This is a genomic window from Alteromonas profundi, from assembly GCF_010500865.1.
Classification (GTDB): Bacteria; Pseudomonadota; Gammaproteobacteria; order Enterobacterales; family Alteromonadaceae; genus Alteromonas; species Alteromonas profundi.
Genome location: NZ_JAAAWN010000003.1, coordinates 115,343 through 173,013, shown reverse-complemented (window position 1 = coordinate 173,013; position 57,671 = coordinate 115,343). Strand labels below are relative to the sequence as shown.

50 protein-coding genes and 1 pseudogene (1 of these 51 cut by a window edge) are annotated in these 57,671 nt (G+C 44.7%); 21 read left to right on the top strand and 30 right to left on the bottom strand.

Features of this window, described 5'->3' with window-relative positions; all coding sequences use genetic code 11:
* Positions 1-14: 14 nt before the first annotated feature.
* Complete coding sequence (locus GTH32_RS03500; protein WP_163083853.1) at positions 15-3,278, top strand: diguanylate cyclase; 3,264 nt, start codon at positions 15-17, stop codon at positions 3,276-3,278.
* Between the two features lie 66 nt (positions 3,279-3,344).
* A complete protein-coding gene (locus GTH32_RS03495) occupies positions 3,345-3,611 on the top strand; it encodes a hypothetical protein (RefSeq protein WP_163083852.1) in 267 nt (88 codons plus the stop codon).
* Between the two features lie 63 nt (positions 3,612-3,674).
* Here GTH32_RS03495 and nspC read toward each other — a convergent pair whose 3' ends face one another.
* From nspC to GTH32_RS03475, 4 genes are all read right to left on the bottom strand, one after another.
* Positions 3,675-4,805 (bottom strand): carboxynorspermidine decarboxylase, encoded by a 1,131-nt coding sequence (nspC, locus tag GTH32_RS03490; protein WP_163083851.1) that lies wholly within the window; start codon positions 4,803-4,805, stop codon positions 3,675-3,677.
* 27 nt (positions 4,806-4,832) lie between these two features.
* Complete coding sequence (locus GTH32_RS03485; protein WP_163083850.1) at positions 4,833-6,035, bottom strand: saccharopine dehydrogenase family protein; 1,203 nt, start codon at positions 6,033-6,035, stop codon at positions 4,833-4,835.
* A 149-nt stretch (positions 6,036-6,184) separates the two neighbouring features.
* Positions 6,185-6,595, bottom strand: coding sequence for a hypothetical protein (locus tag GTH32_RS03480; RefSeq protein WP_163083849.1), 411 nt, complete (start codon positions 6,593-6,595; stop codon positions 6,185-6,187).
* Positions 6,596-6,737: 142 nt separating this feature from the next.
* A complete protein-coding gene (locus GTH32_RS03475; RefSeq protein WP_343033382.1) occupies positions 6,738-7,634 on the bottom strand; it encodes a 1-aminocyclopropane-1-carboxylate deaminase/D-cysteine desulfhydrase in 897 nt (298 codons plus the stop codon).
* A 110-nt stretch (positions 7,635-7,744) separates the two neighbouring features.
* Between GTH32_RS03475 and GTH32_RS03470 the strand changes: the two genes are divergently transcribed.
* Positions 7,745-8,281 (top strand): chalcone isomerase family protein, encoded by a 537-nt coding sequence (locus tag GTH32_RS03470; protein WP_163083848.1) that lies wholly within the window; start codon positions 7,745-7,747, stop codon positions 8,279-8,281.
* A 33-nt stretch (positions 8,282-8,314) separates the two neighbouring features.
* Positions 8,315-8,863, top strand: coding sequence for a DUF3833 domain-containing protein (locus GTH32_RS03465; protein ID WP_163083847.1), 549 nt, complete (start codon positions 8,315-8,317; stop codon positions 8,861-8,863).
* A 42-nt stretch (positions 8,864-8,905) separates the two neighbouring features.
* Here GTH32_RS03465 and GTH32_RS03460 read toward each other — a convergent pair whose 3' ends face one another.
* The 3 genes from GTH32_RS03460 to aceK form a co-directional block, all read right to left on the bottom strand.
* Positions 8,906-10,315, bottom strand: coding sequence for an ATP-binding protein (locus tag GTH32_RS03460; protein ID WP_163083846.1), 1,410 nt, complete (start codon positions 10,313-10,315; stop codon positions 8,906-8,908).
* A complete protein-coding gene (locus GTH32_RS03455) occupies positions 10,312-10,992 on the bottom strand; it encodes a response regulator (protein WP_163083845.1) in 681 nt (226 codons plus the stop codon). The genes GTH32_RS03460 and GTH32_RS03455 overlap by 4 nt, the downstream gene beginning before the upstream one ends.
* Before the next feature lie 90 nt (positions 10,993-11,082).
* The gene (aceK, locus tag GTH32_RS03450; RefSeq protein ID WP_163083844.1) at positions 11,083-12,792 is read right to left on the bottom strand and encodes a bifunctional isocitrate dehydrogenase kinase/phosphatase; all 1,710 of its coding nucleotides are present in this window, start codon (positions 12,790-12,792) and stop codon (positions 11,083-11,085) included.
* A gap of 208 nt (positions 12,793-13,000) precedes the next feature.
* On the opposite strand from aceK, the gene GTH32_RS03445 reads away from it, so the two are divergent.
* Positions 13,001-13,387, top strand: coding sequence for a response regulator (locus GTH32_RS03445; protein ID WP_163083843.1), 387 nt, complete (start codon positions 13,001-13,003; stop codon positions 13,385-13,387).
* 80 nt (positions 13,388-13,467) lie between these two features.
* Here GTH32_RS03445 and arsB read toward each other — a convergent pair whose 3' ends face one another.
* The 6 genes from arsB to GTH32_RS03415 form a co-directional block, all read right to left on the bottom strand.
* Positions 13,468-14,487 carry an ACR3 family arsenite efflux transporter gene (arsB, locus tag GTH32_RS03440; RefSeq protein ID WP_163083842.1) on the bottom strand — a complete coding sequence of 340 codons (1,020 nt, stop codon included), beginning with the start codon at positions 14,485-14,487 and terminating at the stop codon, positions 13,468-13,470.
* Positions 14,488-14,504: 17 nt separating this feature from the next.
* On the bottom strand, positions 14,505-15,224 hold the full coding sequence (gene arsH, locus GTH32_RS03435; RefSeq protein WP_163083841.1) for an arsenical resistance protein ArsH: 720 nt from the start codon (positions 15,222-15,224) through the stop codon (positions 14,505-14,507).
* Positions 15,224-15,694, bottom strand: coding sequence for an arsenate reductase/protein-tyrosine-phosphatase family protein (locus tag GTH32_RS03430; protein ID WP_163083840.1), 471 nt, complete (start codon positions 15,692-15,694; stop codon positions 15,224-15,226). Before GTH32_RS03430 ends, arsH begins: the two co-directional genes overlap by 1 nt.
* A 40-nt stretch (positions 15,695-15,734) precedes the next feature.
* Entirely contained in the window at positions 15,735-16,082 is a 348-nt protein-coding gene (locus tag GTH32_RS03425; protein WP_163083839.1) for a metalloregulator ArsR/SmtB family transcription factor, read from the bottom strand.
* A 94-nt stretch (positions 16,083-16,176) separates the two neighbouring features.
* Positions 16,177-16,317 carry a hypothetical protein gene (locus GTH32_RS03420; protein WP_163083838.1) on the bottom strand — a complete coding sequence of 47 codons (141 nt, stop codon included), beginning with the start codon at positions 16,315-16,317 and terminating at the stop codon, positions 16,177-16,179.
* A gap of 232 nt (positions 16,318-16,549) precedes the next feature.
* Entirely contained in the window at positions 16,550-17,290 is a 741-nt protein-coding gene (locus tag GTH32_RS03415; protein ID WP_163083837.1) for a hypothetical protein, read from the bottom strand.
* Positions 17,291-17,423: 133 nt separating this feature from the next.
* Here GTH32_RS03415 and GTH32_RS03410 point away from each other — a divergent pair, with 133 nt between their 5' ends.
* The gene (locus GTH32_RS03410) at positions 17,424-18,596 is read left to right on the top strand and encodes a sensor histidine kinase (RefSeq protein ID WP_163083836.1); all 1,173 of its coding nucleotides are present in this window, start codon (positions 17,424-17,426) and stop codon (positions 18,594-18,596) included.
* Complete coding sequence (locus GTH32_RS03405; RefSeq protein WP_163083835.1) at positions 18,593-19,237, top strand: response regulator transcription factor; 645 nt, start codon at positions 18,593-18,595, stop codon at positions 19,235-19,237. Before GTH32_RS03410 ends, GTH32_RS03405 begins: the two co-directional genes overlap by 4 nt.
* A gap of 176 nt (positions 19,238-19,413) precedes the next feature.
* On the opposite strand, the gene GTH32_RS03400 is transcribed toward GTH32_RS03405, so the two are convergent.
* Positions 19,414-20,562, bottom strand: coding sequence for an S-(hydroxymethyl)glutathione dehydrogenase/class III alcohol dehydrogenase (locus GTH32_RS03400; protein ID WP_163083834.1), 1,149 nt, complete (start codon positions 20,560-20,562; stop codon positions 19,414-19,416).
* Positions 20,563-21,083: 521 nt separating this feature from the next.
* On the opposite strand from GTH32_RS03400, the gene GTH32_RS03395 reads away from it, so the two are divergent.
* The 5 genes from GTH32_RS03395 (at position 21,084) to ung (ending at position 27,679) form a co-directional block, all read left to right on the top strand.
* On the top strand, positions 21,084-21,959 hold the full coding sequence (locus tag GTH32_RS03395) for a LysR family transcriptional regulator (protein ID WP_163083833.1): 876 nt from the start codon (positions 21,084-21,086) through the stop codon (positions 21,957-21,959).
* 299 nt (positions 21,960-22,258) lie between these two features.
* A complete protein-coding gene (gene thrA, locus GTH32_RS03390; protein WP_163083832.1) occupies positions 22,259-24,724 on the top strand; it encodes a bifunctional aspartate kinase/homoserine dehydrogenase I in 2,466 nt (821 codons plus the stop codon).
* A gap of 12 nt (positions 24,725-24,736) precedes the next feature.
* Entirely contained in the window at positions 24,737-25,708 is a 972-nt protein-coding gene (gene thrB, locus GTH32_RS03385) for a homoserine kinase (RefSeq protein ID WP_163083831.1), read from the top strand.
* Between the two features lie 28 nt (positions 25,709-25,736).
* Positions 25,737-27,023 (top strand): threonine synthase, encoded by a 1,287-nt coding sequence (gene thrC, locus GTH32_RS03380; RefSeq protein WP_163083830.1) that lies wholly within the window; start codon positions 25,737-25,739, stop codon positions 27,021-27,023.
* Entirely contained in the window at positions 27,020-27,679 is a 660-nt protein-coding gene (ung, locus tag GTH32_RS03375) for a uracil-DNA glycosylase (protein WP_163083829.1), read from the top strand. Before thrC ends, ung begins: the two co-directional genes overlap by 4 nt.
* Before the next feature lie 53 nt (positions 27,680-27,732).
* On the opposite strand, the gene GTH32_RS03370 is transcribed toward ung, so the two are convergent.
* From GTH32_RS03370 to tal, 3 genes are all read right to left on the bottom strand, one after another.
* Positions 27,733-27,909, bottom strand: coding sequence for a DUF3545 family protein (locus GTH32_RS03370; RefSeq protein WP_081869513.1), 177 nt, complete (start codon positions 27,907-27,909; stop codon positions 27,733-27,735).
* A gap of 263 nt (positions 27,910-28,172) precedes the next feature.
* Positions 28,173-29,822, bottom strand: a complete 1,650-nt coding sequence (gene pgi, locus GTH32_RS03365; RefSeq protein ID WP_163083828.1) for a glucose-6-phosphate isomerase — start codon at positions 29,820-29,822, stop codon at positions 28,173-28,175.
* A 20-nt stretch (positions 29,823-29,842) separates the two neighbouring features.
* Complete coding sequence (tal, locus tag GTH32_RS03360; RefSeq protein ID WP_163083827.1) at positions 29,843-30,802, bottom strand: transaldolase; 960 nt, start codon at positions 30,800-30,802, stop codon at positions 29,843-29,845.
* Between the two features lie 289 nt (positions 30,803-31,091).
* Here tal and yaaA point away from each other — a divergent pair, with 289 nt between their 5' ends.
* From yaaA to GTH32_RS03340, 4 genes and pseudogenes are all read left to right on the top strand, one after another.
* Positions 31,092-31,868, top strand: a complete 777-nt coding sequence (gene yaaA, locus GTH32_RS03355) for a peroxide stress protein YaaA (protein WP_163083826.1) — start codon at positions 31,092-31,094, stop codon at positions 31,866-31,868.
* A 551-nt stretch (positions 31,869-32,419) separates the two neighbouring features.
* The gene (locus GTH32_RS03350; RefSeq protein ID WP_425482354.1) at positions 32,420-33,199 is read left to right on the top strand and encodes a transposase; all 780 of its coding nucleotides are present in this window, start codon (positions 32,420-32,422) and stop codon (positions 33,197-33,199) included.
* 660 nt (positions 33,200-33,859) lie between these two features.
* Positions 33,860-34,870 (top strand): annotated as a pseudogene (locus GTH32_RS19460) (polysaccharide lyase family 7 protein); the annotation flags it as partial.
* Positions 34,871-35,480: 610 nt separating this feature from the next.
* A complete protein-coding gene (locus tag GTH32_RS03340) occupies positions 35,481-35,666 on the top strand; it encodes a hypothetical protein (protein ID WP_163083823.1) in 186 nt (61 codons plus the stop codon).
* A gap of 159 nt (positions 35,667-35,825) precedes the next feature.
* On the opposite strand, the gene GTH32_RS03335 is transcribed toward GTH32_RS03340, so the two are convergent.
* The 5 genes from GTH32_RS03335 to GTH32_RS03315 all read right to left on the bottom strand — a co-directional run bounded on the left by GTH32_RS03335 (position 35,826) and on the right by GTH32_RS03315 (position 40,654).
* On the bottom strand, positions 35,826-37,847 hold the full coding sequence (locus GTH32_RS03335) for an NADPH-dependent 2,4-dienoyl-CoA reductase (protein WP_163083822.1): 2,022 nt from the start codon (positions 37,845-37,847) through the stop codon (positions 35,826-35,828).
* A 119-nt stretch (positions 37,848-37,966) separates the two neighbouring features.
* The gene (locus GTH32_RS03330) at positions 37,967-38,416 is read right to left on the bottom strand and encodes a DUF4426 domain-containing protein (RefSeq protein WP_246223126.1); all 450 of its coding nucleotides are present in this window, start codon (positions 38,414-38,416) and stop codon (positions 37,967-37,969) included.
* A gap of 33 nt (positions 38,417-38,449) precedes the next feature.
* Positions 38,450-38,989: a YggT family protein gene (locus tag GTH32_RS03325; RefSeq protein WP_163083820.1), complete on the bottom strand. Its 540-nt coding sequence runs from the start codon at positions 38,987-38,989 to the stop codon at positions 38,450-38,452.
* 20 nt (positions 38,990-39,009) lie between these two features.
* Positions 39,010-39,831, bottom strand: coding sequence for a pyrroline-5-carboxylate reductase (proC, locus tag GTH32_RS03320; protein WP_163083819.1), 822 nt, complete (start codon positions 39,829-39,831; stop codon positions 39,010-39,012).
* A 139-nt stretch (positions 39,832-39,970) separates the two neighbouring features.
* Positions 39,971-40,654, bottom strand: a complete 684-nt coding sequence (locus GTH32_RS03315) for a YggS family pyridoxal phosphate-dependent enzyme (protein WP_163083818.1) — start codon at positions 40,652-40,654, stop codon at positions 39,971-39,973.
* 26 nt (positions 40,655-40,680) lie between these two features.
* Between GTH32_RS03315 and GTH32_RS03310 the strand changes: the two genes are divergently transcribed.
* From GTH32_RS03310 to GTH32_RS03300, 3 genes are all read left to right on the top strand, one after another.
* A complete protein-coding gene (locus GTH32_RS03310; RefSeq protein ID WP_163083817.1) occupies positions 40,681-41,724 on the top strand; it encodes a PilT/PilU family type 4a pilus ATPase in 1,044 nt (347 codons plus the stop codon).
* A gap of 11 nt (positions 41,725-41,735) precedes the next feature.
* Positions 41,736-42,848 (top strand): PilT/PilU family type 4a pilus ATPase, encoded by a 1,113-nt coding sequence (locus GTH32_RS03305; RefSeq protein ID WP_163083816.1) that lies wholly within the window; start codon positions 41,736-41,738, stop codon positions 42,846-42,848.
* Between the two features lie 207 nt (positions 42,849-43,055).
* Positions 43,056-43,388 carry a putative signal transducing protein gene (locus GTH32_RS03300; protein WP_163083815.1) on the top strand — a complete coding sequence of 111 codons (333 nt, stop codon included), beginning with the start codon at positions 43,056-43,058 and terminating at the stop codon, positions 43,386-43,388.
* 16 nt (positions 43,389-43,404) lie between these two features.
* Here the strand turns inward: GTH32_RS03300 and ruvX are convergent, their stop codons facing one another.
* From ruvX to GTH32_RS03280, 4 genes are all read right to left on the bottom strand, one after another.
* Positions 43,405-43,839, bottom strand: a complete 435-nt coding sequence (ruvX, locus tag GTH32_RS03295; protein ID WP_163083814.1) for a Holliday junction resolvase RuvX — start codon at positions 43,837-43,839, stop codon at positions 43,405-43,407.
* Positions 43,832-44,398 (bottom strand): YqgE/AlgH family protein, encoded by a 567-nt coding sequence (locus GTH32_RS03290; RefSeq protein ID WP_163083813.1) that lies wholly within the window; start codon positions 44,396-44,398, stop codon positions 43,832-43,834. Before GTH32_RS03290 ends, ruvX begins: the two co-directional genes overlap by 8 nt.
* Positions 44,399-44,422: 24 nt before the next feature.
* Positions 44,423-45,376, bottom strand: coding sequence for a glutathione synthase (gshB, locus tag GTH32_RS03285; protein WP_163083812.1), 954 nt, complete (start codon positions 45,374-45,376; stop codon positions 44,423-44,425).
* Between the two features lie 231 nt (positions 45,377-45,607).
* Complete coding sequence (locus GTH32_RS03280; RefSeq protein WP_163083811.1) at positions 45,608-46,336, bottom strand: 16S rRNA (uracil(1498)-N(3))-methyltransferase; 729 nt, start codon at positions 46,334-46,336, stop codon at positions 45,608-45,610.
* A 646-nt stretch (positions 46,337-46,982) separates the two neighbouring features.
* Between GTH32_RS03280 and GTH32_RS03275 the strand changes: the two genes are divergently transcribed.
* Positions 46,983-47,825 (top strand): mechanosensitive ion channel family protein, encoded by an 843-nt coding sequence (locus GTH32_RS03275; RefSeq protein WP_163083810.1) that lies wholly within the window; start codon positions 46,983-46,985, stop codon positions 47,823-47,825.
* 64 nt (positions 47,826-47,889) lie between these two features.
* On the opposite strand, the gene GTH32_RS03270 is transcribed toward GTH32_RS03275, so the two are convergent.
* The gene (locus GTH32_RS03270; protein ID WP_163083809.1) at positions 47,890-48,687 is read right to left on the bottom strand and encodes a M48 family metallopeptidase; all 798 of its coding nucleotides are present in this window, start codon (positions 48,685-48,687) and stop codon (positions 47,890-47,892) included.
* Between the two features lie 420 nt (positions 48,688-49,107).
* Between GTH32_RS03270 and GTH32_RS03265 the strand changes: the two genes are divergently transcribed.
* Positions 49,108-50,916 carry a choice-of-anchor I family protein gene (locus tag GTH32_RS03265; RefSeq protein ID WP_163083808.1) on the top strand — a complete coding sequence of 603 codons (1,809 nt, stop codon included), beginning with the start codon at positions 49,108-49,110 and terminating at the stop codon, positions 50,914-50,916.
* Positions 50,917-51,001: 85 nt separating this feature from the next.
* Here GTH32_RS03265 and GTH32_RS03260 read toward each other — a convergent pair whose 3' ends face one another.
* The 3 genes from GTH32_RS03260 to GTH32_RS03250 all read right to left on the bottom strand — a co-directional run.
* A complete protein-coding gene (locus GTH32_RS03260; RefSeq protein ID WP_163083807.1) occupies positions 51,002-54,040 on the bottom strand; it encodes a TonB-dependent receptor in 3,039 nt (1,012 codons plus the stop codon).
* Positions 54,041-54,125: 85 nt separating this feature from the next.
* Positions 54,126-56,837: a chondroitinase-B domain-containing protein gene (locus GTH32_RS03255; protein WP_163083806.1), complete on the bottom strand. Its 2,712-nt coding sequence runs from the start codon at positions 56,835-56,837 to the stop codon at positions 54,126-54,128.
* Positions 56,838-57,270: 433 nt separating this feature from the next.
* Positions 57,271-57,671, bottom strand: partial view of an MFS transporter gene (locus GTH32_RS03250; RefSeq protein ID WP_163083805.1) — the final stretch only. 898 nt of this gene lie beyond the right edge of the window; the window shows 401 of its 1,299 coding nt (coding positions 899-1,299); the start codon falls outside the window, past its right edge — the gene reads right to left on this strand; it ends in the stop codon at positions 57,271-57,273.

The following is a 57,671-nucleotide window of genomic DNA, read 5'->3' as shown; positions in this document are numbered from 1 at the left end:
CCTGTTTTTGTCGCATGAAATGTGTAGTTAAGCTTGCGTTATCTTTGTTACTTCCCTTGCTCTTTATTTGGCCCTTTTCTTCGTTCGCGCAGCCGAGCGAAGCGTGGGGGTGGCACGATACTGCATTTATTAACTACACCTATTCTGACGGTCTCCCTCGAGGCAGAATCACTAATATTGAGCAAGATAGCGCAGGTTTTTTCTGGCTAGTTACCCACGAAGGTCTTTACCGCTTCGACGGTTACCACTTTGAGCATATCCCTCTTCAAAGGGGGATGGATGCGCTGAGTATTTATGCGCTTGCCAAAGCGCGTAGTGGCAAATTCATCTTATCAACATCAATTGGGTTGCTTGATTTCGACCCATTTGAACGGCGCTGGTCAACACTACCTTGGGGCAAGGCTGAATTTAAAAACGTTGCCCTTATTGGCGTATCGCAAGCCAATGACGATATTTGGTTTAGTCATGCACAAGGTTTAGGACGGCTAACTTCTGTGGATCCCCATGTGGAGGTCTACATGACAGGTGCTAAGCAAACATATCCTTCGCTTCGGTTTTTTGCTAACTATACCGACGGGCAGGGGACTACTTGGTTGGCCACCAGCCATGGCTTATTCTTTAAAACTGCACATCAACCAAACTTTGAGCAACTTGATTTATCTCGCTACATCGACGGAGAGCAAAGAATATCGGCGATTACGGCATTGAGTAACGGAGACCTGTGGGTGGCGACGCCTCATCAGGGCGTTGTTGCAATTACAGCAAAGCATGAGGTGCTCGATGTTGCTATCGAGGGGTTTGAAGGCGAGTGGATATTCTCCATGGATGAGATATCTAACGGCGTAGTGTGGTTGGGTACCTTTGGACAAGGCGTCATTGAAGTTAACGCCCATACTGGTGAAACCAGACGGATAACCCACAACCGTCTCAATGATACAAGTTTGGTAAATGATGAAATTTGGCGAATAACCCCCTCTCGCGATGGTTTAGTATGGTTAGCCACAAGTAACGGCGTAAGCGTGTTTAACCCCAATCAAATTATGATGAAAAGCCTATTGGGGGATATAGGAAGAAAAAATGGTCTCATGGGCATTGATGTGACATCTATTTCTTCTGCCAATAAGCGCGATGTCTGGTTTGGGTATAGGCTAGCAGGGGTAGATATTGCGAATAACAAAAGAGGGATTGCTACGCACATCCCAAGCAGCGCAAAAGAAGATGTCTTGCCCCCCGGTGCTATAGAAGCACTTAGTATCTCCCAAGATAACAGAGGTTATATCGGCACAACTAAAGGGGTATACACCTTCCATAACGGCCGTCTTCAGCGCTTATCTACCTTATATAGAGATAACAAAGCGTATACGGGGGCCTTGCTGCTAAGCGATAGCACGCTGTGGGCAGGGGGAACCGACGGTCTTTGGCAGTTTTCACTATTAAACGATGGTTATACCCTTACCTCTGAGAAGCATATAAGTAGTGCGCTGACCGACCTAAAAATTGCTACGCTTGCGAAGTGGGGGGAAGGCGGCGTTATTGTAGGCACTTGGAATGGTATTAATTGGGTAAATGCCAGTGGTGAGGTGGTTTATCAGGTGTCTGAGGTGAACCTAGGTAACACACGCGTCCCCTTGGGCTTTGTATCTAGCTTATTGATTGATGCTCAACAGCGTTTATGGATAGGCACCGAAGGACAGGGCCTATTTGTCACAGAGCCTCTAATGCTGCCACAAGAACCTCCCGCCGGTATGGAAAATGCTGACGTAAGCAAACGTGGGTTATTTCCTCAATCCTTCATTCGCATAACTGAAAAAGAAGGGCTACCTGATAACATTATTAGGGGGTTAGAAGAGGACGCCTTAGGCAAAATTTGGGTGAGCTCGTCAGAGGGGATCAGCGCGGTGGATAACGCCTCCCTTCACCCTACAGCAATTATGCGTAGTGATATTCGCCTGTCGGCGCCATATTCCCGCAACGCAACCGCTTCAACGACTGGAGGGGTACTCGTGTTTGGGGGCGTAGGCGGTGTCACCGTGATTGATACCACAAAAGAGATTGAGCAACACAGTCAAAAGTCGGTGTTGTTTACCACCAGTAAGATTGGCACACGTACATTTACTTCTCCTATAGCTGGAAAAAGCCCTGCCTCTGCGCTAACCGTGCCTGCGTCAGACAACAAAGTTTCTATTTCTTTTACCAGCTTGGATTATGTTGATGCTCAAAGTAGGCGCTATCGATACCGACTAAAGGGGTTTGAACAACAGTGGAACGTAGCCAACGCCAATAATAGAGTTGCAAGCTATACCCGCTTAGCGCCCGGCGACTATCGCTTTGAGGTGCAATCAAGCCTTAAAGGAAAGGCCTGGGATGGCGCCCCCAGTGTCATGCATTTACGTGTTGAGCCTTACTGGTATCAGACATGGTGGGCGCAATTCGCCTTTGTTTTAGCAGGCATTGCTACCATAGTAGGGCTTGTTTTTGTTCGTACCCTTCATTTGAAAAGACGAGAAGCCTATTTGGTAAAACAGGTAAACTCACGAACAAGGAGCCTAGAAGAAACTGCTCAGCGATTAAAAGAAAAGTCTGAACAGTTGCTAAAGTTAAGCCATATCGACCCGCTTACCCAAACCTATAACCGACGTTTTATTGATGACGCAATGAAAAAAGATAGCCAATTGGCTATTAGACGCTATCAAGATAGTACAAGTTCGCAGCCTCTCCCAGACAGCGACATAATGCTTTTTTTGATTGATATAGATCATTTTAAAAAAGTGAATGATGAATACGGCCATCATGCAGGCGATAAGGTGTTGGTGGAAATAGCAAAAAGGCTTACCTCAGTGGCGCGGGATACCGATTACGTCGTGCGCTGGGGCGGGGAAGAGTTTTTGCTAGTCATGCGTCACGCCAGCCGCCAGCAAAGTCATCTGGTGGCGGCACGATTGCGTGCGGCAGTGGCGAGTTCACCTGTGAGCATTGATGATGACACCCATATTCCTATCACGTGTACTATAGGCAGTGTGCCCTTTCCTTTGAATATTCATGCTCCTGGCGCAATACCTTGGGATGAGGTGCTTAAAGTAGCCGATAACGCACTATACGTTGGCAAAGCAGCAGGAAGAGATACCTGGATAGACGTCGCCATGGATGTCCAATATGCTAATGCCACAAACATGTTCGGTGAGAGTGGGCCGGCGCTTCGCATGCTTAATCTTAGAAGTAATCGTAATGAGAACATACTGCGTCAACTTTGGCTGGTTACCCATCACGATTTTGACTAATAAGGCGATCTTTGTGTTAAGCACCTAAGTACAAGCTAAAGAGTGAGTGCAATAAGGAGGATGGCGATGACACAACGACAGTTAAAAATAGATATGGCTGAGGGCAATTGGATGGTGGACATCTTTAGTAAGGGAGACGATTCGGGTGTTTATGATTTAATATCTCCCACATCTCATGCTTCAGTAGACCTTCGCGCTGATGACATACACGGATTTCGTTATAGTTTAACCGGCCCTCAAGGTACACCGTTTAAGATAACGCTAGATGATACGGTTATTGCAGAAGGCAGTATTGATAACACTGAGTCTCAAAGTGGCAGTGGTGTAATCTAGTGAAGAATAAAACAGCACCCGCGGCAGCGGGTGCTAATGCTCGCTAATCTAAGCTCGATGAAATCAAGACAAACGTCCTTTGAAGTCTTCGTAGTTAAATTCACGAACTAATTCAAATTCGCCATTGGTACGCAAAATACCGATAGCCGGGTGCTCAACACCGTTAAAGAAGGTTGTCTTTACCATAGTGTAGTGCATCATGTCCTCAAATTGAACACGATCCCCCGCCTGCAAAGGCGCGTCGAAAGAATAGGTGTCTATAACATCTCCTGCTAGGCAAGAGTTGCCGCCAAGCTTAACGTCTACCGCTCGCTCTCCCGGTAAACCGGCATTCAAAATACTGGGGCGGTAGGGCATTTCGAGCACATCTGGCATATGTGCGGTGGCTGAAATATCCAAAATAGCAATGTCCCCCTCATTTTGAACTACATCCACCACTTCGCTAATTAACGGGCCCGTTTCCCACGCTACCGCTGACCCCGGTTCTAAAATAACATCAAGGTGAGGGTAGCGCTGCTTAAAGCTTTTCAAGGTGTTAATAAGGTGCTCAATGTCGTAACCCTCGCGGGTCATTAAATGGCCTCCGCCTAAATTTAACCACTTAAGTTGCCCTAGCCATTGCCCGAATTTTTGTTCAATTGCATTGAGTGTACGTTCGGTAGCGAAAGAATCACATTCGCACAGGTTGTGACAATGAAAGCCTTCAATGCCTGTTAAATCTACCTCTGTAAGCTCTGCTGCCCTTATACCAAGACGGGAACCCGGCGCCGCAGGATCGTACAAAGGGGTGTCGGCTTCTTGATGCTCTGGATTTATGCGCAAGCCCAAAGAAACGTTTTTCAACGTCTCTTTGTGCTGATGCCATTGAGATAGACTATTAAAGGACAAATGATGCACCAAACCAGCGAGCGCCTCAGCGTCTGCCTGTTTATAAGCCGGGGAATAAGCGTGCACTTCTTTCCCCATTTCGGCAGCGAGTTTAGCTTCCCAAACCGAGCTTGCAGTGGCACCGTGTAAATATTGTTTAACGATGTCAAAGCACGACCACATAGAAAACCCTTTAAGGGCTAAAATAATACGGGCACCAGATTCCTCTTGTACCCGCTTCATTAGCGTTAGGTTTTTTATCAGTTTCGCTTCTTCCAATACATAGCACGGCGAAGGGATATCGAAACGTTTTGTAAGGTCTGTCAACTTATGATGCTCCAATGCAACCTATTACTATCGCTTAAACGGACTCTCGTCGCACTCTAATACATTCCAAGGCAAACCGTGGTCATTTAATAGCGCCATGAACGGGTCTGGATCAAATTGTTCCATGTTAAATACACCCGCTTCTTTCCACGTGCCATTTAGCATCAACATAGCACCTATCATCGCCGGAACGCCGGTGGTGTAAGATACCGCTTGCGCGCCCACTTCTTCATTACACTTGGCATGATCACAGTTGTTGTAAATGAAGATAGTTTTTTCTTTACCATCTTTGATACCGGTAATGTATGTACCAATACAGGTCATACCGGTATAGCCTTCTGCTAGGGAGCCTGGGTTAGGTAGTACGGCTTTTAAAAACTCCAGCGGCACAATTTTTTGGCCTTGGAATTCCACCGGCTCAATACTGGTCATACCTACGCCTTCAAGAACTCTTAGGTGAGTGAGGTATTCCTCTCCAAATGTCATCCAAAAACGTGCACGTTTTAGGGTAGGGAAGTGCTTTACCAACGACTCAAGTTCTTCATGGAACATAAGATAAGAGGCGCGAACACCAATATTTTGATAATCAAGATCTTCGCGTACGCTCAGGGGATCGGTTTCTTTCCATTCGCCATTTTCCCAAAAACGCCCACGTTGGGTTATTTCGCGGATATTTATTTCTGGATTGAAGTTTGTGGCAAATGCTTGCCCGTGATCACCGCCGTTACAATCTACAATATCAAGGTAATGCACCTCATCAAAGTAGTGCTTCGCTGCATAGGCAGTAAATACGTTTGTTACGCCTGGGTCGAAGCCGCTACCAAGTAAGGCCATAACACCGGCATCTTTAAATTTATCTTGGTACGCCCACTGCCATGAATATTCAAATTTAGCTTCGTCTTTTGGTTCGTAGTTCGCGGTATCTAAGTAATCCGTACCGGTTGCCAAACACGCATCCATGATAGGTAAATCTTGATATGGCAGTGCAAGGTTAATTACCAAATCAGGTTTTACTTCATTAATTAGTGCCTCTACTTCTTTGGCATTATCCGCATCAAGAGCAAATACACCTTTAATGCGATCTTCACCCACTTCTTTTTGAAGCGCTTCACACTTAGACACAGTACGACTGGCAAGGTAAATTTCATCGAAGTGTGCGGGTAAGCGCGCACATTTTTTTACCGTAACAGAGGCTACGCCGCCAGCACCAATAATTAAAACGCGAGACATAATAATGAATCCCTAATTAAGCTAATAGAATTTGCGCTGAATGCTAGCAGACATAACCGATTTGGCAAGCATAGACAGCAAAGGTGGACAGGATATTTTAATCGCCATTAGTGATAAAACCAACACCTATAAAGTGGATAGATGAAAATCTATTCAGGTGAGGTATTAATAGGTGGCGATACAATAATTTTACCCCCTACTCGGTAATAAGGGTACAGCAATAATAGCTCTTCGCCGTTTGGCGTTGCAGTATTGACAGCTATAGCATCCATTGGCCGGTTTTTTTCAGTTTGAACCGAGGCGGCATACACTAAAATGCTATAGCTCGTTGAATGTGTAGTGGCATCAATAATTCGCCACTGCAACTGTTCTATAAGCTGAGTTTCGGTACTACGCTGTTTCATTTCCTCAGCAAACAAACACCCTATATCGCCGTTTTCATAAACCGCAGCAAATGGATAAAACACGGTATTATTTAATAAGGTTAGTTCGCATAGCTGTAGCGCTTTAGACACTAAAGTGGCGAGTGGAGTTGGTAACGTAACTGGACCTTGAATCATGTTCATCCCCTCTCGTGATCAGCGGAAAATTTAGCGGCTCGGGTATACCATGCTTGCGTATAGGTGACGTAGGTTAATTTTAATTAAGTTGCAAGTCATGATACTAGATTAAACGGATGTTTGAGGGGAGAAGATCAAAAATCTACGCTCTACGTGCTCCCTGCAAGCCACCTGTATGAACAATAACAATACGTTCGCCTTCATGAAAGGCTTTAGCTGCTAATAACTGCTTGAGGGCGAAAAATACCTTGCCCGAGTACACAGGCTCGATACAAAAGGGCATCTGTTGATTAAACGCATCACAAAAGGTGGCAAGCGCCGCCGATTGTTTAGCATAACCGCCGCAATGAAACCTATGGTCAATTTGCCAGTGATTGAGGGAGGAAGGAATAAATTGGGTAACCAACGATTCCAAGTACCCTTCACCTTTTAATACTGCTATACCTAGCGCCTGTTTTGTACTATCAAGGGCTAACGCAATACCCGCTAGGGTTGCGCCGCTTGCCACCGGCACCATAATACGGTCAAACGGCACAGCCACTTCTTCAACCATTTCGCCAATCCCTTTTAACGCGTCAGCCTGACTACCACCTTCTGGGATAATGACGCTTTTCGGGTACGTTCGAGCCAGTTGCGCGAGATAATCTTTTGAATGCCGTTGTTGATACGTTTTCTTGTCGACATAGTGAATATGGCTACCCCATAACGCGAGGTCTTTCAGCATAGGCGTTTCGTTGCCCAGGTAATTGCCCCTTACAATTGCATGAAAGGGAGTGCTCAGTTGCCGACACACAAAGCCAAGGGCATGTAAGTGATTAGAGTGTCCCCCCCCAAAGCTAACAATAGATTGCGTGCAAAGGGGTAAGTTACGTAATGCATATTTTAGTTTGCGCCATTTATTGCCGGAAATAATGGGATGAATAGCATCGTCGCGTTTCACCAACATTTCGACCCTTGTGGCCCCGTCCCAGTTAGGTGTAAAAGGGATTAGCGGGGATGGCAAGCGTAAAGAAGGAATAGCTGAATACAAATGGGTCACTAAGTGCGGTAGTTGATCAATGTGGTTTGCAACAGAGTATAACTAGGTTGTGAATTTCAACAATATAAATTGCCGGCAATTTAAGTCGGCCTATAAAAGAGAGTGTCAAAATGACGCGGTTAATTCAGTACACGGTATTTTTGTTAGCCATAATATCCCCCAGCCTATTTGCCCAACAGTCTTCGACGCAGTCGTTAAGCTACGTTATTGACGAGGTGCCGAATGCAAAGGTGGTGGGCAAAGGCATGTTTACCTATTACTTTTGGGATGTGTACGAAGCTACGTTGTTTGCTCCAAATGGTAAATGGCAAGCAACGCCTCCCTTTGCGTTACAGCTTAGGTATCAACGGGCATTAAAAGGGCGAAAAATAGCCCAACGCTCGGTGGATGAAATACGTAAGCAAGGCATTGAGGACCCCGAGCGGTTAGCCGTATGGATGGAAAAAATGTCCAAGATTTTTCCTGATGTTGATGATGGCGACACGCTAACAGGGATTGCCACAAAAGAGAAAATTAGTGTGTTTTATTTTAACGGTGAACAGGTAGGCAAGATTGATGATACCGCCTTTACTACACACTTTTTTAATATTTGGCTAGGTGAAAATACATCAGAGCCTGATTTCAGAAAGACCCTTTTAAATCACTAATCACGCGATAATTTTACTGGCGCAGAGGTATATATGAAATTCAATCATAGCACGTTGATAGGCGGCGTATTATTAGGGGCTAGCTTACTGTCAGGTTGCAGTGTGTCGATTGAGGGTGATGACTACCAACAAACACGCCCAGCCTTCGATATAATGCAATTTTTTGATGGCGATGTGAAAGCCTGGGGTATTGTGCAAAATCGCTCCGGCGACGTCGTTCAGCGATTTGTTGTTGATATAGAGGGGACAGTTGAAGGGAGTCAACTAACGCTTAATGAGTCATTTAACTACAGCGTAGGTGAAGGCCCTTCAACGCGTATTTGGCATATTACGCAGCAGGCAGATGGACGCTTTACCGGCACGGCGAGCGATATAAAAGGGAGTGCGATAGGTACATCCTACGGGAATGCATTTAACTTTCACTACACGATGGACTTACCTGTTGACGATTCTACCTACAGCGTAACATTTGACGATTGGTTTTGGGGCTTCGATGAACATACCATGATGAACCGCTCCTACATTCGGAAATTTGGTCTGGTTATGGCTGAAGTTACTATTTTTATGCAAAAACAACCTTAACAGCTTACAACCCCAAGAATCACCCTGCCCGTATAGCGGACTTTACCCCGCATTTGGCCGTGGCAAGGTGATCACCACGCCTAACCCTTGCCCTTGCATTAAAGGGTCATGAACAAACCATAGGGCGCCTTTATGCAGCTTAACTATGGCTGAAACCAGCGAAAGGCCAAGGCCGTTGCCATGGGTTGAGCGGCTTCCATCAGCGCGGAAGAAACGCCTTTCTAATTGCGAAATATCATCTTCACTTACGCCTAACCCATTATCATTGACCATAATGACAAAATTGGAAGATGCGTGGGTTAGCTGAACGGTTACGGTGCCTTTATCTGGCGTGTATTTTATCGCGTTATCTAAAATATTCGCCACAGCTTGAAACAGTAAGTTTGGGTCTGCCACTGTGTGGTACGCCGATAATTGGCTCACCAATTGAATTTTTCTATCTTCGGCTACGGGCATATATAAATCGATAACATCGGCCACAATACTGCGTAAATCTGTTTCACAAAAACCCTCTTTTTTGCCAGTAGTTTCTAGCCCACTAATGCGCAGTAGACTATTAAACATGTTTAATAGGTTGTCGGCTTCTTGGGTGGTTTCATTGCGTAGTGTTTCATCTTCAATTTTTTCAAGGGTGTTGCGTAAACGTGCCAAGGGTGTGCGTAAGTCATGGGCGATACTATCGCTGACTGATTTTATATTGTTCACTGAGGTTTCAATGGTGTCGAGCATCTGATTAAACACCAACGAAAGGCGACTTAAATCATCCCAATTGCTATCAATTTCAAGGCGCTCCTTTAGGTTGCCGGTGCAAATTATATTGTCAGCGGTTTGAGACATTCTGTTGATGCGTCTTACTACATAGGTAGCAACGGCAAAACTAATTACCCCCAGAATACAAAGTAGCGCCACCACTACCCAGCTGAATGTTTTCCCTAACCATTGAGCGCTGTATAAATCTTGAATATTGCGGCCCACGAAAAGGGTATGATCGCCAAGGGGTATTGCGTTATATAGAATGTTTTTAGACGGCGTGTCAGTGTTGCCATGAGAAGACATGAGACTATAAGGCAGCTTAAGCGCAATAATGCCGCTATTATCCGTGTTACTATTTTTATCGGAGCTTCTCGCTAATGGCCATGTATCAACATTTCCGGCTACTAAGTCTTGCTGGCTATTTTGCAGTGCAACAAAGGTGTTATCAGTGCTTTGTGTATCAGGAAAGTCTCTAGTCTCTATGGCATTGACAACCGACTGAAGTCCGAGATTTTGATAAAGCTGAGAAAGGGCATAGGTTTCAGCGTCGACGGCGGCCTTGGCTTCGCGGATAAATACATCGCTACTGGCCAGACGCCAAAAGTAAATAATAAAGATAATTGCTGCTACGGCTAACGAGGTAAGCAGTACTCCTACCCGAAAGCTAGAACTTCGGGTAAAGTCTCCAATCGCTATCACGTAATAGCATCCGAAATTCTGTAGCCAGTGCCACGAACGGTTTCAATTACAGGAATATTGAAGGCCTTATCTACTTTTTGACGAAGACGGCTAATATGCACATCAATCACATTGGTTTGCGGGTCGAAATGATAGTTCCACACTTGTTCAAGTAGCATGCTTCTTGTCACCACTTTACCTTTGTGCCGTAAAAGACACTCTAACAATTGAAATTCCTTTGACTGTAAATCAATTTCTGTGTCTCCACGCATTACTTTTCTGTTGACCAAATCTAAGGTGAGATCGCCAACTTTAATGAGTGTTTTATCTTCACTTTCGTGGGGGCGGCCGCCAAGGCCTTCAACGCGCGCCAGTAGCTCTTCAAATGCGAAGGGTTTGGTTAGGTAATCATTTGCTCCGGTTCGCAGGCCCTTAACCTTATCATCAACCTCACTTTTGGCACTTAAAAGAAGCACAGGAGTGGTATTTTTGCTAGCGCGTATCCTTTCAAGCACCGTAAATCCATCTAGCATTGGTAGCATAATATCCAAGATGATCACATCCAATGTGTTTGACGACGCTAGTTCTAAGCCTGTTGCGCCATCATTTGCGGACATACATACATGTCCTTCATTCACCAACCCTTGTTCAATATGAGCGGCAACTTTTGGATCGTCTTCAACTAATAGCACTTTCATCTTAACAGCTTCTTTTTCTTAAAATGGGTTTTAACTAGGATTAATACTGTTATTAATAATAAATACGATCACTTTAAACCTATTGCGGCGCTATCGCGGGAAGCGTATATCTGCGCTGTAAGGGGTAAAATGCTGAATGTCTCCCCGCGCGCATTTTGTTTGCACCGTACGCCAGTATTCAGCTGTCATTAAATCGCCATGTAATTGTTTCAGTATGGTTTTTAATGGCCGTTTGCCCACAATGAAATGCTCAAACTGTTCTGGGAAGACATCATTAGGGCCTACCGATAAGGTGTCGATAGCGTAGGGGTCGTCCGATTTAGGTAATTCGCGAAAATGGCGTTCATGCATTAAACAAATTTCATCATAATCATAAAAGATCACTCTACCATGGCGCGTGATCCCAAAGTTTTTATGCAGCATATCGCCGGGGAAAATATTGGCCATGGCAATTTGCTTTATACATAAACCTAACTCGTTCAACGCATTGTACACGTTGTCTTTATCTGTCTCCTGTTGCAAATACACATTCAGTGGCGTCATCTTTCGCTCTATGTATAGGTGACTAATAATTAGTTCGTTATCTGTAAAGGTAAGGCTGGAGGCACAGGTGGCCTTCAATTCTTCAATAAGCGCAGGGTGCATACGATTTAGCGGAAAACGAAAGTTCATGTATTCGTGAGTATCAGCCATGCGACCTACACGATCAGACATTTTTACCAAACGGTAGCAGTCTTTAACGTGTTCGCGGGTTATTTTTTTACTTTCCGCGAATTCATCTTTAATAATTTTAAACACCACGCCATAAGAAGGTAGGTGAAACACCATCATTACTAAACCGCGTATTCCCGGTGCGGCTTCAAACCTATCGTCGGTGTTTTCCATATGTTGTAAAAAGTTTCTATAGAAAACGGTTTTTCCATGTTTGTAGTGACCTAACGACATGTAGAGTTCGAAGTGTTTTTTGTTAGGGAGCAGTTCTTGTAAAAACGCAGACACTTCTGCTGGGTTTTGGGTGTCTGCCATAAAATAACTGCGGGCAAACCCAAAGGTCACGCTAAGATCTTTGCGTTCAGTAAGCAGCGCATCAACAAATAATTCGCTGTTGTCACTTCGTTGCAAAGAAATAACAAAGGGTAGGGTTTCTTCAGGCATGCATATACGACCAATTAAATACGCTGCTTTGCCGCGAAAAAAGGTAGGTTTGAGAATTTCTACCGTATGTACGCTAGCAAGTTGCGTCGTAGTGAGGCGCTTACGAAGGGCTGTTTCAAGGTTTGCTATGTCTCTGTCGTAGTTTTCAAACGGAATATTGTAGCGATAGCATTTGAATATAGAATGATACATCTGCGCCACTGTGGTGGTGGTATCGAAGCTATTTACTACTTTAGGCCTATCCGGGCCGGGTAAATAACACCGACTTGGCAATACAAACATAAAGCTGTTGTCTATTTTTCGGTGTTTAAACAAGCGGCCGATCACCGAATTATAAAAAGTTTCGGCAAGCTCAAATTGTGGGTGTCCTTCTAGCTGCTGAGCAAAAATTCTTTTCACTTGTTGCCAGAAGGTTTCATCTTTTCTGTGTACTGCAATTAAATGGTAAATTTCAGCAACGGTATCAGAAAGGCTTGTTTCATAAATAGTAATGCGCTGTTTTGAGGCAACTTGAGTTTCTTTCCATTTGCCTTGTTCAAACCGTTCTTGCGCACCCCGGGTTATGCGGGTAAACCAGCGATAACTTTTATCAAATTGAGATAATATTTGGTAAGCCACTTTTTTGGCTAAAGCTGTATCGTGCATAAACTGCCTTGGAAGCATGCGCGAAGTCAACTTCGCATGCGTTGTTGTTGGTTCTTTTAAGCTAGTATTACTAGCACAAAGAGAGAATGAATTGCTATTTGATATCTTAAAATTAGCGCAAATTGGTTTTTTTATCGTTATCTTTACTATAACCTAGAGGTGATAAGCGGTTTTTAGGTGTTCTATATCATATGGTTAAGCGCTAATTATGGGTTTCGATATCCTCATTTGTGATGACTCTGCGCTAGCAAGGAAAATTGCTAAGCGAAACTTACCCGAAGGGTTGGCCGGTACTATTTACGAAGCGTCAAACGGACTAGATGCGTTGAATATTCTCGCTAGTCAGCGCATTGATTTGGTGCTGCTCGATTTAACGATGCCAGTATTAGATGGTATAGGTGTGCTTGAAGAGATGAAGGTGAGAAAGGTAGAAGCTTTTGTCATTGTCATTTCCGGCGACATACAACCGGCAAAACAACAACGTGTTAAAGAGTTAAATGCCTTGGCCTTCTTAAAGAAGCCTTTGCAAACTGAGCAGCTGGTAGACACGCTAAAGCGCTATGGCTTCTTGCTACCAGACTCATGCCTAGGCTAAATGCTATCAGCTGTCTGCGCTAACAGAAAAGTTGGCATAAAAAAGGGCTCTGAAGAGCCCTTTTTTGCTTAGAAGACGCGTTAAGCTGGGCCGAACCAATGACGGGTGCGGTTAGCAAACCACACCAACGACAGCATCACCGGCACTTCTACTAATACACCTACAACTGTGGCCAATGCGGCACCACTGTGTAACCCAAATAGTGATATGGCTACAGCAACGGCAAGCTCAAAGAAGTTTGAGGTACCAATCATGCACGCCGGCGCTGCGACATTGTGGGGCAGTTTTAACTTTTTAGCGAAAAAATAAGCGATGGCGAAAATACCATAGGTTTGGATCAGCAAAGGAATGGCGATTAACACAATATCTTGCGGTTTCGCTAATATGGTTTGTGACTGTAGAGCGAACAGTATGACGATTGTGACAAGTAAGCCAAAGACAGAAAAGGGCTTAAAACGTTCAATTAGCGCAGTTACCGCGGCTTCACTTTTCTTTTCTACCCGTTTACGAGTGACCACACCCGCTACAAGGGGGAGAACAACGTATAGCACGACCGACAACAACAAGGTATCCCAAGGGACGGTAATATCTGTAACACCTAACAATAAACCTGTGATAGGCGCAAAAGCGATTACCATGATAAGGTCATTAATAGATACTTGAACGAGCGTGTAGTTAGCATCTCCTTTGGTTAAGTGACTCCATACAAACACCATGGCAGTACAAGGGGCAACGCCTAGTAAAATCATACCGGCGATATATTCGGTAGCGGTTTGCGGGTCAACCCAGTCAGCGAAGATCCCTTTGAAAAACAACCACCCCAATAAGGCCATGGTAAATGGCTTAATTAACCAGTTAATAACTAATGTAAGAAGTAATCCTTTTGGCTTTCTACCGACATCTTTTATTGATGAAAAGTCAATTTGAATCATCATCGGATAGATCATTAGCCAAATTAATACCGCAACCACTAAATTAACGTGGGCGTATTCTAGGTTGGCGATAGCACTAAATACATTGGGAAATAAGCTACCTAATGCCACCCCAGCAATAATGCAAAGCCCTACCCATACAGATAGATAACGTTCAAAGAACCCCATTGCGTTTTCCTTAGTTTTTAAATCGATTTTTGATTAACACGTTTGCTGACTTCTTCAGCACTTTCTACTCGCTCTGAGTACCGGTTTACCAACATCACTTTGTTGTCGCGCGTAAGTAAGGTGAACTTCACCAATTCTTCAACGACATCAACAATTCGATTGTAATAAGGCGACGGCTTCATACGACCATCTTCCTCAAATTCTAAAAATGCTTTGGCTACCGAAGACTGGTTTGGAATGGTAAGCATACGCATCCATCGCCCTAAAATTCGCATTTGATTAACCGCATTAAACGACTGAGAGCCACCACATACCTGCATTAGCGCGAGTGTTTTTCCTTGTGTAGGGCGCACGCCGCCTAAGCTTAAGGGAACCCAATCAATCATGCTTTTCATAATGCCGGTAATGCTTCCATGACGCTCTGGCGAACACCAGATTTGCCCTTCTGACCACATCATAAGCTCTCGTAGTTCTTGCACTTTTGGATGGTTGGCATCTTCGCCGTCTGGTAAAGGAAGGCCACGAGGATCGAATATCTTTGCTTCTGCACCAAAATATTCTAGCAAGCGTGCTGATTCTTCGATCACCAGTCGGCTGTAAGAACGTTCTCTTAACGAACCGTAAAGCAGCAAAATACGCGGCTTGTGTGAAGAGAACTGGGTAGCAAAATCAGCCATGCTTGGCTGATGCATCTGCGCCATGTCAAGGTTGTCAGAGGGGGCCTGTGAATCACTCATTACTTGGCTCCTAATTCTGCTAAAGCGGTTTTCAATTCTTCGCCACTTAAATCCTTTTCGGCCACGCTTGTCAAAGCCTTCACCCGCGCTTCTATAATATCGATGGTGTTGTTAAAGGCGGCGGCTTTTTCGTCTTCCGACCCTGTCAATTTGGACGGATCAGCCAGACCCCAGTGCACCTTTATAGATTGACCGAAATATACAGGGCAAGCTTCGCCCGCCGCGGAATCGCAAACAGTGATCACCACATCAGCCTTATAATCTTCGAATTCATCCCACGATTGGCTACGTAACCCCTCAGTGGAATAACTGCGTTCTTCGAGGTACTTTAGCGACAAAGGGTGTACTTCACCTACTGGTGAACTGCCTGCACTACGTGCTTCTAAATTTGGTGTGTTGCTGCCATTTGTGATGGCTTCGCACAAAATACTACGGCAGCGATTGTGGGTACATATATAGAGAATTTTCACAAAAATAAGCTCCTGAGCTTGAATTGGTTAGAAGGACGAATTAGCAGCTTGGCTGCAGCGTTAAGTTTGCTTCTGCATTAGATAAATAATCGGGGTTGTTTTGCGCCGTGGAATGGATAATTTCGTGCACCCATACTGGCAGTTCTGGATTGAGACGGTAGTAGACCCATTTACCTTTGCGCTCGTCTTCAACTAAGCCACATTTACGTAAATCTGCTAAGTGACGAGATATTTTAGGTTGGCTGAGCTCTAGTGCTGTTGTGAGGTCGCATACACATAGCGCGTCGCCTTTACTTAAAAGAAGTAGCGTTTTTAAACGGGTGTCTTCTGCTAAGCATTTAAACAGTGCAAGAGGAGAAAGCACAGCGCATGAAGTTTGTGTAGTCATCGACAGCCTTTTTACATATACGGGAAAACATATATGACGAATCATATATGAAAAAACGTATATGTCAATAGGCGTATCAAGCTCTCGTAATGCCTTAAAACGGACAGCCTGCTGCATGAGACACGATACTATTTGCGGATGCAGCTTGCCATATTACACTGGTAGATACATGGTGTTGGTGAGATAGATTGTCGTCGTCAATCACCCGCGTTGTGCCGGTGGATTTTAATAACACGAGCTGCTCAATAGAGGGGAGGCCTGCGCTAATTATAGTAGGGGTATTAACCTGATAGTTCGTTGACGATTCCAGCGTGTTATCTACTGTATCTAGGATGTCTTAATGTGCATAAGCTAAATTGAGGTGTAGAGCGGCGAAAAACATGCACATAAGAACAGCTAGAGTTAGTGTGAAACCGCGAGTATGCTATGGAGGTGGGGCGCCTAGACGCCCCAAAAGATGTAATGTACTACGCTTGTGAACGTATTTTCATCTTTGCCCGGTATTTTCGGGTCAACCATATTGTGAAAAACGTGCCGATAAGCCCAGGTATAACCCAAGTAACGATTTGCAATGCGCCCAATCCATTAAACAGGGTACGCCCACCGAAAGCAAAAAACGCGGTGTATGCGCCAATACCCGAGGCTATAGTATGACTTATATGTTCGAGTAACCATTTGCCCTGATGAATGTGACGCGCGAATGCATAGCGTAGAATGCTCACAGCATTAAACAGCGCAATAGGGGCAAATATACGGGTGAGAGTCACCTCAAATTTAATACCCTGATACAAAGCAATGCCCGCAACAATAAGTAGCGCAATGGGAAGGCCAATATCTAAGGGTTTTCTCAGCGCTCTATTGTTTGCTTTTACTTCTAGTACACGCTGCGCTTGATGGATATTACTCCACACTAATAAACTCAGCATAAGTAAAAAGATATACCGTCCTCTTACTACCGCCACATAGTGAGCAACTGATCCGTAGTCTTCAGGGATAACAGGGTAGATAACCAGCGGTATAGCTAGCGCAATGCATGAACTTACCACCCCGCTTATCGAGGTAAAAGCCATAGCTTTAAAGTACAGGGCACCATACTTCCTATGGGCGGGCCCGCCCTTTTTGGTCAGGCATGGGATCCAAAACAGCAGGAGTGAAAGACTTCCAGCGATGATGTGAAAAAACACAATAGAAGAGTGGATGGTTTGCATAGCTTATTCCTCACGGTAGATGTTGAGGCTATTGTGCTAGAGGAAGGAATCTTTAATCAGTGCCATAGGTCATGAAAATAAAAAGTGACTTTTGGCCTATTCAATTTAGCGTGGGTAAGTTAATAATAGGTACATGAAAATAAAACAGTTATTCAATCAAGAACAACTCGAACGGGTAGTTGCGCTGGTGACATGGTTCTTCGTTGCCGTGTCAGCCTTGTATTACGCTATTATGCAATACACAGTATCTCACTGGCGCACAGGCACTGCCTTAGTACTCTTTGTAATGTTTGCACTGGGCTTTGTGGCGGCAACTAAACCTCAACAGGCGAGAACCTCAAAAGGTGGTGTTGTGCTAGCTGCCATGTATCTAGTGACAGTGGCGAGCTTTTTCGTCTTACCTTATGTTTATTTAGCTATTTTTTTAGTAATTTGGTCGGCGCTTTTACCTTATGTATTTCGTTTTCGGCGATGTTTGTTGCTTAGCTTACCCTTAGCTATTCCTTTAGGGTTAGCACACCATATTTACTGGCAGCAGAATTATGCGCTGCTTACAGCAACATTGTTTTGGACATTTAATTTATTCGCCATGATGATGTCGAACACAGCGATAAAAGAACGCCAAGCAAGAGAGCGTGCAGATTTACTCAATAGGCAACTCATCGCCGCGCAACAGCTTATACGACAGGCAGGGAAACAAGACGAACGCCTTCGTATAGCGCGCAATATACACGATGTATTAGGGCATCACTTAACGGCATTAAGCATTAATTTACAAGTAGCTTCGCACAAATGTGAGGGCATCGGACAGCAAGAAGCTAAAACCCATGTCGATCGGTGTTATGCCCTTGCAAAACTGCTTCTCAGTGACGTTAGAGAAGCAGTAACAGACATGCGGGAACAAGCGCCGTTCGACTTTCAAGAGGCTGTTGAAGCCTTGTTCGAAGGTATCACGCGGCCCCGGTTACACCTTTGTATACAACCTGATCTTCGGGTTGAAAATGTCAAATTGGCAGATGTGCTTCTACGGGCTATTCAAGAAGGGCTTACTAATGTGATACGCCATACCCGTTCAGACGATTTTTACGTAGAACTAAAAGCTCAAGAAGGGAACTACATTCTGTCAATGCAGGATATTCAAGCCCCACCAAAAACCACAGAACTCACATCAAAAAACGATACCATTACGCCCGGTAATGGACTAACCGGTATGCTTGAAAGGGTCACTTCGGTAGCAGGTTCAATGCAAAGTGGCTTTAATGACAAAGGCTTTTATATTCATATTCAAGTGAGTGAAAGCGTATGAAAACACGAGTATTGCTGGTGGAAGATCAAATGCTTGTTCGTCAAGGCATTCGCTCGTTACTGGCCCTTGATTCTTCCGTTGAGGTGGTAGATGAATGTGACGATGGCAGTAGCGTAGTAGCTACTTTAAAGCACACAGATATCGATATTATATTAATGGATATCAGAATGCCGAAGGTGACGGGTATACAAGCGTTAAAGGAAATGGCTGCGGCAGAAATATCGGTGCCAGTGATAATGCTTACCACCTTCGATGATCACGAATTAGTAACGCAGGCCATGCAAGCTGGAGCAAAAGGCTACCTATTAAAAGATGTATCGCTAGATACGCTGATTGGTGGCATTAACACCGTTTTAAAGGGCGATACACTTATTCAACCGAGCGTGACTGAAAAGGTACTGCAGGGGCTACAAGGGCTGACCGTTGAGTTTGAATCCTATGAGCAGCCGGAAACATTAAGCCCAAAGGAAATAGAAATATTGCGGTTGGTGGCAGCGGGCTACAGTAATAAAGAAATTTCAGAAGCCATGTTCAAATCTTCGGGGACCGTGAAAAATCAAGTGTCAGCCATTATGGCAAAAATGGGAGTAAGAGATAGAACTCGCGCGGTGTTAAAAGCGTTGGAATTAGGCTGGCTATAATGTGCTGTGAGGCTGCGTACCCCATTAGCTTATAAATGCGACGAAAAGTAATGCCACGCAGGGTGGCTGAATCGTAGGCTTAAGTGCGACAACACTTGCAGCGCTAACATATATCACACGTAGAAATGGGCGCCGTATTTAACAGCGCCCTAAACGTAGAGACTGTATCTTATAGTTTAGCGATCCATATGGACAACAGAACGGATACTTTCCCCATTATGCATCAGCTCAAAAGCTTCGTTGATTTCATCTAAGCCCATAGTGTGAGTGATAAACTCTTGCAAGCCGAACTCACCGTTTAGGTATTGCTCAACAATGCCAGGTAGTTGTGAACGACCTTTCACGCCGCCAAATGCAGAACCACGCCATACTCTACCTGTAACTAGTTGGAAAGGACGGGTCGATATTTCTTGCCCTGCACCAGCCACACCGATAATAACCGACTCACCCCAGCCTTTGTGACAACATTCTAGCGCTGAACGCATAACATTAACGTTGCCGATACACTCGAATGAGTAGTCCACGCCGCCATCCGTCATTTCGACAATAACGTCTTGAATAGGCTTATCGAATTCTTTTGGATTTACCATATCAGTAGCACCAAGCTGCTTAGCAAGTTCAAACTTACTTTCGTTGATATCGATACCAATAATACGACTTGCGCCAGCCATGCGCGCACCAATGATAGCCGACAGACCTATACCGCCTAAGCCAAAGATAGCCACGGTATCGCCTTCTTTAACCTTTGCAGTGTTTAGCACCGCGCCCATGCCTGTTGTTACGCCACACCCAAGCAAACACACTTCTTCAAGCGGCGCTGATTTATTTACCTTCGCAAGCGAAATTTCCGGTAACACTGTGTATTCTGAGAAAGTACTGCAACCCATGTAGTGGTAAATAGTTTCTCCATCTTTTGAGAAACGGCTTGTGCCATCTGGCATTAAGCCTTTACCTTGAGTTTCACGTACAGCCTGGCAAAGGTTGGTTTTACCAGACTTACAGAATTTGCACTCCCCACACTCTGCGGTGTAAAGAGGGATAACATGATCGCCTACTTCAACCGAGGTTACCCCTTCACCAACCATTTCAACAATACCGCCACCTTCATGGCCAAGTACAGAAGGGAAAACGCCCTCTGGATCGTCGCCAGAAAGGGTAAATGCGTCAGTGTGACACACACCTGTGGCGATGATGCGTACAAGTACTTCGCCTTTTTTTGGAAGTTCGACATCAATCTCTTCCATTTTTAAAGGTTCGCCCGGACCCCACGCAACCGCAGCTTTCGATTTTATATGGGTTTGACCGTCTTTCAGTGTTAGTGCCATTTCCTGCTCCTACTATCTGGTACGTGGTGAACAACGCAACACGTTAATTACTTCATAAGATGGTTAAAGAGTATAGGAGCAAGACAGCCATTGATAAATGCAAAATAGGTAATTCTCTATTACAAATATGAAATAAAAACTTTAATACTGAGCAAAATTCAAGGCATAATCCTTAGACACCCACAATTGTTAACTTATAGACACCCATACTAAACGAGCTCAAATAGTGGGTGTCCAAGGGGCATAATCCTTAGACACCCACAATTGTTAACTTATGGACACCCATATTAAACGGGCTTAAATAGTGGGTGTCCAGAGTAAAAGAGTCAAGACGGGTGGGTGTCCATGATAGCGCGCCCATTTAATGTTTGATTTGCTACGTCGGCAACATGCCAGGAGAGTGGGCGTGGGACAAAAGAGCTAAAACTTGTATGGGTGTCTAGTATGTAAGCTTTATGGGTGTCTAGGGTGAAAGCTAGTCAATCACCTTGTTAATCATCGTCGTTAAAAGGGGCAGTTTTATGGTCTGGGAAGGTATTATTGAGTTTTGTACTGTGGCAAACCTTCATAGCTTTACCAAGGCTGCGAGCTATTTAGATAGTTCTGTGGCACAAGTAAGCCGAAGGGTTGCCACACTTGAAAAAGGTTTAGGAGTTAAACTTTTTAACCGTACTACGCGTCATGTGTCACTTACTGAAGCAGGTCAGTTGTATTATGCACAGTGTAAGCCTGCGTTAGAGGCACTTCAAAACGCCGAATTAAATGTAACCGAAAAACAGCGCGTACCTACTGGCCTTATAAAAATGACGGCGCCTGTTGCGTTCGGAGAAGCCTTCATTGCACCGCTCATAAACCGCTTCGTTAAACAATACCAAGGTGTTCAGGTGGAGTGTCGGTTCACCAATGATACAGTGGATATTATTGAGCAAGGACTAGATTTGGCCGTCAGAATTGGACGCCTAGAAGACTCGTCGCTTGTTGCTAAAAAACTAAGTACCCGACAATTATACGTTTGTGCGAGCAAAGCATACCTTGCGAAGCATCCTGCCCCTGCAACCCCTCAACAGCTAAGCGAACATAATTGCCTGGTTGGTTCTCAGGCGCACTGGCGATTTAGCCAAAATGGTACGCGAACAAATGTAAGGGTAAGCGGGAGCATCAAGTATAATAGTGGTAATGCACTGCACGATGCCGCATTAGCCGGCATTGGGTTGGTACAACTGCCGGGCTTTTATGTTCGAAATGATTTGGCCTGTGGACGGTTACTAGAAGTACTATCGGCTTTCAGGGAAGAACGAGAGACTGTATGGGCGCTATTTCCTTCAAATCGGCATATGGCACCGAAGGTTAGGCTGCTGGTAAATTACCTAGCAGAACACCTAGAAGATGATGAATAATCCAGATTATCGCTTAAAGCGAAATGCGAATTTCTCTTTATTGCAGTATGTGCAATACAGTATGGTGAAAACTGCGGTTGACAGATAGACGTCTATACGGCAAATTGACGGTATGAAAAAGATTCTACGCATTCGCACCACCGGCATTATGATTACCACCTTATATAGGGCGGTCGCTGGCTAGTGCAGGAAAGCATAAGACAACGAAAGCCCGCCCTTACTAAGAGCGGGCTTTTTTTTACCCACGCCACCGTAATACATTATTAAGCACGACTTGGCGTAAATAGAAGGAGCAGCACATGAAAGTCTTAAAGTTTGGGGGCTCATCACTTGCCGACGCACCGCGCTATTTGCGCGTGACCGACATTAGCACGGCCACCCACCAAACCGACGGTGCTGCGGTTGTACTCTCTGCCCCTAAAGGGGTGACGAACGCGCTTTCACTTTTGTGTGAGCAAGCAGCCGCAGGTGAAGATTTCCAACCCCTTTTTGAAAAGCTCACCGATACTGTTACAGGCATTGCGAACGCGTTGAACGAAGAGTTGTCGGGGTTTGCTCACACCCATGTGGTAGAATTTATAGGCAGCCAGTTAAGTGTGCTTAAGCAACACCTTGAGGGTATTAAGTTGCTAGGAGTGGCGCCAGACAATGTTTCTGCTGGTATCTTAAGTATCGGTGAATATATCTCGGTAACGCTGTTTAGCGCGATCCTTTCTGCAAAAAATATTGCTAATCGCATCATCGACCCAGTGAAATACATTCAAGCTGATGGCGAATACCTTGATAGCATTGCGGATGTGGCTATTAGTAAAGCACGCTTTAGCGATATCCCTAATGATGGCAGTGAATTGCTAGTTATGCCTGGGTTCGTAGCCGCCAATGAAAATGGTGAAAAAGTGACTTTGGGGCGCAATGGTTCTGATTATTCTGCCGCTATCCTAGCCGCCTGTATTGACGCTAGTTGTTGTGAGATATGGACAGATGTGGACGGTGTTTACAATGCTGATCCAAACCAGGTCGAAGGGGCTGTCTTACTTGATAAGCTTACGTATCAAGAAGCGATGGAGTTGTCGTATTTTGGGGCTAAAGTACTACATCCAAAGACGATCGGGCCAATTGCACAGCATCATATCCCGTGCTTAATTCGAAACACGCTAAACCCTGCTGCACCTGGTACACTTATCAGTAACGAGAAGAGCGAAAAATGGACCTCGGTAAAAGGCATTTCACAGCTTGATAACGTGTCTATGTTCAACGTTGCGGGGCCTGGGCTTAAAGGCATGGTGGGTATGGCAAGCCGGGTGTTTGAGGTGATGTCAAACGCCAACATTTCAATAAGTTTAATAACCCAATCTTCTTCAGAATATTCAATTAGTTTCTGTATTCAAAGTAAAGATGCGAATCGCGCCCTTAACCTTCTAGAAGACGCATTTGCTCTTGAGCTACAAAACCAGTTGCTTGACCCCATTGAAGTTCGCCAAGATCTTACTATTGTTACATTAGTCGGTGATGGCATGCGTCAAACCAAAGGCTTGGCTGCACGCTTCTTCAACTCTCTAGCACAGGCACGTGTTAACAACGTTGCTATCGCGCAAGGGTCTTCCGAACGCTCTATTTCAACAGTGATTGAAAGCAAACGTGCTAAAAAGGCGGTAAAGGTGATTCACCAGAATTTTTTCTCTGACCGCCACACCATTGATGTATTCTTAGTTGGGTGTGGCAATGTAGGTACTGAGTTGCTGGGGCAAATTGCCAAGCAGCAACCCGCCTTATTGAAGCGCAATATTCAGCTACGGGTGTACGGTATCGCCAATAGTCGCAAATTACTATTAAATAGCCAAGGTATCGACTTAACGCAAGATTGGCAACCTGCGCTAGCATCAGCCGGAGAAGGGCTTTCAATTGAACGCCTACAGCAGTTCGTTAACGAAAATAGTTTGGTTAACCCAGTTATCGTTGATTGTACTAGCCATGAAGCGATTGCATCACAATATGTGGATATGATGGAAAATGGGTTCCACGTAGTCACGCCAAATAAAAAGGCCAATACGGGGCCAATGGAATACTACCGTAAGCTACGTAAAACGGCGCTTACCACAAATCGACAGTACTTATATGAAACTACCGTAGGTGCCGGTCTACCAGTCATTGATAATTTACAAAAATTGTTTAGTGCCGGCGACCAATTGCATCGTTTTGAAGGGATCTTATCGGGCAGCTTGTCATACGTATTCGGTAAACTAGATGAAGGTATGTCTTTATCTCAAGCGACAGCGACAGCCAAGGAGAATGGTTTCACTGAGCCCGATCCTCGTGATGACCTAAGTGGCATGGACGTGGCACGTAAACTACTCATCATGGCCAGAGAGGCCGATTTGTCCCTTGAGCTTTCTGATATTGAAATTGAGTCGGTATTGCCTGCAGGGTTTGCCGAAGATTGTTCAATTGATACCTTTATGGAAAAGCTTCCAGAACTTGATGCGGCGTTCGAGCAACGTGTCAACGAGGCAAAAGCAAAAGGCAACGTATTGCGTTATATCGGCAGCATTGAAGGTGATAAGTGTAAAGTTACAATTCAATCAGTGCCGGCGAGCAACCCGTTATCGCAGGTTAAAGATGGCGAAAATGCGCTTGCTATCAACAGCGATTATTATAACCCTATCCCTTATGTTATACGTGGTTATGGCGCAGGCGGTACGGTTACCGCTGCCGGGGTGTTTGCAGATATTTTACGTACCATGCCGTGGAAACAAGTGGCGCTTTAGGAAGAGGCAGTAATGAAGAAAGCTTTACGCGCATACGCGCCAGCATCAATTGGCAACGTTAGTTTAGGGTTTGACGTTTTAGGCGCAGCACTTGCGCCTATTAACGGATCACGGTTGGGCGATGAGGTAGATATATGTGCTGCCGATGCTTTCTCTCTAACGGTAAAAGGCCCCTTTGCACACAAGTTGCCTGGGGACGTTGACAGTAACATTGTAACGAAGTGCTATTACTACTTTTGCGAGCAAATGGAATTGACCGGTAGAGCGGTCTCACCGGTGGCGCTTACCTTACATAAAAACTTACCTATAGGTAGCGGTTTAGGATCAAGCGCGAGTTCTATCGTTGCGGCATTTGCTGCGTTAAATGACTACTTTGACGCGCCCTTTAGCGAAGACACCCTGTTGCATATGATGGGAGAGTTGGAAGGGCAAATTAGCGGTAGTATCCATTACGACAATGTAGCACCTTGTTATCAAGGCGGCATGACCCTAATGACCGGGGCGAAAGAACCTGTGACCCTATCGCTACCGCTAAACCCTAATTGGTACTATGCTATTTGTTACTCTGGGATCAGCGTATCAACCGCGCAAGCGAGGGATATACTTCCTAAGCAAGTGGATATGGCCACTGCGCTTACATTCGGTAGGCAGTTAGGGGTGTTTGTTCATGCCTTGCATACTGAGAATTTTGATCTGGCTGCCTCGGTAATGAAAGACGTTATTGCTGAACCTTACCGAAAGTCACTATTGCCCGGCTTCGATGATGCTCGGGCGTTTAGCGAAAGTGAAGGCGCCCTTGCCTTTGGTATTTCAGGCTCAGGGCCAACAGTTTTTGCCGTGTGTAATAGCAGCGAGCAAGCAGCGCGGATCGCGCGCTATTTAAATGATAATTATATTCAAAACCAAGATGGCTTTAGTCACGTGTGTCAGATCCCAAAATCAGGAACAGTGGTTTCTCCACTAACTGAACACAGCGACGCATAACGGCACTTTGAGAAAAAGGTAACAACACGTGGAATTGGTAAATTTAAAAGATTCACAGGATACAGCGTCATTTGCCGAAGCGGTAAAGCGCGGATTAGGAAAACAACAAGGGCTGTACTTTCCCACAAATATTCCGACCCTAGAGGATATTGACGGTTTATTAGCGCTTCCTTTTGTTGAGCGCAGCATCAAGGTGTTACGTACACTTATTGGTGACGAACTCAATAATGGTGAGCTAGAAGAGATTGTTAAAACCGCTTTTGCGTTCGATGCGCCCGTAGAGCAAGTAAGTGACAATATATATACCCTAGAGCTATTTCATGGCCCTACGCTGGCATTTAAAGACTTCGGCGGTCGTTTTATGGCGCAAACTTTAGCGCGTATTAGTAAAGGCAAGCCCATTACTATTTTAACCGCAACTTCGGGTGATACTGGCGCTGCTGTAGCTCATGCGTTTCACGGTATAGACAATATTAACGTAGTGATTTTGTTCCCTAAAGGCAAGATCAGTGCGCTTCAAGAGAAATTGTTTACTACCTTAGGTGACAATATTCATACCGTGGCCGTTGAATCAGATTTTGATGCCTGCCAGGCCCTCGTAAAGACGGCCTTTGACGACGTAGATGTACGCGAAGGGTTACACCTTAATTCTGCCAACTCTATTAATATCAGCCGTTTATTAGCTCAGGTGTGTTACTACTTTGAGGCGATGAGCCAACTGCCAAAAGAGAAGCGTGATCAATTGGTTGTCTCTGTACCAAGTGGTAACTTCGGCAATTTAACCGCGGGTATGATTGCAAAAGCGATGGGGTTACCCATTAAACGTTTTATTGCTGCAACCAACTTAAACGACACTGTTCCGCGTTACTTAAAAACCGGTGAATGGGCGCCAAAGAAAACAGTTGCTACTATTTCCAACGCAATGGACGTAAGCCAACCAAATAATTGGCCGCGAATTGAAGCGCTTATTGAACAAGGTTACATTGACAAAGCGTGCTTAAAAGGCGAAATGATTGATGAAGAGTATACTCAGCTCGCTATGCGCCAACTCGCTCAGCTAGGCTATACCAGTGAGCCTCACGCCGCTATAGCATATCGGGCGGTGAGCCATGATTTGGAAGAGGGGGAAATCGGCTTATTCTTAGGTACAGCCCACCCAGCCAAATTCCGTGAAACTGTTGAAAATGTACTTGGCAACCCAATTAGCCTTCCCCAGCCTCTTGCGGATGTGGCGGGTGAAGATAGTTTAGCGGTAGACCTTCCTTCATCATATGACGCGTTAAAGCAACATATGATGGATTTACTTAAGGCATGAGTTCATGGGGTGAAGTTTTAGGTGCAGAAAAGGAAAAGCCCTACTTCAAAGTGTTGTGGCAGCAGATAGCGTCTGAACGCGAGGCGGGAAAAGTAATTTACCCGCCTTCTAAAGATGTATTTAACGCGTTTAGTCTTACTGCATTAAACGATGTGAAGGTGGTGATTTTAGGGCAAGATCCTTATCACGGCCCAGGCCAGGCTCATGGGCTGAGCTTTTCGGTTAAGACGGGTATAAAGATACCGCCCTCGTTAATCAATATATACAAAGAGTTGGCCTCAGATATTGCCGACTTCACCATACCTCTTCATGGAAATCTCACGGGCTGGGCGCAGCAAGGCGTGTTGTTGCTTAATACCGTATTAACCGTGGAGCAGGGCAAAGCCCACAGCCATGCGAAGTGGGGCTGGGAAACCTTTACTGATGCAGTCATCGATGCCGTTAATAACCAGCAGGAAAAGGTGGTTTTTATGCTGTGGGGAAGCCACGCACAAAAGAAGGGAAAGCAGGTAGATAGAAGCAAACACCTTGTTCTACACGCACCGCACCCATCACCACTTTCAGCCTATCGTGGGTTTTTCGGCTGTAAACACTTTAGTCAAGCGAATGAATACCTAGCAGAGAATGGCCTGAAACCCATTCACTGGCAGGTATGATGCACCTAATAGAAAGTAAAAAGGCCGCCTGTTGTTATCAGGCGGCCTTTTGTTTATCTTTCCAGTGTTTCTAGTTCGTATTCGAACCCACAATCAAGCTCTGCGAGCTCTTTTTCGAGTGCGAAGCGATCTTGTAGCGCTTCTATTTCTCTCCACTTGCGTTTTTTACTTTTAGTTTTTGCTGGGCTTGCTTCAATGTCTAACATGGCAAATAGATCTGACTTATCCACTTGGATCTCCTTTTAACACCATTACAACAATACAGAGCGTATAAATTCCCTCTGTCTATTTTCTATCACAGCCACGCGTAAAATAAAACAAGTAAGTTTACTTTTTATTAACAACTTGTGACAATTAGATGACAGCGCAAGGTTTATTCAGGACATCCAGCGAGAGAGAGCTATTTAGGTAACTAAGATCAAAAATGGCCGGTATAAAGCCGGCCATTCAGTTTTTTGCACCAAAGGTGAAGTGTCACTTCACGCAAGTTTCCTTACTTTGGTGCATTCGCTGCTCTGAAACGGGCAATCAATTGTTGGGTTGACGCATCGAAATTATCTTCCTTTGCCTCGCCCTGAATGCCTGCAAGAACTTGATTTCCAAGCTCTTTTCCTAACTCCACTCCCCATTGGTCGAATGAGTTAAGGTTCCAGATAACGCCCTGAACGAATACCTTATGTTCATACATTGCAACCAGCGCGCCAAGTGTCTTAGGCGTTAGACTTTCAAACAAGAAAGTATTGCTTGGTTTGTTACCTGGCATGGTTTTATGGGCTGCTAAACGTTTGCGTTCAGCATCATTGAGGCCTTTGCCGTCTAAATCGGCGTAGCATTCATCAAACGTCTTGCCTTGCATTAATGCTTGGGTTTGTCCGAAACAATTGGAAGCCAGCATCGCGTGATGGGTCTCATCTTGATTTGGCACATGCAGAGGCAACATGAAATCGGCAGGGATAACACCTGAGCCCTGGTGGATAAGCTGGTGAAAGCTATGCTGACCGTTCGTTCCTTCACTGCCCCAAATAATAGGACCCGTCGGATAGTCGACATCTTCGCCTTCTTGGGTTACTTGTTTACCGTTACTTTCCATATCTAACTGCTGAACGTAGGCAGGCAGGCCACGCAAATAATGATAGTAAGGCAGCAGGACATGAGATTGCGCATCGAAAAAATTGCGATACCAGACACCCAAAAGACCCAGTAGAACTGGCATATTTTGCTCTAGAGGAGCAGAAGTGAAGTGGGTGTCCATATCAAAAGCGCCTTCAAGCAAACCTTTGAAATTTTCAAAGCCTAGCGCTAAAGAAATAGGAAGGCCGATAGCCGACCATAAGGAATAACGCCCGCCTACCCAATCCCACATCGGAAATATATTGTCTTCACTGATACCAAATTCAGTAGCGGCTTTAACGTTAGAGGATACTGCAACAAAGTGCTTCGCAATATCTTCTTGCGTGCCGCCTGATTTAAGGAACCAGTCTTTTGCGGTAAGGGTGTTTTGCAGCGTTTCTTGCGTAGAAAATGACTTTGATGACATTACCACTAAGGTTTCTTCAAAATCTACCTTGGACAACACATCATGAATGTGACACCCATCGACATTTGCAACAAAATGTACCTTAACGGAATCAACAGTATGGGGCTTTAACGCTTCCGTCATTATTTTAGGGCCTAAGAAAGACCCCCCAATTCCGATGGCGACAATATCCTTAACAGGTTTGCCCGTATAGCCCTTGTGCTCGCCGCTATGAACTGACGCCGTAAAGGCTTCAATTTTACTTAAGGTTGCACGCACTTCCGGCATCACATCTTTGCCATCAACCATTATTTGGCGGTCAGAAAAGCTTCTAAGTGCCGTGTGTAAAACCGCACGCCCCTCGGTGCTATTGATTTGTTCACCGTTAAACATGGCGTCTCTAACGTCTTCTAGCTTACACGCACGGGCTAAATCGAAAAGTGCTGAAAGCGCGTCTTCGTTTACACGGTTTTTTGAGTAATCTAAAAATAGGCCGCATGCTTCTAATTGCATGCTTTCAGCGCGGTTTGCATCGCTGGCAAACCAGTCCCGCATGTGGGCATTTTTAATTGCGCTGGCTAAGTTGGTTAGTGTCTGCCATTCAGGCAACGATGTAAGTGCACTCATTATATTGTTTCTCCCGTCGGTTACGCGCTTAGTTTTTCACGTAATAAGGTTTCTAATTTCACTTGGTCTGCGGCAAAATTACGAATACCTTCGGCGAGTTTTTCGGTCGCCATAGGATCTTCATTCATATCCCAACGGAATTCAGATTCGGTTAAACGGTCGCCAGGAGTTTTGGTAGCGCCATTATCTTTTAATTTAACCTCCAGCTCCCCAGGTTGGTTGGCTAACTCTTCAAGCAATGCAGGGCTTATCGTTAGACGATCGCAGCCGGCAAGCGCTTGAATTTCACCGATGTTGCGAAAGCTAGCACCCATTACTACTGTTTTATAGCCATGGGCTTTGTAATAATCATATATACGGCTCACTGACACTACGCCAGGGTCTTCATCTGCTGTGTATTCAGTTTTACCCGTTGATTTCTTATACCAATCCAGAATGCGCCCTACAAATGGCGATATAAGGTAAACACCCGCTTCAGCACACGCTCTTGCTTGGGCAAAACTAAACAGCAGGGTTAAGTTACACTGGATCCCTTTCTTTTCTAGCTCTTCGGCTGCCTGGATCCCTTCCCAAGTTGAGGCGATTTTAATTAGGATGCGAGATTTATCGATACCCGCATCTTCATACAATTGAACTAAGCGTTCTGCTTTTTCGATGGTCGCGGCTTTGTTAAAAGATAAACGAGCATCTACTTCGGTAGAGATACGCCCTGGTATAGTAGCTGAGATTTCTTTGCCTATGGCAACAGAGAGTTGATCCGCTGCGTCAGTAAGTTGCTGTTCGCTGTCATTGGATTGCAATTTGGCCCACGCAACCGCATCATCGATTAATCCAGCGTACTGAGGTAGGCTGGCAGCTTTTAATAACAATGACGGATTAGTAGTTGCGTCAACGGGTTGATACTTCTTAATTGCATCGATATCACCGGTATCGGCGACAACCGTAGTAATGTCACGTAACGAAGCTAGCTGATTGCTCATAATTCTCTCTAAATTTAGTCTAAAAATTCGGACAACTCACCAGATGGGCAAGTTGAGTAAAACGGTGCGTTTTTGCGTATGTAGGGTGCTGTCGCTTAATTACAAACGAAGCGTTTGCATGTTTAGGACGTAGTTATACCAAACCCGTGTGATAATTTACAGCCAAGCACGCTGAAATACTGGCTAATCGGATTTGTCTGTTACACCGATAGAACCCTTTCTTCTTGGGTTTTGCGAATTTCCGCGTTAGCAGTGGTATAATGACCCAGTACCAAATTAAGGAGTTGAGATGTTAGTTGTTGTTTCCCCCGCAAAAAATTTAGATTTTGAGTCGGCAGTGCCTACCAGTGCATACTCGCAACCGGCACTACTTGACGAAACAGAAAAATTAATGAAAGTTTGCCGAACCTTGTCGCCGGCAGGTCTCTCGTCGTTAATGAAAATCAGCGATAAGTTAGCCGTATTAAATGCCAATCGCTTTTCTGCGTTTTCTACTCCTTTCACCGCTGACAATGCGCGCCAAGCTATGTATGCGTTTAATGGAGATGTATACACGGGGCTTGATGCCTATAGCTTAAATGAGAAAAGCATCGATTATGCTCAGCAGCACCTTCGTATTCTCTCAGGGCTATATGGGTTACTCAGGCCGTTAGATCTCATGCAAGCATACCGATTGGAAATGGGAACCAAGCTAGCTAACCCAGAAGGTAAGGATTTATACGCATTTTGGGGGACACGCATAACAGAGGCGTTGAACGAAGCTTTGGCCGAGCAAGGCGATAATGTATTGATTAATCTCGCGTCCAATGAGTATTTTAAAGCGGTAAAGAAAAAACAGCTTGATGGCATGGTGGTGACACCCACCTTTAAAGATTTCAAAAACGGCCAATACAAGATAATCAGTTTTTTCGCGAAAAAAGCCCGGGGCCTAATGGCTCGGTATATTTTGGATAACCAAGTTACTGATGTTGAAGGATTAAAATCATTCGACGTTGATGGGTATGAATATAGCGAAGCGCAAAGCACATCAACCGAACTAGTGTTTTTACGCAACCAAGAGGCTTAATAAGGCAAAGTACCCGCAGGCACCGCGTACCGCTTTGCCTGCGAGACACCCACTGCCAGCAAGACACCCACTGCCTGCAAGACACCCACTGCCTGCAAGACACCCACCGCAAGGCGACTGTGCAGCGCCACCAAGAGCGCATCTACCATACTTATAAGACTCCCATAGCGCTCAAACGTCTAGACCTCGTACAGATACTCTTCGCATAGACACTCACTACGTGTTTTCTATTTGTGCAATTGAAGCCCCATCAAGCCCGATGCTAAGGAGCGTTAGTGAATAAGAATGAGCCTATTCGTATCCCAGGTTCATTTTACTGATAAGCTATACTGACGGTCAGTTACACACGCTATTAAATTTATACATACTATTACCTCTTTTCATTATATTTAATGACGCCTATGCCCAGACCTCGTAAATCACTTATTTGTTTGGCTAATACCCCCTATTACCATTGCGTTTCAAGGTGCGTCAGACGAGCATTTTTGTGCGGTAAGGATCACTACACAGGCAAATGCTATGAACACCGTCGTAAATGGGTGGAAAAACGATTGCTTAAATTGGCAGGGGCATTCGCCATAGACATTTGCGCCTATGCAGTGATGAGCAATCACACTCATGTTGTGCTACATGTGGATAAGGAAAAAGCGATAGGAATGGATGGTGAAGAAGTCTTGCAGCGCTGGCACACGCTTCAAAAGGGCACCTTACTTACACGAAAGTACATGGATAAACAACAGCGGGCCGTCATGTCCGAGGCTGAAATTGAGCATGTATTATCTTGCGTTGCTATTTATAGAAAACGTTTGTATGACATAAGTTGGTTTATGCGGCTACTTAACGAGTACATAGCCAGGATGGCAAATAAAGAAGATGAGTGTACTGGTCGATTTTGGGAGGGGCGATTCAAATCACAAGCGCTTTTAGATGAAGGCGCGCTATTAGCCTGTATGGCTTATGTCGATCTTAACCCGATCCGAGCTGGCAAAGCGTTAAGGCCCGAATCCTCACTCTATACTAGCATTAAGTTGAGGGTTGCATGCGCACAAAAAAGGCGCCAACCACGTAGTCTTATGCAATTTGATAACGGCAGGAAAGATACTTCACGCAAAAGTTTACCATTTCAGTTGAAGGATTATTTAGAATTGGTCGACCAATCTGGCCGCGCGCTGATGCTGGGAAAACCGGGGTGTATTGCAACCCACTGTGAACCCATATTACTTCGTACCGGGTTAGCCATGAGCGATTGGGCAATATTAAGTAAAGGTATTGAATCCCATTTTGCAAATGATGTTAGTGTTTCTATTGCGCGTAAAAAGCGTATTGCGTAACGCTGCCCTCTTATAGCATTCAATTTATAGTCTCCCATGTTCCGTAACCTTACAAAAAAGAGAAGTACATAACCTTTCTTAACCAAAAATTCATTCTATATATTACGAATAAAAATTAATTGACTGCATACAGTGCTGCGTTGTTGATGAATGTACATGTCGGCCGTTGACACAACATATCTTTGAAAAATAAACCGAAAGTAGCTCTGGTGTACCGCTTGTGGATAGTGGAAGTGGTCCGATAGATTTCAATAATGCGTGTCTTAATATATCTCAATTCCTATCGTTCTAGGATTTTGCTGGGTGTCTAGTTATCTCCCTACTGGGTGTCTAATTATCTACCTATTACTCGCTGTCACTCATTTTATTTACGTGATCAAAGGCGTTATGGCTGTCTAGTTTTGAGTCCGTTTTTCGTCCTATGGCTGTCTGGTTGTACTCATTTTTACCTGTCGTTTCGTTATATTAATGAAACTTTTTTGTAATTGTTATGTTGTGATGTTAAATTGGTATTGCAATGTTTTTTATTTGGTAAGTTTGTTGGTTGTATTTTTAGCTTACCAATGGATTGGTGTCACCAAAAGTTATAGCAATTAGAATAAAGGGGTTTTTATGGGTGTCTCTTCACAGCGATGGGTACACAGCGGGTTCGTGGCGTTAATGGCGTTATTTACTACTCATGCTAGCGGGCAGGAAAATGCTGTGCCAGCAGATAAATTTGATTTAAGCGAGTGGTACATAACGCTTCCGGTCGATGAAAATAACGACAATAAAGCTGATAATATTTCAGTTGAAGAGCTACAGACGTTTTCCCACCCTGATTTCTTTTATCTAGATGAGAACGGTGGCATGGTTTTCACCTCGCCAAACAAGGCGCTTACTACAGCAAACTCTACCAACACGCGCAGTGAACTTAGGCACATGTTGCGTGGTGGGAATACCAAAATTAAAACAAAGTCGCCTAAAAATAATTTCACTGTTGCAAGTAACCCTATCGCGAATAGGTTTGCTCGTGTAGGCGGTAAAATGGAAGCTACGCTTAGTGTTAACCATGTTGCGTTAAGAGCTAAAAATCCAGATAAACCGCCAGCATTCTCGGTGGTCGTGGGGCAAATTCATGCCACCAAGTGGGAAAAAAAAGTAAAAGGTTTTGGTTGGGGTAACGAGCCGCTCAAAATTTATTATAAAAAATGGCCCGGTCACGAAACAGGCTCAGTTTTTTGGACCTATGAACGTAACTTGCCAAAAGATGATCCTAATCGTACCGACATTGCTTATCCGGTTTGGGGTAATTTATGGACATCCCCAGACAACCCTGGTGAAGAAGGCATTGCGTTAGGGGAAGAGTTTAGTTACGTGGTCAATGTTCACGGCGATGTGATGTATCTAACATTTGAATCTCCGGGGCATGAGACTGTGGAGTATCAAATTAACTTGGCTAACGCGGTAGATGCTAATGGAACTCTAGACCCACATGACCATCCTTATGGCTACACGTTAGACTGGAATTATTTCAAAGCAGGTGCCTACAACCAATGCAGCACTAAAGACGACCCTGCATTTTGGTATCCTGGCTGTCTTGGTACAGGCAACTGGGAAGAAGATAAAGCTAATGGCGATTATGCCCGTGTGACATTCACCCGACTAGACGTGGGAGAAAGTGTACCTCCAAGAGCGAACCATGGTAAAAAAGCCCAGGTGGGCTCGTCATTAAATGAGAAAGAAGCGTTTGATATTAGTCGTTTACCTGAAAGCGCGCTATCTGCTATCAAAGCTATAGCGCCAGACTTTACGGTAAAAGAAGCAGAAAAAGAGTACAAACACGGCAAAACCTATCTGGACGTGGAAGGCCAATTAACCGATGGGAGTGAAATTGAGTTTGATATGCTGCAGGTTAAGGACAGTTGGAAAGTGGTAGAAGTACAGCGAGATCTTACTTGGGCGCAGTTGCCCGAAATAGTCGTCAACGCTCTGACCACTGATGATGCCTCGTTTAAGCCAAAGCGTATTATTGAAAGCAAACAATACGGCACTGATATTACCGTTTACGAATTTTACGCGGTAGACAGTAAAGGAAACGAGTCGAGAAAAGAAGTTAAAGTGGAAGCGGGCACAGCGAGTGTACTTGAAAAGGAGTGGGAGCACTAAAAGCGTGCCGCTATATCATCGCCTCTGAGGTAAACTAATCGGAGGCGATATACAAATTGTTACGGTTTACGTTTTGCAAAGGTAACGGTGCTGTAGTTTACTGAAAGTAAGCAACTATGAAAAGAATGTAAAAATGAAATCAATATGGCGTTTAGGTCTATTAGTAATCTTAGCCGTGGCTACTATCTTTTGTTATGCCAAAGGTTTTTTTACAGGTGCGCTTGTCTTTATGTTAGTAGCGATAGTATTAGAAGTTGCCTTTTGGCAAAGTTTATTTTCGATACGAAAAAAGTCTAAGCCTGCTCGTCTAAGTAAATAGAAACAAACTAAATATAAATGCTTTCGCATTCTATTTACTCCCGATAGTTTCCTTCATGGCACACCCAGCTAGCTAACACATCATATTCGATGTTGCTAGCGCTGGGCCATGTGGTTAATTGCAAACGTACATCCCTAGCTTATTTCAACGCTACATATTCTATATGGCGGCCGCTAGCTCAGCGCCTTGACGAATAGCACGCTTAGCGTCTAACTCTGCCGCCACATCTGCGCCCCCGATAACATGCACCCTTAAACCCGCAGCTTCAAGTGGGCTGTGAAGCGGTTTGAAGGGCTCTTGACCCGCACAAACGATAACATTATCTACCGCTAAGCAGGTGGGGGTTCCATTAATCACTACGTGGAGGCCTTCATCATCTACTTTGTTGTACTGAACACCATTTATCATTTGTACATTGTGATGTTTGAGTGACTGTCTATGGATCCAACCTGTAGTCTTTCCTAAATTCTTTCCAACTTTGCTGGTTTTACGTTGCAATAAATAGACTTGGCGCGGACTAGGGTGGATGTCTTTATTAGTTAATGCGCCTGGCTGTTTGTAGTCTTTGTCTATACCCCAATGGGCTAGCCACTTATCTCTGTCAGTCGCTAAGCTTTCATCTTCTACTAAATACTCTGCCACATCAAAGCCAATTCCACCTGCGCCAACGATAGCCACACGCTCCCCAACGGGGTGGTGATCGCGTAAAACATCTAAGTAGGACATCACCATAGGGTGATCGTGCCCCTTTATAGTTAAGGGGCGGGGCTTTATTCCCGTGGCTAAAATAACGTCTTTGAAACCGCCTTTTATCAGCGCCTCAGCGGTTATTTCACTGCCTAAATTCAGATTCACGCCATACTTTTCAAGTTGATTTTTATAATACCTAAGAGTTTCATAAAACTCTTCTTTACCGGGTATTTGCTTGGCGTAATTAAATTGTCCACCTATTTCATTTGCTTTATCAAACAGGTGTACTTGGTGTCCTCTACTTGCTGCATACACGGCAAACGCGAGGCCTGCAGGCCCAGCACCTACTACCGCTAATTTTTTCTGATGCTTCGTTTTAGGGAACGTCAACTCGGTTTCGTAGCATGCCTGGGGGTTAACCAAACAACTGGCCCGCTTTTGGGCAAACGCATGGTCTAAGCAAGCCTGATTGCACGCAATACAGGTATTAATAAACTTTGCCTCATTGCGCATCGCTTTGGCTACAAAGTCAGGGTCTGCAAGGAAAGGACGTGCCATAGACACCATGTCAGCGTGGCCTTTTGCCAAAACCGACTCTGCGACTTCGGGAGTATTGATACGATTGGTGGTGATAAGAGGCAGGCTAACCTCGTGCTTCATTCGCTCGGTTATCCAGGTAAACGCGGCTCTTGGAACTGACGTAGAGATGGTGGGAACCCGTGCTTCATGCCAACCAATACCCGTATTAATTAGTGTGGCACCCGCGCTTTCAATCGCCTTTGCTAAGTAAACCACTTCGTCCCACGGCGCGCCGTCTTCCACTAAATCAAGCATTGAAAGGCGGTATATAATGATAAAGTCTTTTCCGGCGCTTGCGCGTATCCCCTTAACAATTTCTACCGCTAAGCGCGCTCTATTCTCTAAACTACCTCCCCATTCATCTTCACGCTGGTTAGTGCGTCGACAAAAAAACTGGTTAATTAAATAGCCCTCTGAGCCCATGACTTCCACACCATCATAGCCTGCTTCTTGCGCTAAATTTGCACATTTTATGTAATCACTAATGGTACTTTTTACGGCACGAGATGAGAGTGCGCGAGGCTTAAAAGGTGTAATAGGCGACTTAACTGGAGAAGCTGAAACGGCGAGGGGGTGGTATCCATAACGCCCTGAATGTAGAATTTGCATGCAAATTTTGCCATCTTCAGCATGCACCGCATCGGTGATCACTTTGTGTTTTTTCGCGTGTTTTCTCCTACTCATTCTGCCCGCAAAGGGAGCTACCCAGCCGGAGATATTTGGGCTAATCCCCCCAGTTACGATTAGCGCTACGCCGCCTTTTGCTCGTTCAGCATAGAAGGCAGCAAGTTTCTTAAAGCCGCCTTTTTCTTCTTCAAGCCCAAGGTGCATCGAGCCCATCAAAGTGCGATTTTTAAGCGTAGTAAAGCCCAAATCTAATGGGGCTAGTAAGTTGGGGTAGGCAAGCGTCATGGTTATTCTCGTTATATTTTTATGAAGACGGGCAAGTTATATTAATTAAACTTGCCCGACCAGTTATAACGATTATTTACCACTATTTCTGTTTGGTAAAGTAAACCAGAACAATAATGTTATTCGTCAACGTACATTTTTTGTTGAAAATTCAAGGTTTGCGTAATGTTGCCGCGCTGAACATTGATAGTAAAGCGATAGGTTTCCTGATCGCGAAACGGCAAAACGGCCAAGTAATAAATAGCGTCAGCTTCGGCAACTTTTTTAAAGGTAAGTTTACGATTGTTACCTATTAGGTTGCGAGCCTCACCAGATATTGCAACTTGTTGCGCTTCACCGCTTTTAGCATCAAGCACCGAGATGTTTACCAAGGCATTATACTTACTACGCATAATGCCATAGTCAGCAGCCACCTCGGGGGTTAAAAAGGGCGTATTTACTACCATGTAATGCACATCCCACTCGCCTAAGCGTTGTTTTTGTTCGCCATGGGCAAGGCTGCTAAAAAGCGCCAGAGCGCTAACGATGCAGATATACGCCAGCCTAGAACCGGTATATTTGATTTTCATTAAGCCACCAAAGTTTTTTTTCATCGTCAGTAACTAATACAATCTGAACGTATCTTGGAGCAGAAGTTGAAGAAACTGTAATGCAATGATTGCAATAAGTACCGATAAATCTAACCCCCCAAGTGGCGGAATAACTCGCCGGATAGGTGCTAAGAAGGGTTCTGTTAGCTGGTATAGTACGTAATCAACCGGTGATTGCCCTTGGGAAACCCAGCTTAAAATCGCGCGTAAAAGTAACACCCAGAACATAAGTGACAGCAATTCTTTTACTACCGTTATGACAGCAAGAATGGAAATGCTCAATGGGTTAAAACTGCCTCCTGAAATAGCGATAAGCGAGACCAATTTCAGTGCCGCCACCGCCACAGCCAACACAAACGTTGCAGTATCAAACCGGCCTATTGAGGGGATCACTCTGCGCAACGGCCCCACGATGGGGTGGGTCGCCTTTACCACAAACTGACTTAACGGGTTATAAAAATCCGCTCGCACTGCTTGTAACCACAAGCGTAAAATTACTACCATCAAGTACAAAGAAAACAGGGTATCAACTAGAAAAACCGTTGCATTCATGTTGTTTTTTCCTACAAACGTTAAAGCTGCTTTGCCATTTCGTCAGCGCGGGCTACTGCTGCGCGCATAGACTTACTTACAAGGTCTTTTAAACCCTCATCGATAAAGGTATTAACGGCCTGAGCAGTTGTACCTCCTTTAGATGTAACTTGGGCGCGAAGCTCGCTTAATTCAAGGTCTGTGTTGTGACAAACCATTTCGGCTGCGCCTAGCATCGCCTGTTGTACCATCAGACGCGATTGTGCTTTATCAAAGCCCATGGCGATTGCTTCTTCCTGCATGTATTGTAAAAATAAGAAGAAGTAAGCAGGGCTGCTGCCCGCCGCGGCAATCACGCCGTTAATGCCATCTTCCTCTTCAACCCATACGGTTTCACCTACGCTGTTCATAACATCATCTACGTACGTTCTGTCTTCTTCAGACACGGTGTGGTCGGCGTACATGCCGGACATACCTTTTCCTAAAAGACTAGGCGTATTAGGCATGATACGTACCACTGGGTAATCACCACCGAGCATCTCCTGCAAACGGGCTACTGGAAGACCAGCAGCAATGCTCATAAATAACTTGCCAGAGAGATCGTTGTTGTTCTTAAGGTCTTCACACATATTGCCCATTATTTGCGGTTTGACAGCAAGAACGATTGCGTCAGCGAATTGGCAGGCTTCATCATTAGACTGGGTTATCTGAATGCCGAATTCATCTTTTAACTGTTCAAGTTTGGGCATTGAGGGGTTGCTCGCTAAAATTCGCGACTTATCATAACCCGATTGAATTAAACCACTAATAATACTGCGGCTCATGTTGCCCGCGCCAATAAATGCCAATTTCTTCTGTTGCATGTATATCCTTTTTGAATAAATGTAGGTGAATTAATAAGCAGTGGGTGTCCAGTAATTACCTTAGGTTAATACGCAAAAAGTAATCCTGTCGCTTGCTCTGTGCTAGCTAAAAATAGCGTGTAACATGCTGTTTTCTTAGCTAGCGCTTGCCAAATATAGCGGTACCAATACGCACCATAGTTGAGCCATGCTTGATAGCCTGATGTATGTCACTGCTCATACCTACAGATAGAGTATCAAAATTGCTAAGTGATGTATGGTATTGCGCGAATAATTCCGCCAAAGTTGAGAGTGTTTTAGCTTGTTGTTCTCCGCTAGGGTTGGCTTTGGGTATTGCCATTATCCCTCGTAGTTGTAGACGAGGTTGGAGATTAATAAAGTTTACTAACCCGTCTAGTTGTTCTACGGCAATACCAGCCTTACTGGCCTCATCATCAATATTAAGCTGTATGCATACATTTAATGGTGCCATATGCGCGGGGCGTTGGTCGTTTAACCTGCGCGCAATTTTTTCGCGGTCAACCGACTGCACCCAGTCAAAGTGTTCTGCTACCACTTTCGTTTTATTAGATTGAATAGGGCCTATCATGTGCCAGTCTATATCTGTTAAGTCAGATAATTGCTGTACCTTTTCTACCCCTTCTTGTACATAATTTTCACCAAAGCTTCGTTGTCCCGCTTCATACGCAGCCATAATATCGGATACCGGTTTAGTTTTACTCACGGCTAGTAATTTAACCGAATTTGATGGACGATGAGCACTGGCAGTTGCTTGAACTATCTCCGCTCGTGCGGATTCCAGTCTTTCTGCTATTGTTTGCATTATTCACCTTGTTTAAAGGAGTGGTTGTGGATATTACCGAACTTTTAGCTTTCAGCGTTAAGAATAACGCGTCTGATCTACACTTGTCAGCAGGCTTACCTCCAATTATCCGCGTAGACGGCGAAATGCGAAAGCTAAACGTTCCCGCGCTCGAACACAAAGAAGTGCATGCTCTCATTTATGAAATCATGAATGACATGCAGCGAAGGCAGTACGAAGAAAACCTAGAAACCGATTTCTCTTTCGAAGTAAAAGGTTTATCCCGTTTTCGTGTTAACGCTTTTGTACAAAATCGAGGGGCCGCCGCGGTTTTGCGTACTATCCCAAGTAAAATTCTCACCTTAGATGAGTTAGGCGCTCCGGAAATCTTCAAACAAATTATAAATCAACCTACCGGTATAGTGCTCGTAACCGGGGCGACAGGCTCAGGGAAAAGTACTACCTTGGCTGCGATGGTCGATCATATCAATGCGAATAAACGAGAGCATATTCTTACAATTGAAGACCCTATTGAATTCGTTCACGAAAACAAACTAAGTTTGATGAATCAGCGGGAAGTGCATCGAGATACCCACTCGTTTAATAACGCGCTGCGCTCGGCTTTGCGCGAAGATCCCGATGTTATATTAGTGGGAGAATTACGGGATTTAGAAACTATACGTTTAGCTATTTCAGCAGCGGAAACCGGCCATTTGGTTTTCGGTACACTGCATACTAATTCAGCGCCAAAAACCATTGATCGTATTATTGATGTGTTTCCTGCAGAAGAAAAATCCATGGTTCGCTCAATGCTATCTGAATCGTTGCGCGCCGTTATCTCGCAAACACTGCTTAAAAAAGTAGGAGGAGGGCGGGTGGCCGCACACGAAATTATGGTTGGTATACCCGCCATACGAAACCTAATTCGTGAAGATAAAGTGCCGCAAATGTACTCTGTTATTCAAACCGGTCAGGCCCACGGTATGCAAACTATGGATCAGTGCTTACAGCGCCTCGTTGCAATGGGGCTAATTACCCAGCAAGACGCGGCAGCAAAAGCAGTAGATAAAAAGCAGCTAGGCAGTTTTTAGGAGCGTTCACGATGCTTGATGCATATTTAAAGAAAATGGTAGATGCAGGCGCTTCAGATTTGTTTATTACTGCTGAGTTTCCTGTTAGTGCAAAGATAAACGGAAAGCTTACTGGGATAAGTGATCAGCCCATCAGCGAGGAAACCGCGTTAGCATTGGTGGAAAGCGCCATGAATGCGAAACAGAAAAATGACTTTCACAGCAATAAGGAGTGCAACTTCGCCATAGTGCGTGAAGGTATTGGCCGTTTCAGATGTTCAGCATTTTGGCAACGGGATCAAGCCGGAATGGTTATACGCCGCATTGTCACGCAAATCCCTAACGCTGATGATCTGGGCCTGCCTCCTGTATTAAAAAATATTATTATGGCAAAACGCGGGCTTGTGCTGTTTGTGGGGGGAACGGGCACCGGTAAATCCACTTCCTTGGCCGCGCTTATCGGCCATCGCAATACTCATTCCCACGGGCATATATTAACCATAGAAGATCCTATCGAGTTTGTTCACGAACACAAAAACTGTGTGATTACACAACGTGAAGTTGGTATAGACACCCACTCTTTTGATGAAGCACTAAAGAGTTCTTTGCGACAAGCACCAGATGTTATCTTAATCGGTGAAATCCGCTCAATGGAAACCATGGAATACGCCATGTCGTTTGCGGATACTGGCCATTTATGTGTGGCTACACTGCACGCTAATAACGCGAATCAAGCTATAGAGAGGATCATGCATCTAGCGCCTAAAGATCAACATGAAAAGTTGCGCTTTGACTTAAGCCTTAATATCCGAGCAATTGTGGCTCAGCAACTTGTTCCCACAACGGATGGAAAGGGGAGGGTGGCAGCCATAGAAATACTACTGAACTCGCCACTCGTCACTGATCTAATTCAACGAAATGAAATTGGTAGCCTCAAAGAAGCCATGAAAAAAGGCAAGGAAATGGGGATGCAGAGCTTCGATATGGCATTGTATGAATTGTATCGTGCCGGTAAAGTGGATATGGAACAAGCGCTGCACCATGCAGACTCGCCTAATGATTTACGATTAATGATTAAATTAGACACGAACGATGGAACCAGTTTAGGCACCCTCTCCAATGTGTCGATAGATCTGGATGATTAATCTAAAAGGGTAAAGATTGCTTTAATTAAGATACCAGCCGGACGTAAGAAGACAGTTTAGAATAAGAGGGTATCTGCGTAGTGATTAGAAGATGGCTGTCCACTTTTTATTGCTGAAAATTGTGGGTGTCTTGAACTCTTAAGTTTTAAATGTGGGCGTCCAATGAATGTGGGTGTCTATGGGGTGGTGTGTTGAAAGGATATTTACGTGATTAAGCTGTTTACTTCCCACGATAGTTTTTTGGTTCAATCGGTGCGTAGTGAGCTTGATGCGCTGGCTATTCCGTATATGGTGAAAAATGAGTTTGCTGGTGGAGCGATAGGTGAATTGCCTTGGCAAGAGGCGCAACAGGAACTGTGGTTATTGGATGAAGGCTGGGCCGACAAAGCCCATCGGGTGGTAGACGCGCTAGTATCTAATAGAAAGGGGGCAGAAAAACGAGAAGCGACCGAGTGGGTGTGTGCTACTTGCGACGAAAATAATGGGCCTGCCTTTGATTCATGCTGGCACTGCGGTCAACAGCGCCCTCTAAACGGCTAACTTTTTTGCATTCACGTTAATCAAGGTACTGGTTTTCAGCCCAACTTGTGAAAATGACACAAGCAGAAACACTGTCTATCTTATCTTTTGTCAGCTTTTTAAAGCCCCCAAGCTCAAACAACATGGCTTTTGCATCAGTGGTAGTAAGTCGTTCATCACAGGTTTCTACTTTAACTTTAAACCTACCATGTAAGCGGTTGGCAAACTTCTTTGCCCGTTGGGTCATTTCCTGCTCTGTACCGTCCATATTAAGTGGTAAGCCCACCACTACAATATGAGGTTGCCACTCTTGATAGAGCTTCTCTATTAAAGACCATTCAGGAATGCCATCACGGGCTTTCAATGCAGGTAAAGGTGCTGCAGTACCGGTAACTTCCTGGCCTATGGCTACGCCAATACTTTTCGTACCAAAATCAAACGCGAGTACCGTTCTTTTGCCTATGTCAGGCATGTCCGGCTCCGGGGGCTAATTGCCATACGTCGATGCCGAGTTTATTTACCGCCGCCTGCCATTTTTTGTGAATAGGGGTATTAAATAAAATTTCTTCATCGGCTTCTATCGTAAGCCATGCATTGTCCTGCATCTCTTGTTCAAGCTGGCCGGCAGTCCAGCCCGCATAGCCCAGAGCTATTAGGGCTTCATCGGGGCCTGTATCATTTCCAATGGCGGTTAAAATATCACGTGAAGTCGTTACCATAATGCCCGGCGCTAATGATAGACTTGAGCCCCATCCTTGCTGAGTAGAGTGTAATACGAAACCACGCTCTTGGCTTACTGGCCCTCCAGCTAAAACGATTTGCTCCGCTTTATCATCACTTACAGTCAAGTCTTTGTCTGTTTGCTCCAACAACTGCTTTACGTTCATGGTCGAGGGCTGATTAATAACAATCCCCATAGCACCTTCCTCATTGTGCTCGCAAATATAGGTAAGCGAACGCGAGAAGTAAGGGTCTTCCAACGATGGCATGGCAATCAGAAAATGGTTCTGTAAGCTTTTTAAATCGGTCATCTCTACCTCGTACTTGCCGCTAACTTACTGCGCATGTAAGCGCTTTTCGATGGCGTCGAATAACATCGCCATTATATTGATTCCGTAGTGTCCTTCTATTTCTCTTACGCACGTAGGGCTTGTTATGTTTATTTCAGTAATTTTTTGACCTATTACATCCAGCCCTACAAATAAAATATTGTGTTTTTTAAGTGTTGGGGCAATAGCCTCAGCGAGCGCGCGATCGCTATCTGATATGGGTTGAGGGCGCCCCGTTCCCCCAGCCGCTAAATTACCGCGTGTTTCTCCTTTGGTCGGTAACCTTGCTAAACAGTAGGGAACCACTTCACCGTCTACAATAAGTACTCGTTTGTCCCCGTCTTTTATTTCGGGTAGGTATTCTTGTGCCATCATAAACCGGTTACCGAGTTGGGTAAGGGTTTCAATTATTACGCCTAAATTATTGCCATCGGGTTTAACACGGAATATGGATGCGCCTCCCATTCCGTCAAGCGGTTTGCAAATAATGTCTTTATGTTGGGCATGGAAGGCACGGATACGCTGTGCATTGTTCGACACTAAAGTATTCGGGATATGCTCTGGAAAATAAGAGGTAAATAATTTTTCATTGTAATCGCGCAGTGCCTGCGGATTATTGACTACAAGCGCCCCTTCATCCTGAGCAAGCGAAAGAATTTGGGTGGCATACAAAAACTCACTGTCAAATGGCGGATCTTTACGCATTAGCAGTACGTCTACGTCGCCTAGTGAGATGGTTTGCGGGGCCTCTAGGGTATAGAAATCAGTGGCTTGGTCTTTTACTGATATTTCTTTGGCAATACCCATAGGCTTGCCATTATCCAAATATAGATCTTTTAGCTCAAAGTAGAGAACCGTCGCGCCCCGGCGCTGCGCTTCTAGCATCATTGCAAAGCTTGTATCTTTATGTGGTTTGATATCCGCAATGGGGTCCATGATCACGCCGACGGAGTATTGCATGTATGTTCTCACTTATGATGTTAATGTGGCAAAGGTAGTTATCTTGGTAAAACAAAGAGCTAGCAACTGCGTAAGCCCTCGCTTGGTATATTCTCAATATATTGGGATAAAAGCGAGGTACTTCAAGTTTCGCAATAGAATTTGCCTTACGTGCACCAACAATAATGAACACCCATGGCACAGCTGTTTTTATGTGCTAAGCCCATTGCGACTATAATATAGTGATGGCGATTAAAAATCGCCGTGTTGGGCTTGTAAGATAGAAATACTACTTATTGCCGCTGTTTCGGTACGAAGAATTCGTGGGCCTAAACTAACAGAGGTGAATCCTTTTTCATTGGACTGATGAATTTCGCTTTCAGATAGCCCGCCTTCCGGGCCTATAAGTAGTCTAAACCCTTGGTTATTGTATGGCTGGCGGGCAAGAGGCTGTTCCGCTTTTGGAGCCAGCACTAAACGGGTACTGCTGGTAGACTCTGCAAGCCAATGGCTAAGGGTGGTGGGGGCATTTAGTATAGGTAACGTGTTGCGGCCACTTTGTTCACAAGCGCCTATAATAATTTTTTGCCACTGCTGGTGTTTTTTCTCCCACCTGTCAGCGTCTAATTTTACTGCACAGCGCTCAGTGATAAGGGGCGTAATTTGGGTTACACCCAACTCTACACTTTTTTGCAGTACCGTATCCATTCTATCGCCCTTAGAAACTCCTTGCCCTAAATGAATAGGCAAAGGAGACTCTTTAGATAGCGATAAACACGCATCAGCTTCTACAATTACATTCTTGCGTTGTACACTGATGATTTGGCCACTGTATTCATTCCCATCACCATTAAACAATACCACTGGACGATTGGCTTTCAACCTTAATACCGTCGCGATGTGATGACCGGCTTCGGCAGTAAGTTGGAACTCTCGCTCTAACGGTATAGGGTGAGGGTAATAAATTCTTGGTATGCGCATGGTTTTACATCATTAATGACTGCTTTGACATAATGATACTTGGGAGCATGGACAACTTGCAATCTTTCCCGTCGAAAACACCTGCTAGCTGCAAACTGTGAAATTTAAAACGCCACTATCGAGACGACAAAGATACGGAACGAGTAGCTTTGCTCGGTTGGGTTTCAGTTTCACAGGGCTTTCGGTTTTCTTTACGTGCGTGCTTAGTATTTTCACCAGTATCCTGGCCAATTGCATAAACAAATAATGCCGCCACCACTAAAAAAATCGACAAAAGAATAATCATATGTGAACCCTTTTTATTTAAACTTCCCTATGAACACTTGCGTTGTATGTAACTGCGTGTCATCGCTTTGTGTTACTTATTGTTTGCCCCAAGGTAAGGGCGACTACATGAATGTGTATGAATAGATTAAAATTTTAACCAGTGCCATAGAATTGGAACTTGTTCATGTGTTTTATGGTATCCGCTGTGTTAAGTAAGTGTAGTCAACTTTAGGATAAAATCACTGTGATTATCTGCTACGCACAAATTATACTTTCGGCGCAAAATAGCAGTTTCGAGGTAAATCCGTTGGCCATAGTTTGTAAAGACTGCTAGTTTAATTTTGATCAGTATAGGCAATTTATTTACAAGGATATAATTATGGAAGAAAATTTATCGCTTTTTTCTGCGAGCGACGTGGAACGTTATATTAACGACTATGCCATCCCATGGGGCATAAACATCGCAATGGCCATCGTAATATACATTATTGGTCGCTTGGTGGTAGGCATTATCTTGTCCGTGTTCCGCCGAGTAATGGCCAAGTCGAAATATGACGCCATGCTGGTGGACTTTTTAGAGGCGATCATTAGTGCAGTGTTAATGCTGTTTGTTATAGTGGCGTCTCTAGACCAACTCGGTGTAGATACAACATCGTTGGTGGCAATATTAGGTGCTGCTGGCTTAGCGATTGGTTTGTCACTTCAAGACTCGCTTAAAAACTTTGCTGCTGGCGTAATGCTATTAGTGTTTAAACCGTTTAAGTCAGGCGACTTTGTAGAAGCAGGCGGCACAGCTGGTACGGTAAAAAAAATCGGTATTTTTACCACCACTATGACCTCTCCAGATAACAAAGAAATTATCGTTCCTAATGGCGGTATTTACGGTGGCAATATTACTAACTTCTCAGCGAAAGACACTCGTCGTGTAGATATGGTTGTTGGCATTGGCTACGATGCTGACCTGCTTAAAGCAAAAAATATTTTGCTTGAAATGATAGCAGCAGACGATCGTATTCTTAAAGACCCTGCGCCTACGGTTGCGGTAGCTGAGCTGGCAGACAGCAGTGTTAACTTTATTGTTCGCCCATGGGTTAAGTCAGCCGACTTTTGGGGTGTGAAGTTTGACTTTACCGAAGCCGTGAAGCTTCGTTTTGATAAAGAAGGTATTTCAATTCCATTCCCACAAATGGATGTTCACCTTCACAAAGAAGACAGCGAATAACCTGTATTCTAATAGGTAACACTAAAACGCCACTTCATTGAAGTGGCGTTTTTTTTTCTTTTTTCTATTGGCAATTTGGCCGATAGTTGGTTGTCTGATATGTTGCGTAGGCCTCGCTCATATTTGCTTGCAAGTCCTCAATACGCGTTTGTGGCGCGGGGTGGGTGGAAAGAAGCTCTAGAGGACGGTCGCCAGAGCTAGCTGCATCCATGTTTTGCCATAAGTTTACTGATTGGCGTGGATCAAAACCCGATTCAGCCATAAGCTGCAGACCAATTAAATCGGCTTCCGACTCATGAGTTCGGCTAAAAGGCAATTGTACACCTACTTGTACGCCTAAACCTATGGCCGCCATAATGGGGGCTGACTGCGTAACTTCGTTGGCCGACAGCACTTGGCCCACAGCCTGGGTGCCAACGTTGATTATAGTTGATTGAGACATGCGCTCGTTGCCGTGTTCAGCAATCACATGACCCACTTCATGACCGATAACAGCGGCGAGTTGATGTTGATTTTCTGCTACATTAAGTAGGCCTGTATAAACGCCAATCTTGCCTCCGGGTAGGGCAAATGCATTAACCTGCTCATCATCAAATACGACAATTTCCCATTGCCCGCTATACACAGAGCTGGGTACTTGCGCGGTAATGGCCCTTGCTACACATTCAACGTAGCTATTTTGTACTGACTTGTTAGAAATTTTAAGCTCTTCTTTCATTCCTGAGAATGCTTGGTCGCCCATTTCTGAAAGTTGTGAATCAGAATAAAGAAGCATCTGATTACGGCCCGTGGGTGAAGTGGCACAAGCGGTTAGTGTAAGGGCTATCACAGCCGCGATTGGGGCTGAAAATCTCAGTTTCATACGTTCTTCCTTAATAATATGCTAACTAAAGGCTAGTATACCTCTAACTTAACGATGTCGCCTCTATACAAAAGTACGCACAAATGCGAAAAAACGAGCACCAGTAACAAGGCTAAATCTTTTTTATGGGTTATTGAAGGGTTTCCGCTTCTCATTCGGCGCGTTATTCATTGGTGCTTTTTTAACGCTAGTTTGCCAATTTCCTTTGTTTATTGTCCACTTTGCTATATTAATAGTAGTGTCATACACTGGCTTTAAACTATACAAAAAAGTCATACAACACTGCTACTTTTCGCTATCTCGCCAGTCGCTAATTGAGCTTAACGCCAACGCGTAAGCGCAGTTGTAACGCTACGTTTGTATGTTTAGGTGACGTTATGCAGGAATGAGCAGACCTACAAGTAAAACAAGGAACAATAAATGGCCGCGCAAAATAAATTCAAATATGGGTTGTTAGCATTATTCATTTCCTCAGTACTAACTGGCTGTGGTCTTGATGGCGATGATGGTGAGCAAGGTGAAACGGGTACCCAAGGGCCGCAAGGTGAGCAAGGAGAGGCGGGAACAGACGGTGCCGATGGTACCGATGCGTCTATTGGCGTTTCACTTGATGTGGTTGCACGCGCTTTTTTAGGGAACCAAACTGCTGCTGAGATTATTCAGTATCATGCAGATACGCAAACGATTTACGCCACCAATAGCGCGGCCAATAGTATTGCAGCAATAACCATAAGTGCAGACACATTGCCTACTGCAGCTATGTCAGATCCTATCAATAACGCAAACTTGACGGTAACGCAAATTAGCCTTCCTACAGAAGTTGATGGCGCTACTTTAGGAAGTTTGACAAGTATTGCGGTAAGTGGCGACCTGATGGCGGTAGCTGTTCCTGCCAGTGACAAAACCGACAATGGCTATGTGTTGTTTTACAACGGGTTAGACAGTGCCGCACCTACTTATATTGATGCCGTTGAGGTAGGCGCGTTGCCAGACATGGTTACCTTTACGCCAGATGGCGGTAAGGTACTGGTAGCGAACGAAGGTGAGCCATCCAGCGACTACACCGTCGACCCAGAGGGATCGGTTTCGGTCATTAATATTCTGGCCAATGGCGAGCCAGAAGAGTCGGGTACTATGGTGTCTTTTAGCGCCTTTAACGATATGCAGGATGAGTTAATTGCACAAGGCATGATGTTCCCTAACCCAAGCGGACGAACCATAAAGGGTGTCGCTATTGCCACCACAGTAGCACAAGACTTAGAGCCCGAATATATTACCACTACCAACGATACAGCCTATGTTAGCTTGCAGGAAAATAATGGGTTGGCGGTAATTAATTTAGAAGATCTGAGTGTTGAAGTGCTGGGCTTAGGGACGAAGTCATGGGCCGGGCTTAATATTGATATCCAAGAAGATAGTAGCGTGAGCTTTGGTCAATACGATGGTCTATATGGTGTTTACCAACCAGATACCATTGCAAACTTTTCGTGGAAAGGTGCCACCTTCCTGGTTACCGCGAATGAGGGAGACGCGCGCGAGTACTTTTTCTCCGCCGATGATGAAGCTACTTGCTTAAGCGATGGTGGGCTTTCTTTTGATGAAGATGATGGGTGTTTAGCCTATACCGATGAAGTGAAGGTAGAAGATCTCACTGCACAAGCCAACTCAGAGTTAGCGATGTTACAAACCAATGCTGAAGCAGACGATTTGCGAGTAACAAGCGCAATGGGAGATTCTGATGGCAATGGCGAATATGATGCGGCTTATGCATATGGTACCCGCTCCTTTACCATTTGGGACCAAAATGGCCTTGTAGTTTATGATTCTGGCGATGACTTTGAGCGCATTACTGCGTCGGTACACGGTGCACAATTTAACAACGGCGATGACGAAAACGAAGGAGATTCTCGTTCTGAAAATAAGGGGCCAGAACCAGAAGCCCTTACCGTTGGTGTGGTTGGCGATAGAACCTATGCGTTCGTAGGTACAGAGCGGATGGGTGGCATCTTTGTTTATGATGTAACCAACCCGTATGACGTACAGTTTGCTGAATACGTGATAAACAGAGATCTCACGGAAGGGGCCACGGCAGATGATGTTATTGGCGATTTAGCACCTGAAAGTTTAGTGTTTGTCAGCGCAGAAGACAGCGCAACGGGCGTTCCGTTGCTACTGGTTGGAAACGAAGTAAGCGGCACTGTTAGCGTATGGCAAATTACCCAACTGTAATACCCGCGTTATAAAACAAATGATAAAAAAAGCCCCGTCACTGTAAAGTGACGGGGCTTTTTTAATGCTTAGTGTATCTACTAGCTTAGTATTTTACCGTTACACCGGCAAACAAGCGTGGGCCATAATCATTCACTTCACCTAGGTTGCCTTTCACATAGTAATCTTGTGACTTAGGTGCGCTGAATAGGTTAATAGCAGAAACCTTAAGTCTAACGTGGTCGTTAAACTTGTAAGATGCACGGGCTTCCCAAACACCTACATCGTCTACAAAACGAAGACGGGTACCGTTACTGGTGTATGGCTGGAAGTAGTCGCTACGGTACTTATAGATAACCGCAGTATCGAGGTCGCCTACCTGATAATAAACCTGTGCACTAAATACATGCTCAGAGAAGCCAGGTACAGAGCCCGGAGGAACGATCCCTGCGGTTAGCTGTGAGGTATTGCCGTCTACATCAGTGATGTAAGTGTCGCCGTAGTTACTGTCTTCAAACTCATAATCCGTATCAGCATAGTTATAACCAATCTTCACCCCTATACCGCTATCCCAACGATATGCAATAGAGGTTTCGATACCGAACAGGTTGCTTGCATCGTCTGTTGTTACCGAATTTGTAATTGGAAGATCATAGCTATCGCCTTCAATTTCAAATGTTTCTATTTCAGTACGCTGTTGGAATCCACCCGTGAAACGTTTGAAGTACACACCAAACGCAAAAATAGAGTCCTCATTAGGATACCACTCAATAGCAGCATCATAGTTCCACGACATAAGTGGCTGGGTATTTGGATTCCCTGAACCATTTACGCCAACTAAAAGATCGGCCAGTGAAGTAGGTGCAAGCTCATCGTCAGTTTGGAAAGTACGGCTATAGCCAAGGTTTTTAGGGTCTACACGAGACATACCGCGATAAATCCCGGCACGCAGAAGAATATCGTCGCTATAGTCCATTACAAAGTTCACACTTGGTAGCACCTCAGTGTAACCACCGCCACCCACTATTCGCTCTAATTCATCGCCAGGCACTAGGCTTACCGCATTCAGTTCATCGGTAACAACTTCAAACGAGCTTCTAAAGCCGATTGATGTAACTTCAGTGTCCACAATACGTACACCAAAATTACCACGGATGAATTTGCCCCACATTTCGGTGTCGTAGTTGGCCATCAAATATGCAGCGTAGGTTTTTTCCGTTACATCGATAGTTCCGGCATTTTCATATTCAAGTTCTGGGTAGGCGAATTCACCCCCATTAGACGCCGCAACAGCTTGCGAGAAACAGATATTATCGTAGGTCGCCCAAGACGATCCTGTACCTGAGCTATTGATGCTGCCATCGGCGCCTACGTTAGTGATAATATCACCGTCAGAAACGGTGGATAAAAAGTCACTTTCAGGGAAATCAATTTGGCAAGCCTCTAATACATCTAGCGCAGCGGTGTTAGAGGTATCTAACGTGTACTCAGTACGTGAACCGTTTCCTTGACTACCACCATATTGCACGAAGGTCAGCTCTGACGCCCTTAGACCCCCTTCAATGCTGGTAAATACATCACTGCTTAACATATATTGGAAATCGAATTTGGCAGAGACAACTTCGTTTTCACGGGTATTTTCGTGATCAAGACGAGTACGTAGGCTATCAGTAAAGTTGCTGATGTCTGTTACATCGAAATCAGAGATAGAGAAGTGAGGAATGTTGTCCCCCATATCCCACGAAAAGGGGATACGATCTGCAGTACGCGCACGGTTTGAGATTTGGAACTCTTCACGTTCTGTATTTGAGTAAGCGACATCAAAGTTAAGGGTTAATAAGTCGGTAGCATAGTGCTCAACGTTTATACCGATACCTTTATAAATCTCTTCACGAGAAAATTGCTCACCAGATGTTTCAATTCTATCTTGTCCTTCCCAGTGCAAAATGCCGCCTACGCTATTAGTGACAAGCGTTGGGCCCGTCAAACCAGGAATCGCACGTTTTTGAAGGAAAATAAGATCGTGACGGGATTCTCGCTGGACACGCTTAGAGTACTGGCCATCAATATTGATGTCCCAGCTTTCGTTAGGCTGATACTGTGCAGCAAGGAAAAACGCATCACGCTCATCAGAGGTTTCATTTTGACGGTAGCTACGGCTACTGCCAGTCCACGCATAAGGTGAGTCGCCGCTTGCTGCTTCACCTGTAGCGGGGTCGATAGTGGTATCGTAGCCTTGGTTACTGCTACCATTTACTTGGTCTTCGCAATCGCCTGCACTGCTACGAAAAAAGCCTTCATTGGTGTTAGTCGGATCGTTTAAACACGCCCATAACGAAGAGCCTGTTGGGCTTGAACTACGATATTCAGCTTCGGGTTGGGTAATATCTTGACGCTGCGCACCTATAGAGATACCGAGCGCTGAACCATTATCAAATTCGAATTGGTCCACATAACTTACCGTCCCGCGGTAGCCCAAGTCATTTTCAAGTGAGTTGTCCACATTGGTTTGATCTGGGTTGTAGTTGCCTTTTAACTCAGCTTGGAAGCGTTGCTTGCCGTAATCAAGGGGTTGTACTGTTTCAAGGGCAATAACCCCAGCTACGCCACCTTCAATCATAGACGCGTCTTGCGTTTTATAAATCGCGACCTTCTTTACTAGCTCAGAGGGAAATTGAGAGAAGTTTACTGAACGGTCACCACTACCATTAGTTGCTTCACGGCCATTAATGTGTGTTGCACTTAAAAACGGACCTAAACCACGAATGGTAATTTCAGTGGCGCCCCCATTTTCACGGTGAGACGCTGCTCCGGTAATCGACTCTAGCGCTTCACCAATGGAAAGCGCTGGCAGATCACCAATGTCTGAAGCGGATAACCCATCAACTACCGTCGTAGATTCACGCTTAATAGAAATTTGATCTTGAATAGTACGGCGTGTACCTACAACATCTATTACCTCAACATCGGCTTCTGTTTCATCACCCACTTGTGCTTCTTGGGCTTGTAGCGTGAATGCACTCGTACTTGCAAGGCCTGCGATAATGGCGGTTTTAACCCACTTTGCAGTAGGACGTAAGGCAAACTGAGGGGTTACCGACAGTTCCGTTTTTGGCGTGTGTAGTTGTTTTTCTCTCAACGACATTCCAATATCTCCGTTGTGTTTAGTGTTGCACAAAGGGCAATCACTTGCCCTTGTGTCTTTTGTGTGTAGGGTTTGTTTAAAGCGTTTATTCGTTTGAAGCGACCCAGGTAGAACCAGCACCTACATCTGAGGCTTCGATGTAGTAAAGGCCTTTCGCCCCTGCAACCGCTTGAGCGCCGCTAGGATCGGTTTCTACGAGTCCGTTTTCAGCGGTAATGAACTCAGGCACTTCTTTACCGTTTGCCGCAGGATCTTGGTCTATCGCGCCATCAGAATCGAACTCGCCGTTGCCATTAAGATTACGAATGTCTACCCAAAACTCGTCTTCTACATCGCCAGAGGCATAGCTATCCATAAAGCCAAAGCTATTAGAGAAGAGCGAGTTTTCATGGTCGATAAGGTCACAGTCATATTCAAAGGCGTGGTCGCTGCTTAGTGCTTCTGAGTCGAAGTACAGGCCTTGTTTACTTGCATCATCGTTAAAGCCATTGGCTATCACATTAGCGTCAAAGGCAATATTGAAGAAGTTCTTTGTTAAGGCGTACAGAACAGGAGCGTTGTCTGCGGTAAGTTCATCACAGTCGCCAACGGGGGCGTTGCTGCCAATCTCAGTACTAAACACAATAGGCTGTAATGAGTTGAGTACGGTATTGTTAGTTACTGTCAATGAAAGGTCACCAGCACCATCTAGCACAGCCTGGTTGCCTGCATTCGGTACACCGCCATCAGCTTGTGAAAAAGGGTTTGCGGTAAATACAATGCCGCCCGCTTCCTTATTGCCAGAACGAATACCGGCAATATAATTATTGGTTACGGTATGGCCTAGTGGCGTAAGAAGAACACCACTTGGTCTATCATCAGAGCTTGCGATATCACTGGTGCGAATGATGATATTATCCGCCACGGTATTGAAACCACCGTCTTCCAATGAAATACCCCCATTAGGGTTAACAATAGTATTGCCCTTTATCGTGGCACCAGAGGTTTGCACACGCATTAAGCGGCGTCCGCTGGCAAAACTATCAAAACGATTGTACTGAACAACAAAATTAGCGTCCTCGGCAGCATCAGCGCCGGTGGTGCTACCTAAGTTCAATAGCAGTAAGCTTGAGTCGTCGAAGTTAGGGTTATCGGCGTTGGCAAATAAGTTGTACTGAATAACATGGTCTGAACCAGACGAAGACAACTTAATTACTGAGCCTTTTAATGCATTGTTTCGGTTAGTAAAGGTATTACGCTCGATAACTGCCCCAGCGCCTTTTACCATAAGCCAGTGATAGGTTTCTTGGTTCAGTACTTCTTGATCGCCATCCATCGTATTTTGTGTAAATACAAAATTATCGCCTTCTGAATAGATAATCGCTGATTCTTCTGATTCGCAGTAAGAGCCGGCTTTAGTGTCTATATCTTGGAATGTGAGGCCTCGAATAACCGCACCGTCTACTGTACTTGCAACATTAATACAGGCTTCTCCGGTAATAACTGGGTCATTACCTTCAACCGCCGCAAGTGTGACAGCACTGGTCAACATAATGGCATCAAGATCGGCATATATATTTGTGGTAAGGCCTACCACGTCGCCATCTGCAAGCGCGCCGTTTACTGCATTCATTAAACCAGAAGCATCACTGACGACTTGGCTGTAAATAATCGTATCTAGTGACGCTGAAACCGACTCTGCAAAATTGTCTTGGTCAGTATAGTCTGCGCTCACTGAAATAATTGCGCCGGCATAGTCGCTTGGGGTAAGCGTATTACCCGTTACACCATTAATCGCTTCACCGTCGGCATACCAGGTATAAACCAGGCTGTTCGTATCAACACCGTTATTATCGGTAATTTCAGCGGTGAGAGGTGCACTTGCAAGGTAAGGAGCGCTTCCATTAATGATAATACTACCGGCTTCATTCACTGCTACCGCGGTAACTGCAATAGTAGGTTCCGACATGATTTCTTCAGAAAAACCATAGTCATCAGTATAGGTAGCTTGAACGGTAAGCACTTGACCAATTAAGGACGCATCTACAGTGAAGCTGCTTTGCGTAGCACCAGTAATAACTTGGTCATCGGCAAACCATTGGTAAGTTGCACTGCCACTGGCGCCATCTTCATCTTCAATGGTAGTAGTGAGAGTATTTCCTACTGTGGGCGTACCCTCAATAATAATAGTGCCTTCCGTATTGGTACGTGCTACTGGGTCGGTTGCCGCTGAAATAGGGGACTCACTAAATCCGCGGTCATCTTCAAAGGTCGCCTGTACGGTAATCACTTTTCCGAATTGCGCATCGCCAAGGGTTAAGGTAGATAACACTTCATCTTCTATTACTTCGTCATCGGCGAACCACGTATAGATAATCGTAGCGTTTTCGATACCGTTTTGATCGGCCACCGTCGCCGTTAGTGTCGAGCCAATGGTAGCCTCGCCGCTAATGGTTACCGTAGCATCATAAGAAATCGCAGATACACTCGCTGTAGCGTCACTAATGTGAGATTCGTTAATACCACCATCATCTGTATATGAGCCTTGCACAGTAATTGCTGAACCAATTTGTTCATTGGTAAGGGTAAAGGTTGACGAATGCGCGTCTTCAACTACCTCGTTATCTGCATACCAGTAATATTGAACCGCCCCTGAAATACCGTCAGGATCGCTCACTGAGGCACTAAGGGTTTGCCCTGATGTTGGGGTGCCCGACAACGTTATTGAGCCAAGTGTATTGGGGTTATTGTCCGAATCCACGTTACATCCTGACATGGCGGCAGCAATGGCGCATAGTGCAAATGCTTTAATCTTCATGATGGCGTTTCTCTCCAGGTTTTACCGTTTTAGATATTTGGGTATAACCTTAATGGTTTTATCTTATTACCAATATTAGGTTTTTATTTTACCAAATCTTCTGCTTCTGGATAATAAGAACACAAAATTTTTACATTTTCCACTATATTCACGTTTTTTTCTTAACATTAAGCTTAATAAAATATTAAGAAAAACAATTAAGTTAACTTTCTTGTTATTACCAATGAGATGGTTTGGTACTTGGTTTAGTAATGTTTGGTAAGCCATTTGGCCTGTGTGGCGCAGTTACACGAGTTTTAAACGCAGTGGTATTGCACTAAGGAGGAGAAATGCATTATCGAAAAGAGGATAGAATGCAAAAATGAGGGCGGGAGTTATTAACACTTAAGCAAAAAAATTGGCTCTACAGGAGAGCCAATTCATTAACATCGTTTTATGCTTTCTTTTTTAGCGGTTCCACTTTGGGGATTAAAATCCAAATTGCTAAGACTGCAATAATTGCCAAAGACGCGCCGATTACGAAGGCTGGGGTGTAATTGCCCCCTGCGGTTAAATAAGGCACTAAGGAGGTTAAGCCTACTGCACCAAGTTTTGCCGCCATGCCAGAAAAACCTGATAAGGTGCCCACCGCTTTTTTGCCAAATAAATCACTGGGTAGGGTTTGCACGTTACCAATGGCCGTTTGAAAGCCAAACAAGATGACAGCCATAATAAGTACCGCGATAGTAGGGCCGCCTGGATTAGACATTGCAATAAGCGCAGGTAGCATTATCAAGCACCCAAGTGTAATAACTAACTTACGGGTTTTATCGGCATTCCAACCGGCTTTTAATC

Coding starts and splice junctions, on each gene's coding strand:
- GTH32_RS03280 (WP_163083811.1), bottom strand. CDS start 46,336: ATGCGCATACCAAGAATTTATTACCCTCACCCTATACCGTTAGAGCGA.
- GTH32_RS03325 (WP_163083820.1), bottom strand. CDS start 38,989: ATGAATGCAACGGTTTTTCTAGTTGATACCCTGTTTTCTTTGTACTTG.
- GTH32_RS03495 (WP_163083852.1), top strand. CDS start 3,345: ATGACACAACGACAGTTAAAAATAGATATGGCTGAGGGCAATTGGATG.
- GTH32_RS03465 (WP_163083847.1), top strand. CDS start 8,315: ATGAAATTCAATCATAGCACGTTGATAGGCGGCGTATTATTAGGGGCT.
- GTH32_RS03260 (WP_163083807.1), bottom strand. CDS start 54,040: ATGTCGTTGAGAGAAAAACAACTACACACGCCAAAAACGGAACTGTCG.
- GTH32_RS03500 (WP_163083853.1), top strand. CDS start 15: ATGAAATGTGTAGTTAAGCTTGCGTTATCTTTGTTACTTCCCTTGCTC.
- GTH32_RS03305 (WP_163083816.1), top strand. CDS start 41,736: ATGCTTGATGCATATTTAAAGAAAATGGTAGATGCAGGCGCTTCAGAT.
- arsH (WP_163083841.1), bottom strand. CDS start 15,224: ATGAGTGATTCACAGGCCCCCTCTGACAACCTTGACATGGCGCAGATG.
- gshB (WP_163083812.1), bottom strand. CDS start 45,376: ATGCAATACTCCGTCGGCGTGATCATGGACCCCATTGCGGATATCAAA.
- ung (WP_163083829.1), top strand. CDS start 27,020: ATGAGTTCATGGGGTGAAGTTTTAGGTGCAGAAAAGGAAAAGCCCTAC.
- GTH32_RS03330 (WP_246223126.1), bottom strand. CDS start 38,416: ATGAAAATCAAATATACCGGTTCTAGGCTGGCGTATATCTGCATCGTT.
- GTH32_RS03410 (WP_163083836.1), top strand. CDS start 17,424: ATGAAAATAAAACAGTTATTCAATCAAGAACAACTCGAACGGGTAGTT.
- GTH32_RS03270 (WP_163083809.1), bottom strand. CDS start 48,687: ATGAAACTGAGATTTTCAGCCCCAATCGCGGCTGTGATAGCCCTTACA.
- GTH32_RS03400 (WP_163083834.1), bottom strand. CDS start 20,562: ATGGCACTAACACTGAAAGACGGTCAAACCCATATAAAATCGAAAGCT.
- proC (WP_163083819.1), bottom strand. CDS start 39,831: ATGCAACAGAAGAAATTGGCATTTATTGGCGCGGGCAACATGAGCCGC.
- aceK (WP_163083844.1), bottom strand. CDS start 12,792: ATGCACGATACAGCTTTAGCCAAAAAAGTGGCTTACCAAATATTATCT.
- GTH32_RS03425 (WP_163083839.1), bottom strand. CDS start 16,082: ATGACTACACAAACTTCATGCGCTGTGCTTTCTCCTCTTGCACTGTTT.
- GTH32_RS03275 (WP_163083810.1), top strand. CDS start 46,983: ATGGAAGAAAATTTATCGCTTTTTTCTGCGAGCGACGTGGAACGTTAT.
- arsB (WP_163083842.1), bottom strand. CDS start 14,487: ATGGGGTTCTTTGAACGTTATCTATCTGTATGGGTAGGGCTTTGCATT.
- GTH32_RS03480 (WP_163083849.1), bottom strand. CDS start 6,595: ATGATTCAAGGTCCAGTTACGTTACCAACTCCACTCGCCACTTTAGTG.
- ruvX (WP_163083814.1), bottom strand. CDS start 43,839: ATGCCTGACATAGGCAAAAGAACGGTACTCGCGTTTGATTTTGGTACG.
- GTH32_RS03455 (WP_163083845.1), bottom strand. CDS start 10,992: ATGAAAGTGCTATTAGTTGAAGACGATCCAAAAGTTGCCGCTCATATT.
- thrB (WP_163083831.1), top strand. CDS start 24,737: ATGAAGAAAGCTTTACGCGCATACGCGCCAGCATCAATTGGCAACGTT.
- GTH32_RS03445 (WP_163083843.1), top strand. CDS start 13,001: ATGGGTTTCGATATCCTCATTTGTGATGACTCTGCGCTAGCAAGGAAA.
- GTH32_RS03265 (WP_163083808.1), top strand. CDS start 49,108: ATGGCCGCGCAAAATAAATTCAAATATGGGTTGTTAGCATTATTCATT.
- GTH32_RS03395 (WP_163083833.1), top strand. CDS start 21,084: ATGGTCTGGGAAGGTATTATTGAGTTTTGTACTGTGGCAAACCTTCAT.
- GTH32_RS03405 (WP_163083835.1), top strand. CDS start 18,593: ATGAAAACACGAGTATTGCTGGTGGAAGATCAAATGCTTGTTCGTCAA.
- GTH32_RS03255 (WP_163083806.1), bottom strand. CDS start 56,837: ATGAAGATTAAAGCATTTGCACTATGCGCCATTGCTGCCGCCATGTCA.
- GTH32_RS03470 (WP_163083848.1), top strand. CDS start 7,745: ATGACGCGGTTAATTCAGTACACGGTATTTTTGTTAGCCATAATATCC.
- GTH32_RS03290 (WP_163083813.1), bottom strand. CDS start 44,398: ATGACCGATTTAAAAAGCTTACAGAACCATTTTCTGATTGCCATGCCA.
- tal (WP_163083827.1), bottom strand. CDS start 30,802: ATGAGCAATCAGCTAGCTTCGTTACGTGACATTACTACGGTTGTCGCC.
- pgi (WP_163083828.1), bottom strand. CDS start 29,822: ATGAGTGCACTTACATCGTTGCCTGAATGGCAGACACTAACCAACTTA.
- GTH32_RS03335 (WP_163083822.1), bottom strand. CDS start 37,847: ATGACGCTTGCCTACCCCAACTTACTAGCCCCATTAGATTTGGGCTTT.
- GTH32_RS03415 (WP_163083837.1), bottom strand. CDS start 17,290: ATGCAAACCATCCACTCTTCTATTGTGTTTTTTCACATCATCGCTGGA.
- GTH32_RS03315 (WP_163083818.1), bottom strand. CDS start 40,654: ATGCAAACAATAGCAGAAAGACTGGAATCCGCACGAGCGGAGATAGTT.
- GTH32_RS03485 (WP_163083850.1), bottom strand. CDS start 6,035: ATGTCTCGCGTTTTAATTATTGGTGCTGGCGGCGTAGCCTCTGTTACG.
- GTH32_RS03340 (WP_163083823.1), top strand. CDS start 35,481: ATGAAATCAATATGGCGTTTAGGTCTATTAGTAATCTTAGCCGTGGCT.
- yaaA (WP_163083826.1), top strand. CDS start 31,092: ATGTTAGTTGTTGTTTCCCCCGCAAAAAATTTAGATTTTGAGTCGGCA.
- thrA (WP_163083832.1), top strand. CDS start 22,259: ATGAAAGTCTTAAAGTTTGGGGGCTCATCACTTGCCGACGCACCGCGC.